Raw genomic sequence first — 50,191 nt, 5'->3', positions numbered from 1 at the left:
CTGTCCATCAGCCTCGACTTTTCTGTCCGCTGATCAGGAGTTTCTCGTGGCCGCTTACAGCGAACTTCGAGTGGCGCAGGGTGACTTGACGTCATGGCGGTCCATGAAGGCGTGAACAGCATGTCTTGGCGGGGAATCGCCGGCTGCCGACAGATGATCGAGACATGCACAGAATGAGATCCGTCGCCGCAGGTCTCGCGGTCATGGCTCTGCTCCTGTCTCTCCCGTGCGCGGCCGGTACCGCGTACGCGGGGCCGGCCCGGACCAGTACTGGTTTCGCGGAGGTCGGTAGGGGGCCTGCTCGGGTGGGAGCGGAGTGCGGTTCCGGGGTGAGGTGCGGTGTTCTGCACGTTCCTTTGGATCGCCGCCATACGTCCGTGGGGAGCACGACCGTGGCGTACCGGCTGGTCTACCGTCGTGATCGTTCGCGGCCTGCGGAGGGGACGGTCGTGCCGAATCCCGGGGGGCCGGGGATCGCGGTGATCGGGGGCAGGGACTACGCCAGGCAGTACCGGCATCTGATGGACACCTACGATCTGCTGCTGGTGGACCCGCGCGGGACGGGGGCGTCGAGTCCGTTGCGGTGTGATTCGGCGCGGTGGTCTGACATGTCGAGCCTTCGTGCGCTGGCGCTGGAGGCGGTGCGCGCCTGCGCGCGGGACCTCGGGGCCAAGCGGCGCTACTACACCACGGCGGCCGTCGCCGACGACCTGGACGCGGTGCGGGCGCACCTGGGTATCGGCAAGCTGGACCTTCTCGGCCAGTCGTACGGGACGTACCTGATGACCGTCTACGCCGAGCGGCATCCCGCGCACGTACGGTCGATCGTCATGTCCTCGGCGTATCCGCTGGACTTCGACACCCTCGGCAGGCCCGCCGCGCGCGCCATGCACCGGTCCGTCCACCTGCTGTGCCGGCGGTCGGGAGGTGAGTGCGACGGGGATGAGGTGCTGAGCGACCTGCGGATCATGGCCCGCAGGGTGCAGGACAAGCCGATCCGCTACCCGGGGGGCCTGCTCGATGACACGGCGCTGGCGAGCACGGTGTACAAACTGGCCTCCAGTCATGTGGAGTCGTTCGGCAGGTTGCCCGAGGCTCTGCACCTGGCGGTCAGGGGAGACGCCCGGCCACTGGCCGAACTGGCGGAACGGGTACGGCCGCTCAGCGGGTCGTCCGCGGGTGGCGGAACGTTCAACTTGCCCGTGTATGTGGCGGTCACGTGTAACGACTATCCGGTGGTGTGGGACCGGAGTGCCTCCGTTTCCGAGCGGTTCCGGCAGTACGCGTCTCGGGTGGCGCGGCTGGACCGGGACGAGTACCGGCCGTTCCGGCCGGAGGCGTGGATCGGTGGCATCGTCGATCTCGGGGACTTCTGCGTGCGCTGGCCCGACCGCGTGGCTCCGGAGAGGTATGGCCGGGGAAGGTTGCCGGACGTTCCGGTGCTGGTCCTGTCGGGTGAGCTGGACCTCAGCACGCCGACCGAGGAGGGCGTCCAGGCCGCCGAGCAGTACCGGGACGCCCAGGTGATCGAGATCCCGAGCACCGGTCACGTCCCCGAGAAGCACACCGGGGCCTCGGCGTGCGCCATCTCCCTGGAGACACAGTTCATCCGCCGGTGGCGGATCACCGACAGAAGTTGCCTGCGCCACATCCCCGCGATCCCCGTCCGGTCACCGGCCGACCGGAGATGACCATCCGCGCACCATGGGCCTCGGACAGGGCCACGTGGTCCCGCCCGTCGCCGGCGATCCGGGCCGGGAGCAAGGGGAGGTCGCGGGCGCGTTCGAGCCGAATATATTTTTTAGACTGTCCGCTTGAATCCTATGGAAAGAGTGAATGACCGAAAGCGTCAGTTGAGCTCGGCGCGACAAACGAGATGTCGCCCGCACGTTCGTTGTCCACGATCGGGTGGCATGGAAAGCTACGGACATCGCCGCGATGACTGGAGGACGCTATGGCCCGGCTATGGGAAGCGAACCCCTCGGCGGAGTTCAAACGCCGTCTCGGCAGGTCAGCGCTCGAACTGGGAAATACCAACAGCAGTCCATCCTGCCCGGACATATGGGAAATGGACAACGGCGACTTCGCCATCATCGGGCGTGATGTGACCGCCGCTTACACCGGCCGCCTGCCGCATGACGTATCCGTCGCCGCCGACGAGCGCATCGTCGTCATCCCGCGCAACATGCTCATCGCCGCCAAACCGGAGATTCCTCATGCTTGACCGGGTCCGTGGCATCCCAGGCCATCGCCTGGGGGCTGCCGCCTATCTCGATGAATTCTGGCCTTACTTCGACAGGCTCGGTGGGCGAACGTTGTGGAAGCTGGAACGCGCACAAAGCTTCCGGGAGCCGGATGTTCCCAGCTGGGTGGCCATGGCCCAGGGGGACTGGGAGCGAGCGCTCACACTCGTGGAGGAGATGCGCCCTGCTGTCACCTCGAACGAAGGCCCTGATCTGCGAAGGCTCCGTATCGTCGACAAGCCCATCACTCCGTACCTCCAATGGGAGATGCAGATCCTGAGAATTCGTGTGGAGGCCGGAGAGAAGATCCGGGTCCTTCCCGTCGATTCCATCGCCTACCTGGAGAGCACAGCTGAGCTGCCGGAAGTGGTCATCCTCGGGTCGCTGACCATGTACGAGGTCCTGTACGACGACACCGGAATCCTCATTGGCGCCCGGCGTGTCGACGACCAGGCGGTGCTCGACGCCTGCCGTGCGCAGCTTGCGGAGTTGTACGACAAGGGAGAGGCTTTGTTGAGTTATTTCGATCGGGAGATCGCGACTCTTCCTCCCCCGACGGTCACGACCTGATCCGGAGGGCATCCGCACGTGCCGCAAACCCGCCTGTCCGCTCGGTTACCGGCGCGTGGCCTCTCTCGGACCGCTCTCATCACCGTCCTGCTGTTGATCATGATCGTCTTGGTCTCCACTCTGGTCGCGCTGTCTCCGCTCGCGCTCAACTGGCTAGATGGGCGGGCCGGTGACTGGGAACGTCTCAGTTTCATTGGCCAGACGTACGGCGCGGCCTCCGCCCTGCTGTCCGTCCTGGCCCTCATCGGCGTCTCGGTTTCGCTGTTCCTGCAGGCACGTGAGGCCAAGGCCACTCGCGAGCAGGCCCTGAGGATGCTGCACGCCGATCTGATGAAGATGGCGATGGAAGACCCGCTCTACCGGCGCGCGTGGGGGCCCTTCTTCGAGTCGGACGACCACGACGGGCCTCGCGAACACATGTACGTCAACCTGATCATCTCGCAGTGGGCCATGGAGTACGAGCTGCGCACCATCACCGAGGAGCATCTGCGCTCCATCGCCCACGTGCTGCTCTCCGGACCGGCTGGTCGTCGGTACTGGGCCAACGTGCGTGATCTGCGGATCAACAGCACCTCCACCCGCCGCGAACGCCGGTTCCACGAGATCCTCGACGAGGAGTACCACCGCGCCGGTCCGTCCCCTCCGCTCCCCCCCAGGCCAAAGCCGGAGACGCGCACCGCGCATGAGACGCGATGGGGCCTCGTGGTCGTCGCGCTACTCGCCGGCGCCGCGTCGGCCGAGATTCTGCACCGTCGGCTGTCCTCTCGTCGCCACAAGAATCCAGCATGAGGCCGTCTGCCCGCCGGGTGAGGAGCGTGGCTTGGTCGTGCGCTCGTCAGGCGTCGGGATCGTCGGCGTCGTCCTCAGCTTCGGCCTCGGCGATGAGCCGGTCGAGGGTGATCGACATTGTCTGCAAGATTCATCTCGGTCTCGACCTGGTGTATGAGGGTGATCAGGCTCTCCGGGGTCGCCGCTTCGACGATCAGGCTGGCCGTCAAGGGCTCGCGGGAGAACGCGCAGAACTTCCGCCGCCAGGTGGCCCACATGATCACCCAGCCGGGGTTGTCTCGCTCAAGTGCGTCGGCGACGTGGAAGAGCTCGTCGTCGAAACCCAAGGTGCATCCTCCAAGACTGGTCGGTGACGCCGCGCTGGTCAGGGTCAACGCACCTGGATCTCGGCCCAGACGACCTTGCCGCCGGTCTCCGGCCGGCGGTACCCCCACCGGTTGGCGAAGGCCGCGACCAGCGCGAGGCCGCGTCCGCCCTCGTCGTCGGGGTCGGCGTCCTGGCGACGTGGAGGTTCGTCGCTGGAGTCCCACACCTCGATCACGGCATAGGGCTCGCTGACGTAGAGGCTGACGCAGATGGCGTTGAGGCCGTTGGACAGCTCGCCGTAGCTCGGGCTGTCGGTGGAGAGGCCGGTCGCCTTGACGGCGTTGGTGCTCAGCTCGGACACGACCAGCTCGGCGGCCTCGATGAGGTGGGGAAGCTCCCACATCCGCAGGAGGTCGTGGACGTGCCGGCGGGCCGCGCGTACCGAGCCGGGGAGGGCGGCCAGCGCGAGGCGGCTCATAGGGGGTGGCTCCATCGCCCGGACGCTCGCTGTGTTCACGGTGCTGCCCCAATCGGGAGAGATCTTGGACAGGACGGCGCGGCGCTGACGGATTGCCCCTGAGTACCTGACTTCGCCCACGCCGCATCGTAACGCCTAGTAATCTATTGACTACTCTTCGAGTGCGTCAAGGGAAAACGCAAGGTAGGCGTACGCGTTCAAGGCATAGAGAGAAGGCCCCTGCATGTCACCCCGAGTGAACACCCCGACCGTCCGGCTTCGACGCCTGGCTTCCGAGCTGCGCAAACTCCGTGCGGCAGTGGATATGACCAGAGACGAGGTGACTGAGCGCACAGGCATCAACGGAGCGACCCTCTACCGCCTTGAGACGGCCCGAGCCCGTCCTCAAGCGCGCACTCTCAGGACTCTTCTCGACCTGTACAACGTCGACGAGCAGCTACGCGCCGAACTCGTCGCCATCCTGAAGGAATCCAACGAGCGGGGCTGGTTGCATGCTTTCGAGCCGGAATTGCCTGATCAGTACGCGGCCTACATCAGCTTCGAGCAGGACGCTCGGCGGCTGCTCAACTTCGAGTCGTTGTTCGTCCCAGGGCTCCTCCAGACCGAGGACTACGCTCGTGCGGTCATCCGGGGAACGCTGCCAATGGCGAGTCGAGACGAGGTCGAGGGCCGTCTCGAAGCGCGAATCCAACGGCAGGCGCTGCTTGTCCAACAGGAGCCACCTCATCTGTGGGCCGTCATCGACGAGGCCGTCCTGCATCGCCATGTCGGTGGTACCAAGGTCATGCACGCCCAGCTTCAACGACTCCTTGACGCGGAGGAGGAGCCGAATATCACACTCCAGGTGGTGCCGTTCGGCGGAGGCGCGCACCCTGGTATGCACGGCGGTTTCATCATCATGCAATTCGATCGGGGAAACGCCGACGTCATCTACATCGAGAGTATGACCAACGACCTATTTCTAGATGGCGAAACGGACATAAAGCGGTATAATCTGGTGTTCGAACATCTTCGGGCTGTTTCCCTGAGTCCGGCGGCCACGCGTGCCCTGATGGCTGACGTACTCGCACAGGAGATGAAGTGAGAGGAAGTGGGATGTCAGTGACGCCCGACCTGTCCCGCGCCCTGTGGCGCAAAAGTAGTCGAAGTGGCGGCAATGGCGCATGCGTCGAGGTGGCCGCAATTGGCAGCGTCATCGCCGTTCGAGACAGCAAGAATCCCGGTGGTGCCGTGGTGGCTTCGGGCGTCGGCGGATGGCACGCGTTCGTTGGAAGCGTGAAATCCGGTACTCTTTCGTCAACGACCTGATCGACAGGGAAGAGCAGGAATCCTCAGACCCGCTTTATTGCTCTTCCCTCCCTCCGGCTTTTCGGTTGCGCCAGATGCGCCCACACTTGCACGGCCTGCACCACTTTTCTCTGTCCGGCCACGGATTGAGTGCGTGAGGGGCCTAAAGGTGGTCCAAGGCCTTCACGCACTCAATTCGGGCACCTGGAAAGGATCAGCCGGCGGCGCGGGTGAGGTGGAAGGTGAGTCCGAGGTCGGCGTCATGGTACGCGGGCCGCTCGCCCTCGGGGGCGCCCTCGGTCATGGTGACCGCCAGGACCTCGTCGGCGACCTTGCCCCCGTCGGCGCGCAGGGCGTCGGCGAGGTCGCCCGCGGCGGTCCACCACAGGTCGATGCGGTCGGTGATCTCCAGGCCGCTGGACTTGCGCGCGTCCTGGACCAGCCGGATGACGTCCCTGATCAGCCCCGCCCGCCAGAGCTCCGGCGTGACCGTCAGGTCGAGGGCGACGGTCTCGCCGGTGCCCGTGCCGACCGCGCCGGTCTCGACGGCCCAGCCTGCGCGCGGCTGCTCGGTGACGATCACGTCGTCGGGCCCGAGGGCGATCTCGGCGCCGTCGACCACCACCGTGGCGTTCTGGCCCGCGCGGACGCGGGCGGCCAGCGCCGCCGGGTCCTCGGCGGCGATGGCGGCGGCGACGTTCTTGGTGCCGCTGCCGAAGCGCTTGCCGAGGACGCGGAAGTTCGGCTTGACCGTGAAGGAGACCAGGTCGGCCGAGTACGCCGACAGGTCCTCCAGCGACTGCACGTTGAGCTCGTCGGCGATCAGCTCGCGCAGCGAGTCAGGCATGCTCGCCCAGCGGGAGCTTCCGACGAGCGCGCGCCCGAGGGGCTGGCGGGTCTTGACGCCGCTGGACGCGCGCGCCGACCTGCCGAGCTCCACCAGGCGCCGGACCAGGGCCATCTGCTCGGAGAGCCCCTGGTCGAGCAGCTCGTCGTTCACCTCGGGCCAGGTGGCCAGGTGCACCGAGGAGGGCGCCCCAGGCGAACGGAGCACCTCCCAGACGTAGTCGGTGAGGAACGGCACGATCGGCGCCATCAGCCGCGTCACGGTCTCCAGGCACTCGTACAGGGTGGCGAACGCCGAGGAGTCGCCGGCCCAGAACCGGCGGCGCGACCTGCGGACGTACCAGTTCGACAGGTCGTCGAGGAACTCGGTGAGCCGCCGCCCCGCCCGCGTGGTGTCGAACGTCTCCAGCGCCTCGGTGACGTCGCCGACGGTCCGGTTGAGCTCGGCCAGCGCCCACCTGTCGATCAGCGGGCGGTCGGCGTGAGCCGGAGCCTCCGGCAGCCGTGAGGGCGACCACGACTCGGCGTTGGCGTACAGGGTGAAGAAGGAGGTCGTGTTCCAGTAGGTCAGCAGGACTTTCCTGACGATCTCCTCCAGGGTGCCGTGGCCGACCCGCCGCGGCGCCCACGGGGAGCCGGAGGTCGCCATGAACCAGCGCAGCGCGTCGGCGCCGTGGTCGTTCATGAGCGGGATCGGCTGCAGCACGTTGCCGAGGTGCTTGCTCATCTTGCGGCCGTCCTCGGCGAGGATCAGGCCGAGGCACAGCACGTTCTCGTAGGAGGACCGGTCGAACACCAGCGTGCCGACGGTCATCATCGAGTAGAACCAGCCACGGGTCTGGTCGATGGCCTCGCAGATGAACTGGCCCGGGTAGGACTTCTCGAAGATGTCCTGGTTGACGTGCGGAGCGCCCCACTGGGCGAACGGCATGGCACCGGAGTCGTACCAGGCGTCGATGACGTCGGGGACGCGGCGTGCCTCGCCGCCGCACGTCGGGCACGCCAGGGTGACGTCGTCGACGAACGGCCGGTGCGGGTCGAGGGCCGACAGGTCGCGGCCGGCGAGCTCGCCGAGCTCCTTCAGCGAGCCGACGCAGGTGACGTGGGACTCGTCGTCGGAGCACACCCACAGCGGCAGCGGCGTGCCCCAGTAACGCGACCGGGAAAGGGCCCAGTCGACGTTGTTGCGCAGCCACTCGCCGTAGCGGCCCTCCTTGATCGTGGCCGGGAACCAGTTGGTCCGGTCGTTCTCGGCGAGCAGGCGGTCCTTGATGCGGGTGGTGCGGATGTACCAGGAGGGGAGCGCGTAGTAGAGCAGCGGCGTGTGGCAGCGCCAGCAGTGCGGGTAGCTGTGCTCGAAGTGGGATCCCCGGAACAGCAGGCCGCGAGCCTGCAGGTCCTCGGTCAGGGCCTCGTCGGCGTCCTTGAAGAACTTGCCGCCGACCTGCGGCACGGTGGACAGGAAGCGCCCGTCGGGGCCGATCGGGTTGACCACCGGCAGGCCGTACCGCTTGCAGGTCGTCATGTCGTCGGCGCCGAACGCGGGGGCCTGGTGCACCAGACCGGTGCCGTCCTCGACGGTGACGTAGTCGCCCAGCACGACGTAGTGGGCGCCGGGGATGTCGACGAGGTCGAACGGCCGGGAGTACGGGGTGCGCTCCAGCTCGGTGCCCTGGACGCGCTCCAGGACCGTCCAGCCCTCGCCGAGCGCGCCCGACACCAGCGGCTCGGCCACGATGACCGAGCGCTCGCCGTCCCTGGCCGCGACGACGTACGTCACGTCGGGGTGGACGGCCACGGCGGTGTTGGACACCAGGGTCCACGGTGTGGTGGTCCAGATGAGCAGGTCGGTGCCCTCGAAGCGGCCGGAGGTGATCGGCATCCGCACGTAGACCGACGGGCTGGACACGGTCTCGTAACCGCCGGGCTGGCCCAGCTCGTGGTCGGACAGGCCGGTGCCGCACCGGGGGCAGTACGGAGTGATCCGGAAGTCGCGGAACAGCAGGTCCTTGTCCCAGATGACCTTCAGCGACCACCAGACGGCCTCGACGTAGGAGGGGTCCATCGTGAGGTAGGCCTGGGACATGTCGACCCAGTAGCCCATCCGCTCGGTCATCTCCTCGAAGGCGTCCACGTGGCGCCGCACCGACTCGCGGCAGCGCTCGTTGAACTCGGCGATGCCGTACGCCTCGATCTCGGGCTTGCCGGACAGGCCGAGCTCCCGCTCGACGGCGACCTCCACGGGAAGGCCGTGGCAGTCCCACCCGGCCCTGCGCGGGACGTTGTATCCGCGCATGGACTTGTAGCGGGGGAAGACGTCCTTGAAGACGCGGGCCTCGACGTGGTGCACGCCGGGCATGCCGTTGGCGGTGGGCGGTCCTTCGTAGAAGACCCAGGAGGGGCCGTCGGCGTTCTGTTCCAGCGAGCGCTCGAAGACCTTGCGATCACGCCAGCGGTCGAGCACCTCCGCCTCGAAGGCGGGCAGGTCGACCTGCGCGGGGAGCGGGCGGAAGTAGGGTGCTGACATCGTAGGGGCAGACCTCCACGCGAGTGTTCCTCATTGGCGTGGAGGGACGAGGCCGGCGGCCCCGCGGTACCACCCTCCTTGACCTCGTGCGGAGAACTTTCCCGAAACGAGGCCCACTCTTGTCATCGCTGCCGGTTCTACCGGGCCGCGCGCAGCCGTCAAGCTGATCGCTGCCGTTCCTCCGGCGGCTCCGGGGTGATCTTCCCTCCGGCTCTCGCCCCGGGCTCGCACCGTCCCCGGGTCGCTCCTGCGAGTCGGGCACGGAGGTACTCGTCCCCATCAACGCCTTGCGAACTAAAACGATATCCCACGCCGGGGAGAGCAACGACACGATTTATGGCGGTGGCCATCAAGGCCGGCCTCGCGCGTGATTCGGCCAGGCCGTTACGGGCGGGTCCCGATCGTGGTGAGGACCCGCCGCCTCGCCGGCGGGGCGGAAGGGCCGCCGAGGTCGCGCATCGGGTGGTCACGGGCGTCGCAGGGCGGACATACTGGTGGTAAGCGGATCGACAAGCACGGACAAGGTCCTGAAGATCCTCGGTAATGCCCAGGAATTGACCCAAAGGGTTGCGGTGTTACGGATGACGTAAACGGTCGGCGCGTCGTTTGTTCTTCCGAAATGGCCGACCTATGCTTCCCGCACTGCTCATCTGGCGATCGGCGAGGAGGCCTTCATGGCCGGTATGACGCGTGCGGCGAAGACCGCCAGCGAAACCAACGGCGAGACCGACTGGACCGGAGGGGAACTGTCCGAGGTCCGCCGGCGCCTCCAAGGCGAGATCGAGGAGTTGAACGCCGAGGTCGCGCGCTCGGAGTCGCAGATCGCCTCGGGCGACATCAGCGACAGCGCCGGTGACGACCAGGCCGACGCGGGAGCCAAGACGTATGAGCGGGAACGCGAGATCGCCCTTACCCTGAATGCGCGAGACCTGGTCGCGCAGAACGAGCGGGCGGTCGCCCGCATCGACGCAGGAACATACGGAGTGTGCGAATCGTGCCACAAGCCGATCGGCAAGGAACGCCTTCAGGCGTTCCCGAGGGCGACGCTGTGCGTGTCGTGCAAGCAGCGGGAGGAGCGTCGCTGAACGCATCGCCGGACACCACCGACGGCCCCGCCGAACGACGGGGACCGCTCCGCGCAAAGCGGATCGGCGCCCTCGCGGTGGTGGCGGTGGCCATCTACGTGCTCGACCTCGTCAGCAAGATCCTCGTGGTGAGGTTCCTGGAGGGCGGGGAGCCGGTCCGCGTGATCGGCGACCTGCTCCGGCTCCGGGTGATCCGCAACTCCGGAGCCGCGTTCAGCATCGGGACCGGCATGACGATCATCTTCACGGTGATCGCGGCCGGCGTGGTGATCGCGATCCTGCGCACGGCGCGCCAGCTCCGCAGCGTGCCGTGGGCGATCACCCTCGGCCTGCTGCTGGGCGGCGCGCTCGGCAACCTGACCGACCGCGTCTTCCGCTCTCCGGCGCCGTTCCAGGGGCACGTGGTCGACTGGGTCGAGGTCTTCCCGGTCACCCGTTTCCCGGTCTTCAACGTCGCCGATTCGGCGATCGTCTGCGGCGGGATCCTCGCGGTCTTCCTCGCCTGGCGGGGTTACCAGATCGACGGGTCGCGCGCCGGCGACGAGCACACCGGGCCGCAAGGCGAGCAGGGCGAGCAGGGAGATGAACGGAATGGCTGACCTGCGTAGTCTGCCGGTGCCCGACGGCCTGGAGGGCGAACGGCTGGACGCGGCGCTGGCCCGGCTGTTCGGATTCTCACGTACGCGCGCCGCCGAGCTGATCTCCGCGGGCGACGTCCAGGTCGACGGGGCGCCCGGCGTCAAGTCCGACCGCGTGCACGCCGGCGCGTGGCTGGAGGTCGTGATCCCCCCGCCGCCCACCATGCCCACGGCGGTGGCCGAGCCCGTCCCGGGCATGCGCATCCTGTACGAGGACGACGACATCATCGTGGTCAACAAGCCGATCGGAGTCGCGGCGCATCCGACCGTCGGGTGGACAGGACCGACCGTCCTCGGCGGCCTGCTCGGCGCCGGGCACCGGGTGGCCACCAGCGGCGCGGCCGAGCGCCAGGGCATCGTCCACCGGCTCGACGCCAACACCACCGGGGCGATGGTGGTCGCCAAGAGCGAGGTGGCCTACTCCCGGCTCAAGCGCGCCTTCAAGGAGCGCACGGTCGAGAAGCACTACCACGCGCTGGTCCAGGGCCATCCCGACCCGTCGCGCGGCACCATCGACGCCCCCATCGACCGCCATCCGTCAGGTGACGGCAGGTGGGCGGTGGTCGCGGGCGGCAAGGCTTCGATCACTCATTACGACACGATCGAGGCGTTCCGCGCGGCGTCCCTGCTCGACATCAAGCTGGAGACGGGCCGCACCCACCAGATCCGGGTGCACATGGCGGCGACCCGGCACCCCTGCGTGGGAGACCTCACCTACGGTGCCGATCCCACGCTGGCGGCCCGGCTGGGCGTGACCCGCCAGTGGCTGCACGCGGTCTCGCTGGGGTTCGATCATCCGGTGAGCGGCGAGTGGGTGACGTTCACGAGCGACTACCCCGAGGAGCTCGCCCGGGCCCTGGACGCCGTACGCGCCGAGTCCTGACCGCCGGGTTCGCGGCACCGTACGCGCCGGGTCCTGGCCGCCGGTTTTGGCCGCCGTACGCGCCGAGTCCTGACCGCCAGGTTCGCGGCACCGTACGCGCCGGGTCCTGGCCCCGGTTCGCGGGTGCGCTAGCGCTTCGGGCCCGCGACCGGCATGCCGCCGTCGATGATCGCCCGTCCGTCGTTCACCCCGATGTTACTGAAGTCGCTCTGGTCCTCGCCCTCGTCGCCCTGCCCGCCTGAACCGCCGTCGGGCTTGTCGCCGCCCTCACCGGGTGGCACGACGTTGTCGTCCCCGGTGTCGTTCCGCGTCTTCGTGGGCTTCGGGGTGGGCTTGGAGCTCGGCTTGGAGCTGGGCTTGTCGTTCTTGTCGTCCGCGTCCTGCCGGGGCCCGCTCTCGTCCTTGGTCGGAGTGGGCACCGGCGCCGACGAGGAGGGCGCCCGGGAGGCGGGGTCCTGGTTCCGCCCGTCCTGGGGGCTCCGCCGCGTGACCGGCTCGGCTGAGGGGGTGACCGAGACGGTCACGCGGACGGTCGGGGAGGTCGCCGGAGTCTGCCCGACGCCCGCCGACCGCGCCGTCATCCACGCCAGGCCTCCGGCCACCAACCCCACGGCGACGACCAGGGCGGTCAGGCCCGCAAGGGCGATGCCGCGCCCCGCGGCGCCGGGCCGCGCCTGCGGGGGCATGGCGTCGGGAGGCGTGAGGGCGGGAACCGGCGTGGGCTCGTGGGCGGGCGCGGGGATCTGGGTCGGCGAGGTGACGGGCATCACCGGCGCCGTCGGCTCGGGCTGGATGCCCGCCGCCACCATGCGCAGGTAGTGCTCCGCCTCCGTGGCGGTCAGCCTCTCGGCCGGGTCCTTGCGGAGCAGGCCCATGAGGATGGGACCCAGTGGTCCCGCGAGGCGCAGGGGCGCCGGCGGATCGTGCATCACCGCGCCGAGCGTCGCGAGCGGGTTGCCGCGCTGGAACGGCGAGCGTCCCTCCACGGCGACGTACAGCGTGACCCCGAGCGACCACAGGTCGGAGGCGCGCGTCGCCTGCCCGCCCGCCGCCCGTTCGGGCGCGATGAACGCGGGGGTGCCGATGAGCGTGCCCGTGCGGGTGACGGGGGAGTCGTCGTCGAGCGTCGCGATGCCGAAGTCGGTGAGCACGGCGCGGCCGCTCTCATGGGCGAGCAGGACGTTGTCGGGCTTGACGTCCCGGTGCAGGACGCCGGCCTGGTGGGCCGCGCAGAGCGCGGACAGCACCTGCAGGCCGATCTCGGCGGCACGGGCGGGCGGAAGCGGTCCATGGTCACGGACGACGGCGCCGAGCGTGTCGGAAGGCACGAGCTGTAGCACGATCCACGGGTGCCCGTTCTCCTCGAACACGTCGTAGACGGTGGCCACGCCGGGGTGGCTCACCCGCCCCGCCGCGCGGGCCTCCCTGAAAGTACGTAACGAGAAGATCTCGCGCTCTGGTCCGGTGAGCTCCGGAGGCGCGATGAGTTCCTTGACGGCGATCTCGCGACCGAGGATCTCGTCATAGGCGCGCCAGACGGTGCCCATTCCACCACGGCCGATTGGTTCTAGCAGACGGTAGCGGTCTGCCACGACTCGGTCTGTGACCTGGGAGGAATCCGGCATGTGTGGCGAGCTACCCCAGATTTGTGGTCACATGCCTCGATATTCAGGACAGACGGAAACTGCGGGCAAACCTATCGAAATAGGTACTATTCTCGTCCCACTCGGCTTCCGTCGTGTGCAGGTACATCGCGAACTGCCGTCCGTCCGCGGTGGTGAAGGCACGATCGAGGACGTGCGCCCGGCCGGACCGCATCTCCCAGGTGAACTCCCAATCGGCCGCGCGCCGTCCCGCGAAGGTCAGGGACCTCAGCGCCAGCAGCCGGTAGCCGGGGAGCTTCTCGGTGTCCAGGGACTGCCTCTCGACCATGCGCAGGGCGGCCAGCGGATCGCCGTCGCCCCAGGGAGTCGTGTCGATCAACAGGTAGCTCGGCGAGCCGGGAAGCCGGAACCTCACGCGGGTCTTCTCGCGGCCGAACTCCTTCCACCCGGCCGGCAGGGACAGGCTGAAGCCCAGGCGATCGACGTGAGTGCGCCAGCCGTTCGGGAGGGCCGGACGGCGGGGCCCGGGTGTGCGGATCGGCGTGGCCGGCGGCGAAGAGACGGGCACGGCCGCCGACGGGGTCGCCGTGGGGGCGGAGGTGACCGAAATCGAGGGCATGGCCACCGCGGCGCCCGCGTACTGGCGGTAGCCGTACCACGCGGCCACGCCGGCCGCGACGAGCAGCACGGGCAGGACGGCGAGCAGCACGAGGCGGGCGGGCGAGCGGCGCCGCCCGGGCGCCTGCCCCCCGGAGGACGCCACCCGGCGCAGCGCCTCGGCCGCCGCGGCGGCGGGCATCCGCCGGCCGGGCTCCTTGCGCAGCAGCCCTTCGAGCACGGGGCCAAGCGGCCCGGCCAGCCGGGTGGGCTCAGGCTGCTCGTTGAGCACGGCCGCCATCGTGGGCACGGGAGCACCCCGGTCGAAGGGCGCCCTGCCCTCCACGGCGGCGTACAGGGTCGCCCCGAGGGACCACAGATCCGACTCCGGCACGGCGGGGCGGCCCTGCAGCCGCTCGGGCGGGATGAACGCCGGGGTGCCCGACAGGTTGCCGGTCGTGGTGAGAGCCGTCTCCTCAGGCATCGTGGCGATGCCGAAGTCGGTCAGCACGACCCGGCCCGCGTCGGTGAGCAGGACGTTCTCGGGTTTCACGTCACGGTGGAGCACCCCGGCGGCGTGCGCGGCGCGCAGCGCGTCGAGGACCTGCGCGCCGATCTCGGCCACCGTGGGGGGATCCAGGGGACCGTCGGCGCGGAGCACCTGGCCCAGCGACCGGGACCGCACGAGCTGCATGACGATCCAGGGCCGGCCGTCCTCCTCGATGACGTCGTGGACTACCACCACCGAGGGATGGTCGAGACGCCCGGCGGCCCGTGCCTCACGGATGGTGCGGCGGTTGAAGGAGACGCGGTCCTCCTCGCTCATCGCGCGGTGGAGGACCTCTTTGACGGCGACGGGACGGTCGAGGAGCTCGTCGTGGGCCAGCCAGACCACGCCCATGCCGCCGCGGCCGATCGTCTCCACCAGACGGTATCTGCCGGCGACCCGGCGCTGTGGCTCGGCGACCTTCAAGCCAGCCCCTCCTTTCCGTTCCCGCATCGTCCCATAGCGGGGCTCGGGCCGGAGCGTGACCGCTACTTGGCGGGCTTGAAGGTCTCGGCGAAGGTCTCGAAGAGCTTCTTCTTGTTCTTCCAGTCCTTGTCCTGGGTCTTGAAGAGCAGCGCGTAGCCGTGGTTCTTGCCGGTGACGAAGCCGCGGTCGATCACCCGCGACCGGAAGCCGCTGTCGCCGAAGGTGAACTCCCAGTCGGCCGCGGTCTTCCAGTACCCCTTGACCTTCCTGATGGCGATCAGCTTGTAGCCGGGGAAGTTCCCGCTCATGCCAGGCACGTCGCGCCGCCAGACCTTCAACGCGTCCGACTCTGGTCTGGAGGTGTGGTGGACCTCCAGGTAGGAATGCGCGTCCCCGCGGAAGCGCACCTCGCCGTTGCCTCTGCCGTCCACGCGCCAGCCCTTGGGGAGCGCGATGGAGAACCCGCTCGGGTGCTTGTACCTGTGCCACCCGTCGGGGACGCCCGCCGGGCTGGATTTGGTCGGCTTGGGAGTGGACGACGGCTTCGGCGTCTCGCTCGGCGAGGCGGAAGGCGAGGGGGGAGCGGAGGACGGCGCGGAGGACGACGGGGCCGTGGCCGGCTCGGAGGCCTGCCGCGAGGACTTCGCGGCGCCGTCCGTTGGAGTGCCGGTGGCGTCGCGCAAGCCGAGCCACAGGGCGACACCGGCCACCACCAGGACCACGGGAACGGCGAACAGCAGAATGCGCCTCAGCGGCAGCGGCCGCTCCGGGGGCGTGCCGTCCCCGTACCCGTCCGGCGACATCGGGACAGAGTGCTCGACCGAGGTCGGGGCGTGGCCGTCCGAGGTCATCTCGGGGCCCGCCGCCATGGCCGAGGCGGTCGAGACGAGGGCGGGGTCCGCGGACGAGAGCTGATCGGAGGTCTGGGGAGCGTCCGGCCCCGCGTAGGGCCGCCTCCGGGTGTCCGGCCGCGTCTCCACCTTGGCGACCCTGGCCGGCCGCGGAACCTGCGTCGGCCGCTGGGCCACCGCCTCTCCGTCTGGCATGTCAGGCGCGGCGGAGCCGTCCGGTGGCACCGGACGGACCGGGGTAATGGGCTGGACGGGGGCTCCCGCCCGCGTCACCGGCTGAACAGGGGCCCCGGGCGCCGCGGCCTTGCCGTTCCCCTGATCCTCCGGCGGGGCACCGTCCTGCGGCTCGCCCTCCTGCTTGGACGCCCCCGCACGCTCGCCGTCGACGGAACCGGCCGCGTCGCCGGCCCGGTCCTGCCCGACGGGCTCGGGCCCGGCCTGTTCCCGCTCGGCGGGCTCGACGGGCTCGGCGGGCGCGCGTCCGGCCGGCCCGCCGGGCCGAGGTGACGGCCCGGCCGCCGCGGGCTCTTCTGCGGCCTCGGGCCTCTTGGCCTGCTTGGACGCCGGAGCCTGCTTCAGCGACTGGACCTGCTCCAGCGCCTCGGCCCGGTTGGGCGCGTCCGCGGGGGCAGGCGGTACGGCGGCGGCCGCGGGGGTTCCGGCCGCCGCGGCCTGCCGACGCTCCTCTGCACCCTGTTCGGGCGGCGCGCTCTGCCGGGACGGTTTGGGATTCTTGGCCGGCTTGCGCGGCGGGCTCGTGGCGGGCGCCGGAAGCGGGGTCGCCGGCATGGTGCGCTGGCTGGTGGCGGGAGCGGAGGAACGGTCCTCCGCGATGCTCCGCAGCATCCGCTCGGCCTGGTCGACGCTGAGGCGCTCCGCCGGGTTCTTCTCCAGCAGGCCCGACAGGACGGCGCCGAGTCGCCCGGCTCGGACGGCGGGCTCCGGCTGGTCGTTCAGCACGGCGTGCATGGTCGCCATGGCCATGCCCTTGTCGTGCGGCGGCCTGCCCTCGACGGCGGCGTACAACGTGGCGCCGAGCGACCACAGGTCCGACTCGCGCTGGGCGGACAGTCCCTTGAGCCTCTCGGGGGCGATGAACGCGGGGGTACCGACGAGCCCGGTGCGGGTCATCGTCGTGTCGGTCTCCATGCGGGCGATGCCGAAGTCGGTCAGCACGACCCGGCCGTCATCGGTGAGCAGCACGTTCTCCGGCTTGACGTCCCGGTGCAGCACCCCGGCCGCGTGGGCGGTGCGCAGCGCCTCCAGGATCTGGAGCCCGATCTCGGCCACCATGCGGACCGGCAGCGGCCCGTCGTCGCGCAGCACCTGGCCGAGCGACCGGGCGTCCACGAGCTGCATGACGATCCACGGCCGGCCGTTCTCCTCGATGACGTCGTGGACCACGACGACATTCGGATGGGTCAGCCTGCCGGCCGCCCGCGCCTCGCGCAGAGTGCGGCGGTTGAGCTCGGCGACCTCGTCGTCCTGAGGGTCGCCGGGATAGCGGACCTCCTTGACGGCCACCGCGCGATCGAGCAGCTCATCGTGGGCGCGCCAGACGATGCCCATGCCACCACGGCCGATCGGCTCCAGTAGCTGGTAGCGGTCGGCTACGCGGCGTCCCTTTTGCCGTCCACTTGGCCGTGCTTCCGACATCACCCGCCGCTACCCCCTTTCAGGCGAATGAATCGTCCCATAGCGGTGCGCGGGTGCAAACGCGGGTTTCGGTGAACCGTCCGGAATGTGAGATGCGGTGTCCACCAAATGGCGGCCACCTGCTAATCTCAGAGCTATGACTTGCTATTTCGTGTTTATTCGGCCGGTTCCGGAAGGACCGGTCGCCGTCACATGATCTAGCGACCATCCGGAGCCGGCAGAGGGCGGAGACGAAGGTGTCTCTGCCTTTTCGTCATTCCAGACCCCCGCCGGCTCGCGGGCGACGCGGCCGGCGCCCACAGAGGGAGCCGACATGTCATCGACCGGGAAGCCGGGAACGCGCACCGTACGGATCGGGAGCCTCACCGTGGGAGACGGCCCCGCGGTCGTCGTCGGAGGTGCCGGGATCGCCGGACCGGACGCGGACGCGTGGTGGATCAGCCTACGCGAGCCCGAGGCGGCCGGCGCGATCGCCGGGGCGAGGTCCGCGTGGGACGGGCCGTTGCTCGTGGAGCCGTCCTCGGCCGGCGACCTGCCCGCGATCGTCGCGCACGCCGACGGGTTGGTGGTGGGGACGGGGGACCTGCCGCTCGTACGGGCGGCGGCGCGCTCCAACCTCCCGATCGTCGTGCGGCGCGGCCCGCGGGCCTCCCTGGAGGAGTGGCTGGACGCCGCCGGCCACTGCGCGGCCGAGGGCAACGACGGCGTGGTGCTGTGCGAGGGCGGCGATACGGACGCGGCCGGCACGGCCGTGGATCTGGCCCTGCTCCGGGCCGCCCGGGTGCGGGCGGGGCGTCCGGTCCTCGCGGCCCTCGGCGCGGACGCGGGCCTCGCCGGAGCGGCGGTGGCCGCCGGCGCGGACGGCCTGTGGCTCGCCCCCGAGGCCGGCGCGGACGCCGTCGAGGCGGCGCGAGAGGCCGTCATCCTGGTGGGCGCCCTCGTCCGCGAGGAGCGTCCGGGGACGGTGGCCGCGGCGCGGGGGGCCATCGACCGGGTGGACGCGGCGCTCGCCGTCCTGCTGGAGCGCAGGGCCGCTCTGGCGGGCACCGTGCAGAGGCTCAAGCCCGTCGGCGGCTTCGCCGGAAGGGACATGGACCGCGAGCGCCGGCTGGTCGCCGCGATGGCCCGCCGCGCGCCGTGCCTCGGCGAGGTACGGCTGGCGCCGATCATGAACGCCGTCATCGAAAGCGGCCTCCACCTCGCCGAAGAACGCAGGGGCGATTCGCGGGAGAATGGCCGGGAGCCCTCGCCGGAGGGCGACCGGCGCGGCCGGATGGGAGTGCAGGCGCTCGCCGGGAGTGGCCAGGATCACGATTGAGACTGAGGGGCCCTGTGTGCCCCGAGAGGTCGCCGGCACGGCGTAGGCTCTCATCCGCCGCACCGGATCGAGGGGAGAGGGACGGCCCGCATGGCTGATTCGTTTGTGCATCTGCACGTCCACACCGAGTACTCCATGCTTGACGGTGCGGCGCGACTGAAGCAGATGTTCAAACAGGTCGGCGAGCTCGGCATGCCGGCCATCGCGATCACCGACCACGGCAACCTGCACGGCGCCTACGACTTCTACAAGCAGGCCAGGGGCGCCGGGGTCAAGCCGATCCTCGGCATCGAGGCCTACGTCGCCCCCGACTCCCGCCTGCACAAGAAGCCGGTCCTGTGGGGGGAGCCCCACCAGAAGAGCGACGACGTGTCGGCGGGTGGTTACTACACCCACATGACGATCTGGGCCAAGAACGCCACCGGCGTCTCGAACCTGATGCGGCTGAGCTCCCGGGCCTACACCGAGGGCTTCGTGCGCAAGTGGGCGCGCATGGACGCCGAGCTGCTCGCCGAGCACTCCGAGGGCCTGATGGCGACCACGGGGTGCCCCTCCGGCGAGGTGCAGACCCGGCTGCGGCTCGGGCAGTACGACCAGGCGGTCGCGGCCGCGGCGAAGTACCAGGAGATCTTCGGGAAGGACAACTACTTCCTGGAGGTCATGGACCACGGCCTGTCCATCGAGCGCCGGGTCCGCGACGGGCTCACCCGCATCAGCAAACAGCTCGCCATCCCCCCGGTGGTCACCAACGACTCCCACTACACCTACGAGTCCGACTCCGCGAGCCACGACGCCCTGCTGTGCATCCAGACCGGCAAGCAGCTGGCCGACCCCGACCGGTTCCGCTTCGACGGCAGCGGCTACTACATCAAGAACGCCGACGAGATGCGGGCGGTCGACACCTCCGAGCTGTGGGCCGAAGGCTGCCGCAACACCCTGCTGGTGGCCGAGAAGGTCGAGGCCGAGGACCTCTTCGGCTACAAGAACCTCATGCCGAGCTTCCCGGTGCCCGAGGGCGAGACCGAGGAGAGCTGGTTCCGCAAGGAGGTCTGGAGCGGCATGGATCGCCGCTTCCCCGACGGCTTCGACGACGAGCACCGGCGCCAGGTCGAGTTCGAGATCGACGTCATCCTGCAGATGGGCTTCCCGTCCTACTTCCTCGTGGTCGCCGACTTCATCATGTGGGCGAAGAACAACGGCATCCGGGTGGGACCCGGCCGTGGTTCGGCGGCCGGGTCGCTGGCCGCGTACGCGCTGGGCATCACCGACCTCGACCCGCTTCCGCACGGGCTCATCTTCGAGCGGTTCCTCAACCCCGAACGCGTCTCCATGCCCGACGTCGACATCGACTTCGACGAACGCCGGCGGTCCGACGTCATCCGGTATGTCACCGAAAAGTGGGGCGCCGACAAGGTCGCCATGATCGCCACCTTCGGCACGATCAAGGCGAAGGCCGCCATCAAGGACGCCGCACGCGTCCTCGGTTACCCCTACGCCCTCGGCGACAAGGTGTCCAAGGCCTTCCCGCCCGCCGTGATGGGCAAGGACATCCCGCTGTCGGGCATCTTCGACGACGAGCACCCCCGCTACAACGAGGCCGGGGAGCTGCGCAGGCTGTACGAAGAGGACGTCGACGTCAAGGCCACGATGGACCTCGCCAAGGGTCTGGAGGGCCTGATCCGGCAGACCGGCGTGCACGCCGCCGGCGTCATCATGTCCGCCGAGCCGCTGATCGACAACGTCCCGATCATGCGCCGCGACTCCGACGGCGCGATCATCACGCAGTTCGACTACCCGACCTGCGAGACGCTCGGCCTGCTCAAGATGGACTTCCTGGGCCTGCGCAACCTCACGATCATCGACGACTGCCTGAAGATGATCAAGCTCAACACCGGCGACGAGATCGACCTGCTGGCACTGCCGCTGGACGACCGCACGACGTACGAGCTGCTGAGCCGGGGCGACACGCTCGGCATCTTCCAGCTCGACGGTGGCGGCATGCGCACCCTGCTGCGGCTGATGAAGCCCGACAACTTCGAGGACATCTCGGCGGCGCTCGCGCTCTACCGCCCGGGCCCGATGGGCGCCAACTCCCACACCAACTACGCGCTGCGCAAGAACCGCATGCAGGAGATCACCCCGATCCACGAGGCTCTGGAGGAGCCGCTCAGGGAGATCCTCGACACGACCCATGGCCTGATCGTGTATCAGGAGCAGGTCATGGCCATCGCGCAGAAGGTCGCGAACTACTCCCTCGGCGCCGCCGACCTGCTGCGCCGGGCGATGGGCAAGAAGAAGAAGTCCGAGCTGGACAAGCAGTACGCCACCTTCGAGCAGGGCATGAAGGACAACGGCTATCCCGCCGCCGCCATCAAGGCGCTGTGGGACATCCTGCTGCCGTTCTCCGACTACGCCTTCAACAAGGCCCACACCGCCGGGTACGGCCTGGTCTCCTACTGGACCGCCTACCTCAAGGCGAACTTCCCCGCCGAGTACATGGCCGCCCTGCTGACCAGCGTCAAGGACGACAAGGACAAGAGCGCCCTCTACCTCAACGAGTGCCGCCGCATGGGCATCAAGGTGCTCCCGCCGGACGTCAACGACTCCGACGCCGACTTCACCCCGCGCGGCACCGACATCCGCTTCGGGCTGTCGGCGATCCGCAACGTCGGCGCCAACGTCGTCGAGGCGATCACCACCACCCGCAGGACCAAGTCCCGCTACACCGACTTCAAGGACTTCCTGCGCAAGGTTCCCGCGATCGCCTGCAACAAGCGGGTCATCGAGTCGCTGATCAAGGCCGGCGCGTTCGACTCCCTCGGCCACGTGCGCAAGGGCCTGGTCATGGTGCACGAGCAGGCCGTCGACGCGATCATCGACATCAAGAAGAACGAGGCCATCGGGCAGGACTCGCTGTTCGGCGCGATCGACGGCGCCGAGGACCAGACCTTCGACGTGCAGATCCCGCCGGGGGAGTGGGACAAGTCCACCCTGCTGGTCTTCGAGCGCGAGATGCTGGGCCTGTACGTCTCCGACCACCCGCTGTTCGGCGTCGAGCACATCCTGTCCGGGGGCGCCGACTGCTCGATCGCCGCGCTCCAGTCGGACGAGCGTCCCGACGGTCAGGTCATCACGGTGGGCGGCATCCTCACCGGGCTGCAGCGCAAGGTCACCAAGAAGGGCGACACCTGGGTGCTGACCACCCTGGAGGACCTCGAAGGCGCCATCGAGGTCATGATCTTCCCCTCCGCCTACCAGCTCTGCGCCACGGTGCTCGCCGAGGACGCGATCGTCTTCGTGAAGGGCCGGCTCGACAAGCGGGAGGACGTCGCCAAGATCGTGGCGATGGAGGTCACCGCGCCCGACCTCTCGATGGAGTCGGGCGGCCCGCTGGTGGTCAGCCTCGCGCTGACCCGCTGCACGCCCCCGGTGATCGGCCGCCTGAAAGAGGTGCTGAGCACCCACCGCGGCACCACCGAGGTGCACCTCCAGCTGCACAACGGCTCCAAGACCACCGTCATGCGCCTGGACGACCGGCTCAGGGTGACCCCCTCCCCGGCGTTGATGGGCGACCTCAAACAGCTCCTCGGCCCCGCCTGCGTCGGCGCCTGACCCCCCACCGCGCGCGACCTCCCGGCCGCGGTGTTCCACCAGGGTCATCGAGGTCCTTGGTGTGGGGGGTGGGGGACTCAGGCGGCGGGCGGCCGGTTGACGGCCAATGGCGGTGCCGTTCGACGCAGGTCTGTGGTGGGTCACCAGCCGTCCCTGTGCCGTACGGGCCGGTGGGGTGGCCAGGGGTCCTCGACCCAGCGTTCCATGCGGGGGCCGGGTTCCCAGCCCTCCCCGGTGCGGTGCCGGCGAGGCGGCGCCCATCGGTCTTCCCCCTCGGGCCAGAAGGGGTCCCAGCCGAAGTCGTCCACCGGCCGGTTCCAGTGGTGGCGCAGGCGGCGCTCCCGCCGGCCCTCCCTCGGCTCCCGGCCTTCCTCGCCCACCTCCAGCCGGGGGTCGACCATCTGGTCCTCGATCTTCAGCCCTGGCGTGGTACCACCCCCGAACCGCTGCATGTCGGGCGGCGTGAAGGAGGTCGCCGGAAGGTATCGCAAAGCCTCCTCCATGGACCGGACCCAGATCGGGCCGGGCAGCGAGGCCCCCTGGACGCTGCCGTAGTACCGCCCGCCGATCTCCACGTTCGTCAGCGGGTACTTGTAGGCGCCCCTGATGTCACCGAGGCTGACGGCCGCCGCCAGGTCGGGGGTGTACCCGGCGAACCAGGCAGAGGTGTACCCGTTGTTGGTGCCGGTCTTGCCCGCCGCCGCCCGGCCGATGCCCTGTCCCTTCATCGTCCCCCTGGTGAACACCCCCGACAGGATGTGGTTGACGGCGTCGGCGACCTCGGGCTCGATGGCGTCGGTGCAGCTCGGCGCGATCGCCGTACGCTGGCCGCGCCGCTCGGAGATCTCCAGGATGGCCAGCGGGCGGCAGTAGCGGCCGCGCGCCCCGAACGCCGCGAAGGCGCTCGCCACCGTGACCGGGTCCATCTCGTTGACCCCGAGGGTGAAGGTGGGCACCTCCTTGAGCGGCAGGCCGTCCGCCCGGGTGATGCCGAGCGATCGGGCCGTGCGCACCACGTCACACAGCCCGACATCTCGCTCCAGCATCATGTAGAAGATGTTGACCGACTGCCAGGTACCGGTGGACAGGCTGTGCGGGCCGCCCTTGCCCTCGCCGCTCGCGTTGTGGATGACGGTGCCGGGGGCGTTGACCTTCTTGCCCGAGCAGTCCCGGTACCCCGAGGAGGGGACGAAGCTGCCGGGCGTGTCGAAGCCCTGGTCGAACCGCCAGCCCTTCGTCAGCGCCGTGGCCAGCGTGAACGCCTTGAACGTCGACCCGGCCTGGAATCCCAGCCCGCCTCCATGGGCGGTGTCGGCGGCCAGGTTGTACGTGGTCCTCGGACCGTCGTTACGGTCGCCGGGGTTGACCCCGTACAGCTTGCTCGCGGCCAGGGCGCGGATGCGTCCGGTGCCCGGCTCGACCATGGCCTCGGCGGCCACCTCCTCGTCCTTGGGGTGGACGTGCGCGGCGATGGCGCGTTCGGCGGCGCGCTGGGCCGTGGGGTCGAGGGTGGTCCTGATCACCAGGCCGTCACGGTAGAGACGGCGTTCGCGCCCGGCGCGGGTCTGGCCGAAGACGCGGTTCGAGGTGATCTCCTTCTGCACGTAGAGGCAGAAGTACGGGTAGTCGCTCTCGGAGCAACCGCCCGGCTCGGGCCGCAGGTTCAGGGCCAGCGGTGCCGCCTTGGCGGCGTCGGCTCGCACCTGCGGCAGCATGCCGAGCTGGGCCATGCGATCGAGCACCAGGTCACGGCGTTCCCGCAGTCGCTTCTGGTGCTCGGGGCCGAGGGTCGGGTCGGTGTAGTAGGGCGTGCGCACCGCCCCCGCCAGGGCGGCGGCCTGGGCGGTGGTCAGCGCGGCGGCGGAGGTCCCGAAGAAGCGCTGCGCCGCGGCCTGGACCCCGAAGGCGCCGCCGCCGAAGTAGGCGATGTTCAGGTAGCGCACCAGGATCTGGTCCTTGGTGTACTTCTTCTCCAGGCCCATGGCGTACCGCAGCTCCTGCAGCTTCCTGCGGATGCTCGGCGCGCGGGCCAGGTCGCGCTCGCCCTCCGACCGGGCGTTCTGCAGCAGGATGTTCTTGACGAGTTGCTGCGTCAGCGACGACCCGCCCTGCCGGATGGTCCCGGCCTTGGTGTTGGTGATGATCGCGCGCAGGGTGCCCTTGAGGTCCAGCCCGGCGTGCTCGTAGAACCGGGCGTCCTCGATGGCGACCATCGCCTTCAGCATGATGGGCGCGATCTTGCTGATGTCCACGGACTGCCGGTTCTGCACGTAGAACTGGGCGAACTGCTTGCCGTCCTTGTCGAGCAGCCTGCTGCGCTCGGGCAGCGGGGCCTCCCGCAGCATGGTCGGCACCTCGAAGAAGTCGTGCGCTGCCGTGCGGGTGAGGATGCCCGCCCCGCCGACGGCCGGGAGCGCGACGGCCGCGACCAGGAGGCCGCCGACCACGCCGGCCCCGCCCAGCGCCGCGACGCTCACCAGCATCGGGCGCTCCCGGGGACGGCGCTGCGTGGACTGGCCGCCGGGTGTTCGGCGGCCGTCGGATCCCGAGGTCACGGGATAAAAGTGCGACCGCGAGAACGTCGGCAAACGCTCTTCGCGGAAATCTTTACGCTTCCCGGTTGATCTTCAACCCAAGTGAGGTGAACTGGTCGAAAACGCGGTGGTATCCGCGCTCGATGTGGTGGACGCCGCGCAGCGTCGAGGTGCCCTCGGCGACGGCCGCGGCGAGCACGCCCGAGAACCCGGCGCGGATGTCGGGCAGGGTGACGTCGGCGCCCCGGAGCTTGGACACACCCCTGACCACCGCGGAGTGCCGGGCGTTGGTGTCGTGGTAGCGGCACGCGGGCCCGCCCAGGCACACGTCGAAGATCTCGATCTCGCAGCCCATCTTCTGCAGGGCGGGCACGTAGACCAGACGGTTCTCGAAGACGGTCTCGTGCAGGACCGACATGCCCTCGGCCTGCGTGAACAGGACCATCAGCGGCGTCTGCCAGTCGGTCATGAAACCGGGGTGGGTGTCGGTCTGCACGGCGGCGGCGCGCAGGCCGTCGGGCGCGGAGGCCGTCAGCCAGTCGTCGGTGATGTCGAACTGGGCGCCCATGCGGGCGAGGGTGGTGATGGCGGTGACGAGCCGGTCCTGCGGGCAGCCGTGCACCCGGACCTCGCCTCCGGTGATGAGCCCGGCCACCAGGTAGGAGAACGCCTCGATGCGGTCGCCCGCGAGCCAGGTGGAGGCGCCGCGCAGCCGCTCGACGCCTTCGATGACGATGCGGCGGTCGGGGCTGAGCTCGATGCGCGCGCCCATGCGCTGCAGGAACAGCGCCAGCTCCACCACCTCGGGCTCGGTGGCCGCGCCCTTGATGACGGTCTTGCCCTCGGCGAGCACGGCCGACAGCAGGATCGTCTCGGTCGCGCCGACGCTGGGATAGGGCAGCTCGATGCGGGTGCCGCGCAGCCGGGTCGCCTTGGCGACGATGCCCGTGTCGCCCACCTCGATCTCGGCGCCCATCGCCCGCAGCGCCTCGACGTGGAAGTTCACGGGCCGCCTGCCGATGGGGTCGCCGCCGACGAGCGGGACGAACGCCTCACCGGCGAGGTGCAGCAGCGGGCCGAGCATCAGGATCGGAATGCGGTTGAGCCCGGTGAAGGCGTCCGGCACCCGCGGGCGGATCTCCGGCCCGCGCTCCAGGGTGATCTCGCCCTGGTTGATGTCGACCTCGATGCCGAGGGCTTCGAGCATCGCGGCGGTGATGCCGACCTCGCCCACCTCTGGGGCGTTGTGCAGCGTGCTCGGGCCGCTGCCCAGCATCGCGGCGACCATGTGCTTGGACACCGCGTTCTTGGAGCCGCGTACTTCGACGTCCCCCCGCAGAGGTCCGGACGACTCGATCAGCCATACCTCTTCACTCACGGGGGACAGCCTAACCGTGCGGCGGGCGTGGCCGAAGGCGCGGTGGGAGGGCTCGCTCGGTAACATATGCGGATCCGCACGCTGGTGCTGGGACGCGCGACAGGTGAGGTGATCGGGTGCGGCATCTGCGGGACATGGGGCTGACCATCGTCGTGCTGGCCCTCATGGGGGTCCTCGCGGGGTTCCTGTGGTCGGCGATCGCCCCCCGGACGCCGTACGTCATCACCAGGTCGGGCCCGGCGCTGACCGATCCGACCACCCAGTCGCTGATCGCGGCGGACGGCTGGTTCGCCGTCATCACCGGGGTGGCCGGGCTGGCGTGCGGCATCGGCGCCTACCTGATCTCCCGCAAGGGGCGGCCGATCGCCCTGCTCGCCGGGCTGGCGGGCGGCGGCCTGCTCGCCGGGTACCTCACGCTCCTGGTCGGCACCTCGTTCAACGGCTCGTCCGTCCAGGCGGCGGCCCCGGGCTCGGGCGGCATCGGCTCCACGGTCAACGTGCTCGGGCTCACGGCGTACGGAGTGCTGCTGAGCTGGGCCGTGGTGGCGGTCGCGGTCTTCGGGATCCTCGAATCGGTCGACGGCTACCGCGAGTCGCCGCTGCGCAAGCCCTACGCAGGCGAGTCCCGCGACGCCGGCTTCTAGCCGCCGAGCGCGGGGCGCCTGGCCCCGTGGCCGGTCGCCCGTTCGAAGGCGTGGGCGACCTTGAGCACCGTGAGGTCGGCCCACGGCCGTCCCACGATCTGCACGCCGACGGGCAGGCCGCCCGGGGTGAACCCGCATGGGACCGACGCCGCGGGGGCGTGCAGCATGGTGATCCAGTACGCCGAGCGCATCCACGCCAGGTAGTCGGGCATCGGCGTGCCGGCGACCTCGGTGACGTAGGGCCGGCCGATGGGGAAGGGCGGCACCTGGCTGACCGGGGCGATCAGGATGTCGAAGGTGTCGAAGAAGGCGTTCATGCGCTGGAACAGCCCGCTGCGCAGGCGCTCGGCCCGGGCGAGGTCCGCTCCGGTCACCGCGCGCCCCTGCTCGACGTTCCAGGCGACGTTCGGGCCGAGCCGGTCGGCCGGCAGGTCGCCGAAGGCGTTCGCGTAGTGCCAGGCCCGGTAGGTGCGGAAGGCGTCCTCGGCATCGGAGAGGTCGAGCCGGACCTGCTCCACCTTGGCGCCGAGGCCGGACAGCACCTCCGGCGCCCGCGCCGTCACGGCGGCCGTCTCCGGGTCCACGGGCAGCCCGCCGAGGTTGGGGCTCCAGGCCACTCGCAGAGCCGCGACGTCGCATTCGAGCGACCCGGCGAAGCCGGAGCCGTCCTCGCGGATCGCGAACGGGGAGGTGGGGGCGAACCCGGATATGACGCTCATCATCAGGGCGGCGTCGCCCACGGTCCTCGCCATCGGGCCGGAGACGCTGAGGCTGAACCAGGCCGCGATCTCGGAGGCGTCCGGCACCCGGCCCGGGGTCGGCCGCAGCCCCACCACGTTGCAGAAGGAGGCGGGGTTGCGCAGTGATCCGCCCATGTCCGAGCCGTCGGCCAGCGGCACCATGCCCGAGGCCAGCGCGGCGGCGGCCCCGCCGCTGCTGCCCCCCGCGCTCCGGGTGAGGTCGTAGGGATTGCGGGTCGGGCCGAACACCTCGTTGACGGTGTGCGAGCCGGTGCCGAACTCCGGCGTGTTGGTCTTGCCCACCGTGATCGCCCCGGCCGCGCGGGCGCGCCGGACCACCAGGGCGTCGGTGTCGGGCACGTGGCCGGCGTAGATCGGCGAGCCGTACGTCGTGCGGATGCCGGCGGTGTCCGTCAGGTCCTTGTAGGCGATGGGCAGGCCGTGCAGCGGGCCCCGCCAGTGGCCGCGGGCGAGGTCGTCGTCCAGCACGCGCGCCTCCGCGAGCGCCTGGTCGGCGACCAGCGTGACCACCGCGTTGACCTGGCCGTTGACCTCGTCGATCCGCCGCAGATGCGCCTCGGTCAGCTCCACCGCGCTGATCTGCCGGGCGCGCAGGAGGCCGAGCATCTCGGTGGCGGACAGATAGAACAACTCGGTCACTCTTGCTCCTTCGGGCACGCGGGCCGGTCCCCGGCCGGTTCCTCCGGGCCGGGTCTTCTGGCAGGTGGTGCCAGTCTGGCGACCCGATTCGCCGGAAGGCGACGGCAAGGGTTGCCAAGCGCGGTCAGGCGGGCCTGCCGATGGGCGCGGTGACCGCGCGGGTGAGCCGGGCCAGTTCGGCGGGGTCGGTCTCGATCTGCAGCCCGCGCCGGCCGGCCGAGAAGAAGATCGTCTCGAACTCCAGTGCCGAGGCGTCGATCACGGTGGGCAGTGCCTTGCGCTGGCCCAGCGGGCTGATGCCGCCGACGACGTAGCCGGTGACCCGTTCGACCTTGGCCGCGTCGGCCATCGCGGCGCGCTTGCCGCCCAGGGCGGCGGCGAGGGCCTTCAGGTCGAGCTTGCCCGAGACGGGCACGACCGCGACCGCGAGCCCGGTCTCCACCTCGGCGACCAGGGTCTTGAAGATCCGCTCATACGGCAGGCCGAGCGCGTCGGCGGCCTCCTCGCCGTACGCCTGGGCGTCGGGATCGTGATCGTAGGGATGAAGGACGAAGCCGACCCCGGCCTTGACCAGCGCCACGGTGGCGGGAGTGCCCTGGCCTCCCCTGCTTTTCGTCTTGCTCACGGCCCCCAGCTTAACGGCAGGTTAAAATCTACAACGTAAAGCGGCCGTCCGAATGGCGGACTGGAGCCGGATCGGGGTGCCACCCTCCGTAGACTGGTCCGGTGATATCCCGTATCGACCTGCGCGGGTCCCTTCCGGAGAACCTGCGCGACGTGCTGCCCCGTGCCGAGCTCGACGTCGAGGCCGCCCTCTCCAAGGTGCGGCTCATTTGCGACGACGTGCGCCATAGGGGAGTGGCGGCGCTGCGGGAGCTGACCGCCCGGTTCGACGGTGTCGAGCTCGCCTCCACCCGCGTGCCCGCGCCGGCCATCGCCGCCGCGCTTGAGGAGCTGGCCCCGGCCGTGCGCGCCGCCCTTGAGGAGTCGATCCGCCGCGCCCGCCTGGTCCACCGCGACCAGCGCAGGACCGACACGACCACGCAGGTCGTTCCCGGCGGCACGGTCACCGAGCGATGGGTCCCGGTCGACCGGGTCGGGCTGTACGTCCCGGGTGGCCGCGCGGTCTACCCGTCGAGTGTCGTGATGAACGTCGTGCCCGCGCAGGAGGCCGGGGTGCCCTCCCTGGCGGTCTCCTCCCCGCCGCAGGCCGAGTTCGGCGGGCTGCCCCATCCGACGATCCTGGCCGCGTGCGCGCTGCTCGGCGTCGAGGAGGTGTACGCCGTCGGCGGCGCGCAGGCCGTGGCGATGTTCGCCTACGGCACCGAGGAGTGCCCTCCGGTCCGCATGGTCACCGGCCCGGGCAACATCTGGGTCGCCGCGGCCAAGCGCCTGCTCAAGGGGCGCATCGGCATCGACTCCGAGGCAGGCCCGACCGAGATCGCCGTCCTCGCCGACGACACCGCCGACCCGGTCCACGTCGCCGCGGACCTGATCAGCCAGGCCGAGCACGATGTGATCGCCGCCGCGGTGCTCGTGACCACCAGCGAGAAGCTCGCCGAGGCGGTCGAGAAGGAGCTGCCCGGGCAGGTCGCCGCCACGCGCCACTCCGAGCGCATCGCCGAGGCGCTCGCCGGCCGGCAGTCGGGCATCGTGCTCGTGTCCAGCCTCGACGACGGCATCCGGGTCGTCGAGGCCTACGCCGCCGAGCACCTGGAGATCCAGACGGCCGACGCCCGCGAGGTCGCCGCCAGGGTCCGCAACGCCGGCGCCGTCTTCATCGGCCCCTACGCCCCGGTGTCCCTGGGCGACTACCTCGCCGGCTCCAACCACGTGCTGCCCACCGGTGGCTGCGCCTGCCACTCCTCGGGGCTGTCGGTGCAGACCTTCCTGCGCGGCGTCCACGTGGTCGACTACACCCGAGAAGCCCTGGAGGAGGCGGCGGCGCACGTCTACGCCCTTTCCGAGGCGGAGGATCTGCCCGCCCACGGCGCGGCCATCCGGGCCAGGTTCGGCGGGGGATCACGATGACGCCCGTGGAGCGTTCGGGCGTGACGCGGCTCGACGATCTGCCGATCCGCGACGACCTGCGCGGGCGCTCGCCGTACGGCGCGCCCCAGATCGACGTGCCGGTCCTGCTGAACACCAACGAGAACCCCTACCCGCCCTCGCCAGGCCTGGTCGCCGACCTGGCGGAGGCCGTGCGCCGTGACGCCTCCGAGCTGAACCGCTACCCCGACAGGGAAGTCCTGGCGCTGCGCGCGGACCTCGCGGCCTACCTCGGCCACGGCCTCGCGGCCGACCGGGTCTGGGCCGCCAACGGCTCCAACGAGGTGCTCCAGCAGATCCTTCAGGCGTTCGGCGGCCCTGGGAGGTCGGCGCTCGGCTTCGAGCCGTCGTACTCCATGCATCCGATCATCACCACGGGCACCGCCACCAGGTGGATCTCCGGCGCCCGCGAGGACGATTTCGGTATCGACCCGGGCAAGGCCATCGCCGCGATCGAGGAGCACCGCCCCGACATCGTCTTCCTGACCAGTCCCAACAACCCGACGGGCACGGCCCTGCCGCTGGGGGTCATCGAGCGGGTGGCCGAGGCGGCGCCCGGCATGGTCGTGGTCGACGAGGCGTACTTCGAATTCGCCCGCACCGGCACGCCGAGCGCGCTGACCCTGCTGGCGGGCAATCCCCGTCTGATCGTCACCCGCACCATGTCCAAGGCGTTCGCCATGGCCGGCACCCGGCTCGGCTACCTCGCGGCCGACCCGGCGGTGATCGAGGCTCTGCTGCTCGTGCGCCTGCCCTACCACCTGTCGACGCTGACCCAGGCGGCGGCGCGGGTCGCGGTCGCGCACCGCGGCGAGCTGCTCGGCACCGTCGACCGGCTGCGTGCCGAGCGCGACGCCTGCGTGGGCTGGCTCAGGGAGCGAGGCCTGTCCGTCGCCGACTCCGACGCCAACTTCGTGCTGTTCGGCCGGTTCCCCGACCGCCACGCGGTCTGGGAGGCGCTGGTCGAGCGCGGAGTGCTGATCCGCGAGGTCGGGCCGCCCGAGTGGCTGCGCGTCTCCATCGGGACGGCGGAGGAGATGGCGGCGTTCCGCGGGGCCATGTCCGAAGCGCTGGCCGTCTGCGAGGTAATCACCGCGCCGGGAGGATCCGGACGCGACGATCTGGAGGGAATCCTGTGACCAGTCCTGCCGTAGGCGAGCCGCGGCCGCGGGTCGGCCGCGCCGAGCGTACGACCAAGGAGACCTCGGTGCTGGTGGAGGTCGACCTGGACGGCACCGGCCAGGTCGAGGTGTCCACCGGCGTCGGCTTCTTCGACCACATGCTCGCCCAGCTCGGCAAGCACGGCCTGTTCGACCTGACCGTGAAGACCGACGGCGACCTGCACATCGACTCCCACCACACCATCGAGGACACCGCGCTCGCGCTGGGGGCCGCCTTCCGCGAGGCCCTGGGCGACAAGTCCGGCCTGCGGCGGTTCGGCAGCGCCTCGTGCCCGCTCGACGAGTCCCTGGCCGAGGTCACGGTCGACCTGTCCGGCCGGCCCTATCTGGTGCACGCCGAGCCCGAGGGCATGGCGCCGATGATCGGCCCCGAATACGACACGACCCTCACCCGGCACATCCTCGAGTCGTTCGTCGCGCAGGCCGCGATCTGCCTGCACGTCCGCGTGCCGTACGGGCGCAACGCCCATCACATCGTCGAGGCGCAGTTCAAGGCCCTGGCCCGCGCGCTGCGCGAGGCGACGGAGCGTGACCCGCGCGCGGTCGGCGTGCCCAGCACCAAGGGCGTCCTATGAGCTCCAACTGGACCGCGGTCGCGATGATCTTCATTGGGCTCTTCATGGTCGGTGGGGTCTTCTCCTTCCTGAAGCAGGGCATGAGGGCCGGCGCCGTCGTGCTCGGCGTCGGCGCCGCGCTCGCGATCACCGCGGGGGTGATGTGGTGGTGAACGTCGTCGTCCTCGACTACGGCTCGGGCAACCTGCGCTCCGCCGAGCGGGCGCTCGCCCGTGCCGGTGCCGACGTGACCGTGACCGCCGACTTCGACGTGGCGATGGAGGCCGGCGGCCTCGTGGTCCCCGGCGTCGGGGCCTTCTCCGCCTGCATGGCCGGGCTGAAGGCCGTGCGCGGCGACCAGATCATCGGCCGCCGCCTGGCCGGCGGCCGTCCCGTCCTCGGCATCTGCGTCGGCATGCAGATCCTCTTCGCGGAGGGCGCCGAGCACCGCGAGGACGGCCTCGGGCGCGACGAGGGCTGCGGTGAGTGGCCGGGCGTCGTCGAGCGGCTCGACGCGCCCGTCCTGCCGCACATGGGGTGGAACACCGTCCAGGCGCCCGAGGGGTCGGTGCTGTTCGCCGGGCTCGACCCCGCCACGCGGTTCTACTTCGTCCACTCGTACGGCGTGCGCAAGTTCGATCTGGAGGCCGGTCCGGGTTTCGCCCAGCCGCTGGTCACCTGGGCCGAGCACGGCGTGCCGTTCGTCGCGGCGGTGGAGAACGGGCCGCTGATGGCCACCCAGTTCCACCCGGAGAAGTCCGGCGACGCGGGCGCCGCCCTGCTGAAGAACTGGCTCGGCACGCTGTGAGCTCGGCGGGTGCTCGGTGAGCAAGGAACGCGCCCGCCGCCGTGCCGAGCGGGAAGCCGAGCAGGCGCGGCAGGCCGCCGTGCGCGCCGAGCGCGAGGCGCGGATGGCCAGGAGGCGCGAGCTGCGCAACCGGCTGGTCGCGGTGCTGCCGCGGCCGGTGCGGGTGGCGCGGCAGGGCGGCCTGATCGCCCGGCGCCAGCGGGCGCAGAACGCCGTCGTCGCGGTGCTCTTCGTGCTCGTCCAGGTCGTCGCCTGGCTCCTGCTCAGCGGGTGGGCCGCCAGGCTCGGGGTCCTGGTGCTGTCCCTTTTGCTCGTCCCGATGCTCATCACCGTCGTATTCGACCGGAGGTCCTAACAATGTCGCTGGTGCTGTTGCCCGCAGTGGACGTCGCGGATGGCCAGGCCGTGCGCCTCGTTCAGGGCGAGGCGGGTACGGAGACCTCCTACGGCGACCCGCTCGCCGCCGCCCTGGCGTGGCAGCAGGCGGGTGCCGAGTGGGTCCATCTGGTCGACCTCGACGCCGCATTCGGCCGCGGATCCAACCGCGAGCTGCTGGCCTCGGTCGTGGGTGCGCTGGACGTCGACGTGGAGCTGTCCGGCGGCATCCGCGACGACGCGTCGCTCGCCGCCGCGCTCGCCACGGGCTGCAGGCGCGTGAACATCGGCACCGCCGCCCTGGAGGACCCCGCCTGGTGCTCCAAGATCATCGCTGAGCATGGCGACCGCATCGCGGTCGGCCTCGACGTGCGGGGCACCACGCTGGCCGCCCGGGGCTGGACCAAGGAGGGCGGCGACCTGTGGGAGGTGCTCGACCGGCTGGAGTCGGACGGCTGCCCGCGCTACGTGCTCACCGACGTCACCAAGGACGGCACCCTGCGCGGTCCCAACCTCGACCTGCTCCGCCAGGTGTGCGCCCGCACCGACAGGCCGGTGATCGCCAGCGGCGGGGTCTCCTCGCTCGACGACCTGCGCGCGCTGTCGACGCTGGTCCCGTACGGGGTGGAGGGCGCCATCGTGGGCAAGGCGCTGTACGCCCAGGCGTTCACGCTGCAGGAGGCTCTCGCGGCGGTGGGCACATGAGCGTCGCCGTGCGCGTGATCCCCTGCCTCGACGTCGACGCCGGGCGCGTCGTCAAGGGGGTCAACTTCGAGAACCTCAGGGACGCCGGTGACCCCGTCGAGCTGGCCCGGCGTTATGACGCCGAGGGCGCCGACGAGCTGACGTTCCTCGACATCACCGCCTCCTCCGGCGACCGGGAGACCATGTTCGACGTGGTCCGCCGCACGGCCGAGCAGGTGTTCATCCCGCTGACCGTGGGCGGGGGAGTGCGATCGGCCGACGACGTCGACCGTCTGCTGCGCGCCGGCGCGGACAAGGTCTCCTTGAACACCGCCGCCATCACCCGCCCCGAGCTGCTGACCGAGGCGTCCCGCCGGTTCGGCGCGCAGTGTGTCGTGCTGTCGGTAGACGCCCGGCGGGTGGTGGACGGCCCGCCCACCCCGTCCGGTTTCGAGGTCACCACCCACGGCGGTCGCCGGGGCACGGGCATCGACGCCGTCGAGTGGGCGCGCCGCGGCCAGGAACTCGGGGTCGGCGAGATCCTGCTGAACTCCATGGACGGCGACGGCACCAAGGACGGGTACGACCTGGAGATGATCCGCGCCGTGCGCAAGGCCGTGACCGTGCCGGTCATCGCGAGCGGCGGCGCGGGAGCGCTGGAGGACTTCCCTCCGGCCGTCGAGGCGGGCGCCGACGCCGTCCTGGCCGCCAGCGTCTTCCACTTCGGGGAGTTGAGGATCTCCGACGTCAAGGACGCCCTGCGCGCCGCCGGCCATCCTGTGCGATAGCGGCCTCACCGGCGCGAAGAAGGGGGACACACCTTTCCCAAAGTGGGATCGGTCCAAACCAGCTTGGATGGTGGAATGTAACACAAAAGTGGCTGATGATCCGCTACGGTCGTGCGGGTTTCCCTCGACGTCGTCGCAGACCACAAGGATCATCCGTGACTACTCCATCCACCCCCCAGCAGGGGGGTTCTCCGTATCAACCCTCGCAGGGCCATCCGCCGAACCATGGCTACCCGCAGGGTGCGGACCAGTACAACCAGGGTCCGTCCTACCAGCAGGAGGCTCAGCAGCAGGGGGCCTACCCCGACCAGGGCGCCTACGGGCAGCAGGCCGGCTCGCCGTACGGCGGCGACCGATCGCGGGAGGGTTACCAGCAGGCTCCCTACACCGGCCAAGGCCAGGGAACCGGCGCCCACGCCTACCAGGGTCAGGGGACGGGCGGCCAGGGCTACGGCGGCCAGGCATACCCAGGGCAGCAGACCTATCCCGGCCAGACCTACCCCGGTCAGACCGGCACGGGCCAGACCTACCCGGGGCAGACCGGCTCGGGTCAGACCTACCCGGGTCAGACCTACCCGGGGCAGGCGGGCGGCGGTCAGGGATACCCCGGCCAGGCCCAGAGCCCCTACCAGGAGCAGTCCCCGTACGCCGGCCAGACCCAGGCTCCCTACGACAGGCAGGGCGCCTATGCCGGGCAGCAGGGCGCCGACGCCGCACAGGGCGCCTATGCCGGGCAGACCCAGGACGCCTACCGGCAGCAGGCGCCGCAGCAGGGCCAGGACCCCTATCAGCAGCAGTACGGTGCCCACTCCGGTCAGGCGCAGGACCCCTACGCGCAGCAGGCGGCCTCTGGCGGACAGTGGCAGGGCGCCGAGGCCCCGGCCAAGAAGAAGTCCAGCGGCAAGATCATCGGCGTGCTCGGCACGATCGGCGTCTTCATGATCATCGCCATCGTCAAGATCGGTGGTGTGTTCGCGGTCCGCGAGGGCGTCGGCGCCGTGGGCGACCAGGTCAGCGGAGCTCCCCGCATCGCCCACGTGGGCGACTGCATGGCCGGGCAGGACAAGAACAGCCTGAAGGTGGTCGACTGCAAGGAGGCCACGGTGGAGTGGAAGGTGTCCCAGAAGGTCAACGGCAAGACCGAGGCGCAGTTCGACGCCGACAAGTCCCTCAAGATGTGCCGGGACGAGAAGGTCACCTCGGCGTACTGGGAGGGTCCCAAGACGGGTGGCGTCGGCTGGGTCCTGTGCCTGGTCCCCGCGAAGAAGTGATCCCGCCGTGCTCGGGGGCATGGTGAAGCGCGGTCGACCCTCGGGTCACCGCTTACGGGGATGACGGGCGAGCCCGGTCACCGATGATCGACGAGGGTGTGGCCCGGCGGCCACCCCGCCGACGCGGAGTCACCGGCTCGCCTCACCGGCTTCTTGGGGCGAGCGGCGGTCAGGCGAACAATTTCGAGAAGAACAGGGCCAGCTGTCCGGCGCCGGAACTGATGCCGTCGAACATGCCCTTCACCGCCGTGGCCGCCTCGGCGGGCCGGGAGTACAGGTAGAAGACCGCGAAGGCGATGACAAGGTAGAGAAGCACCTTCTTGGACTTCATGGATTGCCTTCCCGTGGTTCCAGTGACGTGGTCCTACCCGAAGCGCGGAGTGCCCGATCTCCGGAATCGGTCACATGGTGACCCTGGAATGATCATAGCCAGGGCATGACCGCCCCATACCGCTATCGCCTAGATCCCTGTAGTCCCGACGGATCTGTAGGCGGATGTCCGCAGTGTGGTATCTCCAGGAACGAACGCGCACCCTCGGCGAGTTCCGCATCCGGTGGCCCGGCTGCGGGCGCGGAGACCGTGCCGTCGCGGTGCCGCTCGTACACACGACCGCCAGGCGCCGCCGTAGGACCAGCACCGTCACCCCACCCTGGCCCAACCGGCCCGCGTCGCCGGTGATGGTGCAGGTCCTAATCGGTGAACGGCGGGACGCGCGGTCACATGCCGAGCTTGGCCGTACGCACCTGGTCTATCGCGGTCTGGTCACCCTCGTAGGTCACCCGGGCGTGGTCCTGCCTGCCGAACGCGAACAGCAGCAGCTCGGCGGGCTCGCCGGTCACGACGACGTGCGGCTCGGCCTTCTTGCCTCCCACGCGCCGCCCATCGGGATGCCGTAGCACCACGCCGACCGGGGACCTGCGCAGCATCAGCCGCGCGCCGCTGGAGACCCGCTTCCAGATGGTCTCCTCCAGGTCGGCGGGCAGCTCGCGCGGATCCCAGCCGGGCTGTGCCCTCCGGATGTCCTCGTGGTGGATGAAGAGCTCCAGCGTGTTGACGAGCGCGTCGAGGCCCGGGACCAGGCCGTACGGCGAGAACCTGGGCGGGCCCTGGCGCACGTCGTCGACGAGCTCCCGGTAGCTCTTCCCGTTCTTGAGTGCGTCCTGCACGGACTTGGTGTAGCCCGCGAAGGGCTTCAGCGCGACGCCGATGGCGGCGTCCGGCCGGCGCTCGCGCACCACGATGTGGGCGGCGAGGTCGGCGGTGGTCCACCCCTCGCACAAGGTCGGCGCGTCCGGTCCCAGACGGTCGAGAAGGTCGGAAAACTCTGCGCGCTCAGCGCGTGCGTGCGTCACCCTGCCGACCTTACAAGGGAGGTCCCGTGCTGCCTCGATCCCGGTACGTGTGGGAATAAATGGCTTGCTGGGTTTGATAGGCATTGAGGCAGAGAAGTCCCCGTTCTGCCGTAAGACAGGTCAGACCTGTCCCCCCGTTGAGAGGATCCCCCGCGTGCCGAGCGAGCGCGATCACAGCCCCACCGTCATGCGCCAGGGACTCCGTGTCGTCGGGCACGCCATCAGGACCGAGCCCGGCATCTTCACCGGTGCGGTGGTGTCGAGCGCCGTCTACGGCATCATGACCGTCGGTTCCTCGTGGGCGCTCGGCTGGGCGACCGAGCACGCCGTGCTGCCCGCCTTCCGTGAGGGGCACGCGACCACCGGCACCCTGCTGACCGCCGCTCTGCTGATCATGGGCGTCGCGGTGCTGAAGGCCGCGGGGGTGATCGGTCGCCGGGTGCTCGCGGGCGTGATGCAGTACCGCATGCAGGCGAGGTCGCGGCGTGAGGTCACCCGCCAGTACCTGCGCCTGCCGCTCGCCTGGCACCACCGCCATCCCACGGGCCAGCTGCTGTCCAACGCGAGCTCCGACACCGAGGCCGCCTGGGCTCCGCTGGCCCCGCTGCCCATGGCCGTCGGCGTGGTGGTGATGCTGGTGACCGCGGCCGCCGCGATCCTGCTCATCGACCCGGTGCTCGCCCTCATCGGTTTCCTGATATTTCCGGCTATCGCGGTGCTGAACCTGGTCTACCAGCGCAGGATCTCGCCCCTGGTGATGCGAGCGCAGCAACTGCGCGCCGAGGTCAGCGAGATCGCGCACGAGAGCTTCGACGGGGCGCTGGTCGTCAAGACCCTCGGCAGAGAGGACGCCGAGGCCGCCCGCTTCCAGGCCAAGGCCGACGAGCTTCGCGACGCCAACATCGCCGTGGGCCGCATCCGCGGCCTGTTCGACCCGTTGCTGGAGGCGCTCCCGACCCTGGGCGTGCTGGCGGTGCTGCTGTTCGGCTCGATCCGGCTGGCCGCGGGCGACGTGTCGTCCGGCGAGCTGATCCAGGTGTCCTACCTGTTCACGCTGCTCGCGTTCCCCATTCGCGCGCTGGGCTGGGTGCTCGCCGAACTGCCGCGCAGCGTCGTCGGCTGGACGCGCGTGCAGGACGTGCTCAACGCCTCCGGCTCGATGGAGTTCGGCGCCGCCCGCCTGGAATCGAGCGGCCCCGCACGGCTGGAGGTGCGCGGTCTGCGCTACGGCTACTCCCCGGACGCGCCGGTGCTGTCGGGGATCGACTTCGAGGCCGAGCCCGGCCGCATCGTCGCGATCGTCGGCCCCACCGGCTCGGGGAAGTCCACGCTGACCCAGCTTCTGGTCCGGCTCATCGACCCCGACGCGGGCCAGGTGCTCCTCGACGGCACCGACCTCCGCGACGTCGCGCAGGGCGAGCTCAGCGGGGTCGTCTCCCTCGTCCCGCAGCAGACCTTCCTGTTCGACGACACCGTGCGCGGCAACCTGGCCCTCGGGACGGACGGCGACCGGCACGTACCCGACGAGAAGGTCTGGGCGGCCCTGCGCCTGGCACAGGCGGAAGGGTTCGTGAGCGCGCTGCCCAAGGGCCTGGACACGCGGGTGGGCGAGCGCGGCGCGACGCTGTCGGGAGGCCAGCGGCAGCGGCTGGCGCTGGCGCGGGCCCTGGTCAGGAGCCCACGCCTGCTCATACTCGACGACTCGACCTCCAGCGTGGACGCGCAGGTGGAGGGCAGGATCCTGCACGGACTGCGGGAGGGGTCACCCGACTCCACGGTGATCGTGGTCGCCTACCGGATGGCGACGATCGCCCTGGCCGACGAGGTGGTCTTCCTGGACCACGGCAGGGTCACCGACCGCGGCACCCATGACCGGTTGCTCGCCCGGTGCGAGGGATACCGCAACCTCGTCACCGCCTACGAACGTGAAGAGGCCGAGCGTGCGGCGCTCGGCGCCGACGAGGAGATCGTGGCATGACGTCGCAGGTGGAAGAGCGAAGCACGACCTTGCGGGTGGAGGATCGCTCGGCCCTCGGGACCTTCCGGCGGGGCCTCGAGCTGTCGCCGGAGTTCCGGGTCGGCCTGGCCGGGACGCTGGTCCTGGCGGTGTTCGCCACGCTCGGCAAGGTGATCGTCCCCATCGCGGTCCAGCAGGTCATCGACCGCGGGCTGAGGGACGGCACGCCGGACATGCCGTTCATCACCCAAGCCGTCGTCCTCTGCGCCGTCGCGGTGCTGCTGACGGCGCTGTGCGGCTACCTCATGAACGTCCGCCTGTACCGCTCGACCGAGTCGGGACTCGCCTCGCTGCGGGGCAAGGGTTTCCGGCACGTCCACGACCTGTCGGTGCTCACCCAGAACACCGAGCGGCGCGGCGCGCTGGTCTCCAGGGTCACCAGCGACGTGGACCAGATCAGCACGTTCATGCAGTGGGGGGGCCTCATGGTCCTCATCTCGATCGGTCAGCTCCTGGTCGCCAGCGTGCTGATGGCCATCTACTCCTGGCAGCTCGCGCTGGTGGTCTGGGGCTGCTTCCTGCCGCTGGTCATCGCGCTCCCGAGGTTCCAGCGCTGGGTCGCGCGCGCCTACACCCAGGTCCGCGAGCGCACCGGCGACATGCTGGCGGCCGTCAGCGAGTCCGTGGTCGGCAGCGCGGTGATCCGCGCGTACGGCTCGGAGGCGCGCACCGCCCGCCGCATCGACGCCGCCGTCGACGCCCACCAGAAGGCGCAGACCCGGGCACAGAAGATCATCGCGTTCACCTTCCCGATCACCGAGCTGGTGGGCGCGCTGGCGATCGCCGGGGTGGTGCTGCTGGGCGTCGAGCTCGGCATCGGCGGCACGATCTCCGCCGGGCGGCTGGTCGCGTTCCTGTTCCTGATCACGCTGTTCATCAGCCCGCTGCAGACCGCGACCGAGGTGCTCAACGACGCGCAGAACGCCGTCGCCGGATGGCGGCGGGTCCTCGGCGTGCTGGACACCCCGGCGGACGTCGCCGACCCCGGCGAGGCCGGCGTGACGCTGCCGCGCGGCTCGATCACGGTGGCCTTCCAGAACGTCGGCTTCCACTATCCGGACGGCCCTCCCGTCCTGCACGGGGTCTCGGTGGAGATCGCGCCCCGCACCCGGATCGCGGTCGTGGGCGAGACCGGATCGGGCAAGACCACCTTCGCCAAGCTGCTGACCCGGCTGATGGACCCGACTTCCGGGCGGGTCCTGGTCGACGGGGCCGACCTGCGCGCGGTGCGGTTCTCCTCGCTGCGGGAGCGGATCGTCATGGTCCCGCAGGACGGTTTCCTGTTCGACGGTTCGCTGGCCGACAACATCCGCTACGGGCGGCCCTCGGCGACCGACGACGACATCGGCCTGGCCATGACCGAGCTCGGCCTGACCGACTGGCTCGAAGGACTTCCCTCGGGCCTGTCCACCCCCGTGGGCCAGCGCGGTGAGTCGCTGTCGGCGGGGGAGCGCCAGCTTGTCGCCCTCGCCAGGGCCTACCTCGCCGACCCCGACCTGCTCCTGCTGGACGAGGCGACCTCCGCGGTCGACCCCGCCACCGAAGTACGGCTGGCGCGGGCGCTCGACGGGGTCACCCGGGGCCGTACGGCCGTCTCGATCGCCCATCGCCTGTCCACCGCCGAGGCCGCGGACGAGGTGCTGGTGTTCGAGCACGGCCGTATCGTCCAGCGCGGGCCGCACGCCGAGCTGGTGCGGCAGGACGGCGTCTACGCCGACCTCTACGCCTCGTGGTCCTCGGCGGCCAGGACCTCGTGACCGGGGGGCCGCGGAGCGGGGTGCACCGCACTGCGGCCGGCCGCCGCGCGGTCACTCGTGGCGGCGGACGGGGGTCAGCGCCTGGCAGACGCGGGTCACGGTCGTGGGCAGCTCGTCGACCGAGGCGATGCGCTCGGCCCACGACCACCAGTACCACCAGCTTCCCTGGCGGGGCGCGGCGAAGATCACTTCGGACAGTGTGGGCACCGTCGTGCTGACCACGATGAGCTGGGGGATCCCGTTGGAGGTCGTTCCGACGCGCACGTGCAGGCCTCGCGCCTGGAGGTGGTCTCCCAGTTCCTGCAGGTGGGTGATCGCCGTCGTCGTGAGCTCGTCGGCGGCCGTCGTGCTTGTGAACCTGTCGGTGCTCGTCATGGGCGGCTCCGGTCTGCTGGGGACTGCCGTGCGCGCAGGGTCGCGTAGTGCTCGGCCAGGCGGGCGGCGGCGGTGGCGGGAGCGAAGGCGAACGTCCGCAGGGTGCCGCCCCGGCGGCTGGGGTGCGGGCTGGTCCACCAGATGATGCGGCCGTCGACGCGGGCCAGCAGGCCCTGCCGCAGGGAGACGGCGGCCTGGCCGTCCTCCAGGAAGTAGACGTACGCCGGGATGTCCCTGCGGGCGAGGGAGGCCCTCAGGTCCTCGGCGACCTGCCGGACCGCCGCCGTGGGCCGGCGGCCCACGAGGGACGCGGCCTCGATGTGGAAGACGAGCACGGGTCGCTCCTCACCGGCGCGCCGACTGGTCCCGCCTGACTGGTGGTGGCCGTGCGAGACGGGCCACGGCCCGTGTCGCCACGGAGTGCGTTGCCCGTGAGGCTAGGTGCCCGCTTGTCGCTGGATCAACGAAGTTGCTTCAGGTTCCTCGCAATCCGGCCGACGTCGCGCTGATCAGGTCGCGTACCGCCTGACCATAGACGGCCGCCTCGGCGAGTTTGGTGAACGCCCTCTCGTACAGCGCCACGTCGGTGGGGGCCTTGATGCGGAACTGGCCGGGGACCGTGTCGACCCTGACCTGATTATCGTCATATATCCAGAAATTTTCTGGCGGCATGATGGACGGTCGCGCCGTCGCCGGGATCACGCCGAAGCTGAGTTGCGGCATGTTGGTCGTGATCCGGGCCAGCCGGTCGAGCTGGGCGACCATCCCCTCCGGCTCGCACATCGGGGTGCGCAGCGCCTGCTCGCCGATGATGAACATGAACCGCTTGCCCCCGGCCGTGAGCACCTCCTGCTGCGCGAGGCGGGCGGCGACCGCGGCGTCCAGGTCGTCGGGGATGCCGCGGAACTCGATGATCGCCCGCAGATGCGCGCGGGCGTAGCCGGGGGTCTGGAGCAGCCCGGGGACCGCCGAGTGCTGGAAGACCCTGAACTGCTGGGTGTCGCGGTAGAGCGGCTGGAAGGACTCCTGCACGTGGCGCAGGCCCGTGGTCTCCAGCCGCCGCCACTCGGTGTACATCGAGTCGATGTTGCGCACGGCCGCTATCAGGTCGACGACGTACTCCTCGGCGTCGCAGACCCGGCACCACACCCTGATGTCGGACTCGTTGGGCATCTGCGCGGCATGCTCGATCTTGGATACCTTGGAGTAGTGCCAGCCGGCCGCGGAGGCCAGGGTGCGGCCGGTCAGGCTGGCCTCGCTGCGGATCTCACGGAGCCGCGCGGCGAGGATTCCCTTCGCTTCGGTGATGCGCGACGAGGGCATGGGGGCCGCCTTTTCGGTCGCTACGTCGCTGACATCGCCAAGGTAACCCGAAGGTTTCTCGCCATCCCCCTATGTTGCGCGATGTTGCTCGAACTCCTCAGTGGGTGCTCGTCGAGCCGGAGAGGCGCTGGGCGAGGTAGATCGGGACCACCGAGAAGACGATGAGCGCCGCGGCGACCACGTTGACCACCGGCGCCTGGTTCGGGCGGAACAGGTTCTCGAAGATCCAGATCGGCAGCGTCTTGACCCCCGCTCCGGCCGTGAACGTCGTCACGATGATCTCGTCGAACGACAGGGCGAACGCCAGCAGACCGCCCGCGAGCAGCGCGGACCGCATCATCGGGAACGTCACGAGGCGGAAGGTCGTGAAGGTGTCCGCGCCCAGGTCGGCCGAGGCCTCCTCGAGGTTCAGGCCCATGCGGCGCAGCCGGGCCAGCACGTTGTTGTGCACGGTCACCACGCAGAACGTCGCGTGGCCCACGATCACGGTGAACAGCCCGAGGCCGACGCCGAACGGTTCGAGGGCCGTGCGGAAGGCGTTGTTGAGCGCGATGCCGGTGACGATGCCGGGCAGCGCGATGGGCAGCACGATGAGCAGCGAGACGCCGTCCCGGCCGAAGAACCGGTAGCGCTGGACGGCGAAGGCCGCCATCGTGCCGAGGACCAGCGCGATCGCGGTGGCCCCCGCTGCGGCCTGGATCGAGGTCCACAGCGCGTCGCGCACGCCCGAGGAGTTCCAGGCGGTGCTCCACCACCGGGTGGTGAACCCGGTCGGCGGCCAGGCGAAGGTCCGGTCGGCGTTGAAGGAGTTCAGCAGCACGATGGCCAGCGGCACGTAGATCACACCCAGGCCGAGGGCCAGTGCCAGGCGGAGCGCCAGCCGTGCCGTACGGGACAGGTTCACCAGGGCCTCCGGTCCACCGGGTCGGGGGAAGTGCGCGCGAAGGGAAGGGGTGCGCGGGTCACAGGCTCTCCAGCGCTCCGGTACGGCGTACGGCGGCCAGGTACACCAGCATGATCACGACCGGGATCGTCGCCACGGCCGCGGCGAACGGCAGGTTGTTGGCGGCGCCGATGTTGTCGTACACCACGTTCCCGATGAGCTGGCTCCTCCCTCCGACGATCTTCACGGCGATGTAGTCGCCCAGTGACAGCGAGAACGTGAAAACCGAGCCCGCCATGATCGCCGGGAACGTCAGCGGCCACACGACCGTGCGGAAGGTCCGCCAGCCCCGCGCGCCGAGGTCGCCGGCCGCGTCCAGCAGGGAGTTCGGCAGGCGCTCCAGCCCCGCGTAGATCGGCAGGATCATGTACGGCAGCCACAGGTACGACAGGGTCACGATGGTCGCCGTCAGCCCGTATCCCCAGCCGAGCAGGCCGTCCGACGACAGCATCACCCGCCAGGCGTACGCCTTGACCAGGTAGGAGGCCCACAGCGGGGTCAGGACCGCGATGACCAGCCACCGCTGGGTGCGCGGCGAGGCCAGCTTCGCCATCGCGAAGGCCATCGGGAAGGCGATCACCATGTCGATCAGCGTCACCGCGACCGCGACGCCCAGCGAGCGCAGCGCGACCGTCCGGTAGACCTCGATGGTGACCAGGTCCTGGAAGTTGACCCAGGTGAACGTCCTTACCAGGTCGCCGGTGAAGGTGTCGGTGGTCCAGAACGCGGTGACGAACAGGGCGGCCAGCGCGCCCAGGTAAGCGATGCCGAGCCAGGCCAGCGGCGCCGACAGCAGCAGCGACAGCCGTACCCCGGCGTGCCGGTGCAGCGCGGCGGCGAGCCGGCGGCGCGGGCCGGGGCGCGCGGCCCCCCTGCCCTGCTCTCCGGGCGGGGACGCGGCCCTCTGGCCCTGCCTCCCGGGAGGGGACGCCGGACCCGCCGGCGTCCCCTGAGTGGGTTCGCTCACCCCTTGATCTCCGTCCACGCCCGGGTCCACTCCGAGTAGTCCTTGCACTTGACGTCCGTACGGCCGTCGAGGCACTGGGCGATCGGGGTGGTCCAGAAGTGCACCTTGGAGAAGTACTCCTCGTCGGTGGCGTGGTAGGTGTCGCAGAAGCCCTTGTCGGCGGTCAGCGCGCAGGACTCGGAGTTGGAGGGCGCCTCACCGAACCACTCGGCCACCTGGGCGTTGGCCTTCGGCGAGATGATCCAGTCGAGCCACTTGTAGGCGCAGTTGGGGTGGGCGGCCTTGGCCGCGACCATCCAGGTGTCCGACCAGCCGGTGGAGCCTTCCTTGGGCAGCGTCGCCTTCACCGGCGCCTTGTCCGCCGTGACCAGGTTGGCGATGACCTGCCACGTGGTGCCGGCCACCGTGTCGCCGCTCTTGAAGGCCTGCACCGCCTTGGTGTAGTCCGACCAGTACTCGCCGATGTTCTGCTTCTGCGCCTTCAGCAGGTCGACCGCCGCCTGGAACTGCTTGTCGTCCAGCGCGTAGGGGTCCTTGATGCCCAGTTCGGGCTTGGTGGCCATCAGGTAGAGCGCGGCGTCGGCGATGTAGATGGGGGAGTCGTAGGCCGTCAGCCTGCCCTTGTAGGGCGAGGCCGGGTCGAACACCACGCTCCAGGAGTCCGGAGCCGGGGTGACCTTGTCGGTACGCCACATGAGCAGGTTGGCGCCCCGGCCGTGCGGCACGCCGTAGGCGACGCCGCCGACCGAGTTCCACGGCTTGAGCTTGAGGCCCTCGAACACGTTCTTGTAGTTGGGGACCAGATCGGTGTTGACCGGGGCCACCGTCCCGGAGGCGATCAGGCGCAGCGACGCGTCGCCGGACGCGGACACGGCGTCGTACTCGCCGGTCTTCATCAGGTTCACCATCTCGTCGGAGGTCCCGGCGGTCTTGGTGTTGACCTTGCACCCGCTGGCCTGCTCGAAGGGATGCACCCAGTCGACCTTGGGGTCGTTGGAGCCGTCCTCGGCGTAACCGGCCCAGGCGACGAGGTTGACCTGTCCCTCGCTCGCGCCGAGGCTCTTCTGCGCCTCCATCTTGGGCGGGGTGAACCCGCTCTGGCCGGGGGCGGCCGTACCGCCGCCTCCGGATGAGGCGCCGGTGGAGCCGCCACCGCAGGCGGTGGCGGCCAGCGCCAGCGCGGCGGTGGCGATCACGAGTCGGGTGGAGCGCATGGTGTCTCTCCTTGAGGGGTCGAGCGAAGCGCCGGACGGGGGGTGAGGCGCGGGTGGAGCCGTGAGGATGAGGGGACGATCGTCAGGACGCGACGGCGAACTCGTGGCGGCGGTTCCAGACGAGCCGGACGCGCCCGCCGCGCAGGCCCGTCACTTCCATGGAGGAGACTTCGAGGTTCTGCTGGAGGACCATCAGCCGGCCGCCCGCGTCGAGGTCGACGACGAACCGGGTCGCCGCCCCGGCGTACACCACCTCGGCGACCGTGCCGGTCGCGCTGTGCTCCTCGCCGCCGACGGGGGCGTCCAGGTCCAGTACGAGGTGGAGCTTCTCCGGGCGGACGCTGAAGGTGCCCTCCTTGCCGAGGACGGCCTTCGCCGCCTCGCCCGAGATCAGGTTGGAGGTGCCGACGAACCCGGCCACGAACGGCGTGGAGGGCCGCTCGTAGACCTCCGCCGGCGAGCCGACCTGCTCGATCCTGCCCTCGTCGAACACGGCGATCCGGTCGCTCATGGTGAGGGCCTCCTCCTGGTCGTGCGTGACGAACAGGAAGGTGATCCCGGCCTTGCGCTGGATCGCCTTCAGCTCGACCTGCATCTCCTCGCGCAACTTCAGGTCGAGGGCGCCGAGCGGTTCGTCGAGCAGCAGCACGCGGGGCCGGTTGACCAGGGCCCTCGCCAGCGCGACGCGCTGGCGCTGGCCGCCGGAGAGCTGGCCGGGCCGCCGCTTCTCGAACCCTCGCAGGCGGACCGACTCCAGGGCCTCGATCGCCCGCTCCCGCCGCTCGGCCCTGCCGACCTTCTTGACCCGGAGGCCGTACTCCACGTTGTCGAGCACGTTCATGTGCGGGAACAGCGCGTAGTCCTGGAAGACGGTGTTGACGTCCCGTTCGAAGGGCGCGAGCCGGGTGACGTCGCGACCGCCGAGTTCGACCGTGCCGGCGGTGGGCGACTCGAAGCCCGCGATCATCCGGAGGACGGTCGTCTTGCCCGACCCGGACGGGCCGAGCATCGCGAAGAACTCGCCGTCGGCGATCTCGAGGTCGACGCCGGCGACGGCTTCTACGGGACCGAAGCTTTTGCGCAGGCCACGCAGCCGTACCGCCACATTATGATCTGGCATGAAGGAAAACATATGGGGTTAAATGTTTCGTGACAATGCACGATCCGGTATCAAGGTGGTAAACCGCCACGGTAGAGGGAGAGAGCACGGCATGAACACCGCTCACCTCGCCGTCTTCTCCCCGGTCGACAGCACCGCCCGGGTCGACGCCGTCGTGCGCCGTCTCGCCGACGCGATCGCCCTCGGGCTGCTGGCCGACGGAGAGCAGCTCCCCAGCGAGGCCCAGCTGGCCGGCCGGCTCGGCGTCTCCACGGTGACCCTTCGCGAGGCCCTCATGGCGCTCCGGCAGCGCGATCTCGTCGAGACCCGGCGTGGCCGGGGCGGCGGCAGCTTCGTCCGGGTACCCGCTGACCCGTCCGTCGCCGAGTTCGAGGGACGGCTGCGCGCGTACTCCGTCGGAGACCTGCGTGACCTCGGGGACCACTACACCGCCATCGCCGGTGCCGCGGCCCGCCTGGCGGCGCAGCGGTCGCTGGAGCAGGACGTCGCACCCCTGTGGAGATCCATCGACGAGATGGCCACGACGTCGGACGCCCGCCGCGCACGCGTCGAGGGCCGCTTCCACATCGAGCTGGCGGCGGCGTCCCAGTCGGCGCGGCTCACCCAGGAGGAGATCCGGTTACAGGCTGACATCGGACCATTGCTCTGGCTTTCCCGTTCGGGCACGACCAGGCACGATGAGATGATGGCGGAGCACCGGGCCATCGCCGAGGCCGTCCAGCGCGGCGACGCCGGCGAGGCGCGCGATGTGGCCGAGCGGCACGTGCTCGACGCCGTCGAGCATCTCATCGAGCTCCGGCTCCTCGAAACGTAAACAGGATCATGGTCACGAAGGTTGAGGACGAGGCTGGGGCGGGCGTCACCCGTGCCTGCCTCACCGTGAGCGACACCACCGGCACGGTCTTCCACGCCCTGCGTGAGGTGAGCACCGCCACCGCACAGATACTCACGGCACGGCGCGGCGGGCGCGGGCCGGTGAGCGGCGACCTGGCGGCGCTGCGGCCGCTGCTGTCCCGGCATCTCGGCGCGCTCATCGCGGGCATCGGATTCATCGCCGCCCCCGGCCTGCTGGCCGACGCGCACTGGTATCTCGAATGGTGGCAGGACAACCCCGGTGGCGCCCCGGTGCAACTGCTCCGCGACCTGAACCCCGCGAGCAGCGCCTTCTACGACTACACCCACTGGGACTGGTTCGCCGGGCCGCGCTCGGGGGCCGAGCGCACCGTCTGCGGCCCCTACGTCGACTACCTGTGCACCGACGAGTACAGCCTGACGCTGTCGGTGCCGGTGGTGGTGGAGGGCGTCTTCATCGGGGTGGCGGCGGCGGACGTGCTCGTGCGGGCGTTCGAGCGCGCCGTGACCCCCGCCCTGCGGCGCATCCCGGCACCGGCCTTCCTGGTCAACGCCTCGGGGCGCGTGGTGGCCTCCACGACGGCCAGGTGGCTCGCGGGATCGGTCTACCGGGGCGCGACCGGTTTCAGGGCATACCCCTGCGGTGACCTGCCCCTGCGCCTCGTTGCGGCAGAATTGCCCCATGCCTCTTGATCAGAAGATCGCCGGCCGCCTCAAGCGCACCGCTGAGGGGCTGGTGCCGGCGGTCGTACAGCAGCACGACACCGGTGAGGTGCTGATGCTCGCGTGGATGGACGACGAGGCGCTCCACCGCACCCTGACCACCGGCCGCGCCACCTACTGGTCGCGCAGCCGCCGGTCCTACTGGGTGAAGGGCGAGACCTCCGGCCACGTCCAGTGGGTCAAGCACGTCGCGCTCGACTGCGACGGCGACACGGTCCTGCTCAAGGTCGACCAGGTGGGGGCCGCCTGCCACACCGGCGACCGCACCTGCTTCGACGCCGACGTGCTGGAGATCTCCGGATGACCACGGCCCCGAACGCGCCGGCCGTGCCGCCGAAGGGCGGGACGCGGCGAACCCTCCTCTGGCCGGCCGCCGCGGCGTTGGGAGCGGTGCTCGCCCTGTTCGCCTCCGGCCGCACCTGGGCCACCGTGAGCTTCGGCGGCGAGACCCCCGGTGCCCGCCCGGCGCCCGTGGCGCTGGCGGGAGGCGACATCGCGCCCTTCCTGAGCCCGCTGGCGCTGGCCGCGCTGGCCGCAGTGGTCGCCGTGCTCGCCACCCAGGGAGTGTGGCGCAAGCTGATCGGCGTCGTCATCGCGCTCTTCGGAGGCGGGATCATCGTGGGTGCGGCGCAGGCGCTGGTCTCCGGGCGCACCGTTTCCGCCGCGACCGAGCGCACGACCGTGACCGGCGGGGACCTGGCGACCACGTCCCTGACCTGGGCGTGGCCCGGGGCCGCCGCGGCGGGAGGCCTGGTCCTCGCGGTGGCGGGGCTCGTCGCGGTGGCGCGGGGGAACCGCTGGCCAGGCATGTCCGACCGGTACGAGCGCACCGGCTCGCCGGGCGGCGAGGCCGGCGTGCCGCCCAAGGCCCGCGCCGAACGCCCCGGCCAGGCCGAGCGGGCGCTGTGGGACGCGCTCGACCGAGGCGTCGATCCCACCGAGGGCCGCGCCGGCGACGCCGGGCGGCGCGCTCCTCACGGTGCGGACGACCACGGCGGCAGGGACGGCTGAACGGCCGGGCGGGGGAGGACTCCGCCGTGCCCGCTCTCCGGCGCGGGGGATGACCTCGCCACGCTCGCTATCGCGGGTGTCGCCGCTCCCCGGCTTCGTGGAATGGTTTCCAAATCTTTCCTCGCCGATTGACGAAGTGGCGAATAAAGTGCTTCCGGGGACCGGGGAAAGCGTTTCGCTGAACGTTCTTTGTGACAAGTTAGCCCACAAAGTCGGACATCTGCCCTTCACGTCTCTCGTCATCGCTATGCTGCCGCAGCGCAACACGCACATTGACCTCACGGGAGTATTTCAATGAGCTACGGGAATCAGCCGGGCAATCCTGGGGACTACGACCCTCAGCAGCCTGGCGAGGGGTACGGCCAGCAGGGTGGCGGCCAGCCCTCCGGGGGATACGGCCAGCAGGCCGGCGGGTACGGGCAGCAGGGCGGAGGGTACGGCCAGCAGGGCGGTTACCCGCCCCCCGGCGGCGGGGGCTACGGATACGGGCAGCAGCCGTACGGCGGTGGCGGGCCGGCCGCGCCGGACAACCACCTGGTGCCCGCGATCCTCACGACGATCTTCTGCTGCCTTCCTTTCGGAATCGTGTCGATCGTCAAGTCATCAC

Annotated in this window: 47 protein-coding genes (1 of these 47 running past the window's edge); 28 read left to right on the top strand and 19 right to left on the bottom strand. The window is 70.4% G+C overall.

Going from position 1 to position 50,191, the window contains the following annotated elements:
- Positions 1-449: 449 nt before the first annotated feature.
- The 4 genes from ABD810_RS14490 to ABD810_RS14475 all read left to right on the top strand — a co-directional run bounded on the left by ABD810_RS14490 (position 450) and on the right by ABD810_RS14475 (position 3,602).
- Positions 450-1,691, top strand: coding sequence for an alpha/beta fold hydrolase (locus ABD810_RS14490; protein WP_344939004.1), 1,242 nt, complete (start codon positions 450-452; stop codon positions 1,689-1,691).
- Between the two features lie 263 nt (positions 1,692-1,954).
- Positions 1,955-2,224: a hypothetical protein gene (locus ABD810_RS14485; protein WP_344939002.1), complete on the top strand. Its 270-nt coding sequence runs from the start codon at positions 1,955-1,957 to the stop codon at positions 2,222-2,224.
- The gene (locus ABD810_RS14480; protein WP_344938999.1) at positions 2,217-2,813 is read left to right on the top strand and encodes a DUF6879 family protein; all 597 of its coding nucleotides are present in this window, start codon (positions 2,217-2,219) and stop codon (positions 2,811-2,813) included. Before ABD810_RS14485 ends, ABD810_RS14480 begins: the two co-directional genes overlap by 8 nt.
- A 99-nt stretch (positions 2,814-2,912) precedes the next feature.
- Positions 2,913-3,602, top strand: a complete 690-nt coding sequence (locus tag ABD810_RS14475) for a DUF6082 family protein (protein ID WP_344938996.1) — start codon at positions 2,913-2,915, stop codon at positions 3,600-3,602.
- Positions 3,603-3,676: 74 nt separating this feature from the next.
- On the opposite strand, the gene ABD810_RS14470 is transcribed toward ABD810_RS14475, so the two are convergent.
- Positions 3,677-3,928: a hypothetical protein gene (locus ABD810_RS14470; protein WP_344938993.1), complete on the bottom strand. Its 252-nt coding sequence runs from the start codon at positions 3,926-3,928 to the stop codon at positions 3,677-3,679.
- A 44-nt stretch (positions 3,929-3,972) separates the two neighbouring features.
- Positions 3,973-4,386 (bottom strand): ATP-binding protein, encoded by a 414-nt coding sequence (locus ABD810_RS14465; RefSeq protein ID WP_344938990.1) that lies wholly within the window; start codon positions 4,384-4,386, stop codon positions 3,973-3,975.
- 235 nt (positions 4,387-4,621) lie between these two features.
- On the opposite strand from ABD810_RS14465, the gene ABD810_RS14460 reads away from it, so the two are divergent.
- Positions 4,622-5,470, top strand: coding sequence for a helix-turn-helix domain-containing protein (locus ABD810_RS14460; protein WP_344938987.1), 849 nt, complete (start codon positions 4,622-4,624; stop codon positions 5,468-5,470).
- A gap of 11 nt (positions 5,471-5,481) precedes the next feature.
- Positions 5,482-5,694 (top strand): DUF397 domain-containing protein, encoded by a 213-nt coding sequence (locus tag ABD810_RS14455; RefSeq protein ID WP_344938983.1) that lies wholly within the window; start codon positions 5,482-5,484, stop codon positions 5,692-5,694.
- Between the two features lie 193 nt (positions 5,695-5,887).
- Here ABD810_RS14455 and ileS read toward each other — a convergent pair whose 3' ends face one another.
- Entirely contained in the window at positions 5,888-9,046 is a 3,159-nt protein-coding gene (gene ileS, locus ABD810_RS14450; protein WP_344938979.1) for an isoleucine--tRNA ligase, read from the bottom strand.
- Positions 9,047-9,729: 683 nt separating this feature from the next.
- Between ileS and ABD810_RS14445 the strand changes: the two genes are divergently transcribed.
- Genes ABD810_RS14445 through ABD810_RS14435 form a run of 3 tightly spaced genes read left to right on the top strand, consistent with a single transcriptional unit; the run spans position 9,730 to position 11,652 of the window.
- Positions 9,730-10,131: a TraR/DksA family transcriptional regulator gene (locus ABD810_RS14445; protein WP_425566899.1), complete on the top strand. Its 402-nt coding sequence runs from the start codon at positions 9,730-9,732 to the stop codon at positions 10,129-10,131.
- Positions 10,095-10,730, top strand: a complete 636-nt coding sequence (gene lspA, locus ABD810_RS14440; RefSeq protein WP_344938974.1) for a signal peptidase II — start codon at positions 10,095-10,097, stop codon at positions 10,728-10,730. Before ABD810_RS14445 ends, lspA begins: the two co-directional genes overlap by 37 nt.
- Entirely contained in the window at positions 10,723-11,652 is a 930-nt protein-coding gene (locus tag ABD810_RS14435; protein WP_344938972.1) for an RluA family pseudouridine synthase, read from the top strand. Before lspA ends, ABD810_RS14435 begins: the two co-directional genes overlap by 8 nt.
- A 128-nt stretch (positions 11,653-11,780) precedes the next feature.
- Here the strand turns inward: ABD810_RS14435 and ABD810_RS14430 are convergent, their stop codons facing one another.
- The 3 genes from ABD810_RS14430 to ABD810_RS14420 all read right to left on the bottom strand — a co-directional run bounded on the left by ABD810_RS14430 (position 11,781) and on the right by ABD810_RS14420 (position 17,333).
- The gene (locus ABD810_RS14430) at positions 11,781-13,277 is read right to left on the bottom strand and encodes a protein kinase domain-containing protein (protein ID WP_344938970.1); all 1,497 of its coding nucleotides are present in this window, start codon (positions 13,275-13,277) and stop codon (positions 11,781-11,783) included.
- 43 nt (positions 13,278-13,320) lie between these two features.
- Positions 13,321-14,826, bottom strand: coding sequence for a protein kinase domain-containing protein (locus ABD810_RS14425; protein ID WP_344938967.1), 1,506 nt, complete (start codon positions 14,824-14,826; stop codon positions 13,321-13,323).
- Positions 14,827-14,888: 62 nt separating this feature from the next.
- On the bottom strand, positions 14,889-17,333 hold the full coding sequence (locus ABD810_RS14420) for a serine/threonine-protein kinase (RefSeq protein WP_344938964.1): 2,445 nt from the start codon (positions 17,331-17,333) through the stop codon (positions 14,889-14,891).
- 925 nt (positions 17,334-18,258) lie between these two features.
- On the opposite strand from ABD810_RS14420, the gene ABD810_RS14415 reads away from it, so the two are divergent.
- Positions 18,259-18,651, top strand: a complete 393-nt coding sequence (locus ABD810_RS14415) for a chorismate mutase (RefSeq protein WP_344939072.1) — start codon at positions 18,259-18,261, stop codon at positions 18,649-18,651.
- Positions 18,652-18,741: 90 nt separating this feature from the next.
- On the top strand, positions 18,742-22,263 hold the full coding sequence (gene dnaE / locus ABD810_RS14410) for a DNA polymerase III subunit alpha (RefSeq protein WP_344938962.1): 3,522 nt from the start codon (positions 18,742-18,744) through the stop codon (positions 22,261-22,263).
- Positions 22,264-22,403: 140 nt separating this feature from the next.
- Here dnaE and ABD810_RS14405 read toward each other — a convergent pair whose 3' ends face one another.
- Positions 22,404-24,746 carry a transglycosylase domain-containing protein gene (locus tag ABD810_RS14405; protein WP_344938959.1) on the bottom strand — a complete coding sequence of 781 codons (2,343 nt, stop codon included), beginning with the start codon at positions 24,744-24,746 and terminating at the stop codon, positions 22,404-22,406.
- 124 nt (positions 24,747-24,870) lie between these two features.
- A complete protein-coding gene (gene murA / locus ABD810_RS14400; protein ID WP_344938956.1) occupies positions 24,871-26,175 on the bottom strand; it encodes a UDP-N-acetylglucosamine 1-carboxyvinyltransferase in 1,305 nt (434 codons plus the stop codon).
- Between the two features lie 116 nt (positions 26,176-26,291).
- Between murA and ABD810_RS14395 the strand changes: the two genes are divergently transcribed.
- Positions 26,292-26,819 carry a hypothetical protein gene (locus ABD810_RS14395; protein WP_344938953.1) on the top strand — a complete coding sequence of 176 codons (528 nt, stop codon included), beginning with the start codon at positions 26,292-26,294 and terminating at the stop codon, positions 26,817-26,819.
- On the opposite strand, the gene ABD810_RS14390 is transcribed toward ABD810_RS14395, so the two are convergent.
- Positions 26,816-28,219 (bottom strand): amidase, encoded by a 1,404-nt coding sequence (locus ABD810_RS14390; protein WP_344938950.1) that lies wholly within the window; start codon positions 28,217-28,219, stop codon positions 26,816-26,818. The genes ABD810_RS14395 and ABD810_RS14390 overlap by 4 nt on opposite strands.
- A gap of 124 nt (positions 28,220-28,343) precedes the next feature.
- The gene (ybaK, locus tag ABD810_RS14385; protein WP_344938946.1) at positions 28,344-28,844 is read right to left on the bottom strand and encodes a Cys-tRNA(Pro) deacylase; all 501 of its coding nucleotides are present in this window, start codon (positions 28,842-28,844) and stop codon (positions 28,344-28,346) included.
- A 101-nt stretch (positions 28,845-28,945) separates the two neighbouring features.
- Here ybaK and hisD point away from each other — a divergent pair, with 101 nt between their 5' ends.
- From hisD to ABD810_RS14340, 9 genes are all read left to right on the top strand, one after another.
- The gene (gene hisD / locus ABD810_RS14380; RefSeq protein WP_344938943.1) at positions 28,946-30,250 is read left to right on the top strand and encodes a histidinol dehydrogenase; all 1,305 of its coding nucleotides are present in this window, start codon (positions 28,946-28,948) and stop codon (positions 30,248-30,250) included.
- Positions 30,247-31,407 (top strand): histidinol-phosphate transaminase, encoded by a 1,161-nt coding sequence (locus ABD810_RS14375; protein ID WP_344938940.1) that lies wholly within the window; start codon positions 30,247-30,249, stop codon positions 31,405-31,407. Before hisD ends, ABD810_RS14375 begins: the two co-directional genes overlap by 4 nt.
- On the top strand, positions 31,404-32,024 hold the full coding sequence (hisB, locus tag ABD810_RS14370) for an imidazoleglycerol-phosphate dehydratase HisB (RefSeq protein ID WP_344938937.1): 621 nt from the start codon (positions 31,404-31,406) through the stop codon (positions 32,022-32,024). The genes ABD810_RS14375 and hisB overlap by 4 nt, the downstream gene beginning before the upstream one ends.
- On the top strand, positions 32,021-32,176 hold the full coding sequence (locus tag ABD810_RS14365) for a hypothetical protein (protein ID WP_344938934.1): 156 nt from the start codon (positions 32,021-32,023) through the stop codon (positions 32,174-32,176). The genes hisB and ABD810_RS14365 overlap by 4 nt, the downstream gene beginning before the upstream one ends.
- Complete coding sequence (gene hisH / locus ABD810_RS14360; protein ID WP_344938931.1) at positions 32,167-32,811, top strand: imidazole glycerol phosphate synthase subunit HisH; 645 nt, start codon at positions 32,167-32,169, stop codon at positions 32,809-32,811. Before ABD810_RS14365 ends, hisH begins: the two co-directional genes overlap by 10 nt.
- A gap of 16 nt (positions 32,812-32,827) precedes the next feature.
- Positions 32,828-33,166 (top strand): hypothetical protein, encoded by a 339-nt coding sequence (locus tag ABD810_RS14355; RefSeq protein WP_344938929.1) that lies wholly within the window; start codon positions 32,828-32,830, stop codon positions 33,164-33,166.
- 2 nt (positions 33,167-33,168) lie between these two features.
- The gene (priA, locus tag ABD810_RS14350; protein WP_344938926.1) at positions 33,169-33,891 is read left to right on the top strand and encodes a bifunctional 1-(5-phosphoribosyl)-5-((5-phosphoribosylamino)methylideneamino)imidazole-4-carboxamide isomerase/phosphoribosylanthranilate isomerase PriA; all 723 of its coding nucleotides are present in this window, start codon (positions 33,169-33,171) and stop codon (positions 33,889-33,891) included.
- Positions 33,888-34,658, top strand: coding sequence for an imidazole glycerol phosphate synthase subunit HisF (hisF, locus tag ABD810_RS14345; protein ID WP_344938923.1), 771 nt, complete (start codon positions 33,888-33,890; stop codon positions 34,656-34,658). Before priA ends, hisF begins: the two co-directional genes overlap by 4 nt.
- A 155-nt stretch (positions 34,659-34,813) precedes the next feature.
- Positions 34,814-35,929 carry an LppU/SCO3897 family protein gene (locus ABD810_RS14340; RefSeq protein WP_344938920.1) on the top strand — a complete coding sequence of 372 codons (1,116 nt, stop codon included), beginning with the start codon at positions 34,814-34,816 and terminating at the stop codon, positions 35,927-35,929.
- A 169-nt stretch (positions 35,930-36,098) separates the two neighbouring features.
- Here the strand turns inward: ABD810_RS14340 and ABD810_RS14335 are convergent, their stop codons facing one another.
- A complete protein-coding gene (locus ABD810_RS14335) occupies positions 36,099-36,260 on the bottom strand; it encodes a hypothetical protein (RefSeq protein ID WP_344938918.1) in 162 nt (53 codons plus the stop codon).
- A 386-nt stretch (positions 36,261-36,646) separates the two neighbouring features.
- The gene (locus ABD810_RS14330; RefSeq protein ID WP_344938915.1) at positions 36,647-37,282 is read right to left on the bottom strand and encodes a TIGR03085 family metal-binding protein; all 636 of its coding nucleotides are present in this window, start codon (positions 37,280-37,282) and stop codon (positions 36,647-36,649) included.
- A gap of 187 nt (positions 37,283-37,469) precedes the next feature.
- On the opposite strand from ABD810_RS14330, the gene ABD810_RS14325 reads away from it, so the two are divergent.
- Both ABD810_RS14325 and ABD810_RS14320 read left to right on the top strand, forming a co-directional pair.
- Complete coding sequence (locus ABD810_RS14325; protein WP_344939069.1) at positions 37,470-39,260, top strand: ABC transporter ATP-binding protein; 1,791 nt, start codon at positions 37,470-37,472, stop codon at positions 39,258-39,260.
- Positions 39,257-41,056, top strand: a complete 1,800-nt coding sequence (locus ABD810_RS14320; protein WP_344938912.1) for an ABC transporter ATP-binding protein — start codon at positions 39,257-39,259, stop codon at positions 41,054-41,056. Before ABD810_RS14325 ends, ABD810_RS14320 begins: the two co-directional genes overlap by 4 nt.
- 51 nt (positions 41,057-41,107) lie before the next feature.
- Here ABD810_RS14320 and ABD810_RS14315 read toward each other — a convergent pair whose 3' ends face one another.
- From ABD810_RS14315 to ABD810_RS14285, 7 genes are all read right to left on the bottom strand, one after another.
- Positions 41,108-41,431 (bottom strand): hypothetical protein, encoded by a 324-nt coding sequence (locus ABD810_RS14315; RefSeq protein WP_344938908.1) that lies wholly within the window; start codon positions 41,429-41,431, stop codon positions 41,108-41,110.
- Complete coding sequence (locus ABD810_RS14310) at positions 41,428-41,766, bottom strand: hypothetical protein (RefSeq protein WP_344938905.1); 339 nt, start codon at positions 41,764-41,766, stop codon at positions 41,428-41,430. Before ABD810_RS14310 ends, ABD810_RS14315 begins: the two co-directional genes overlap by 4 nt.
- 139 nt (positions 41,767-41,905) lie before the next feature.
- The gene (locus tag ABD810_RS14305) at positions 41,906-42,754 is read right to left on the bottom strand and encodes a helix-turn-helix domain-containing protein (protein WP_344938902.1); all 849 of its coding nucleotides are present in this window, start codon (positions 42,752-42,754) and stop codon (positions 41,906-41,908) included.
- Positions 42,755-42,851: 97 nt separating this feature from the next.
- Positions 42,852-43,658, bottom strand: a complete 807-nt coding sequence (locus tag ABD810_RS14300; protein ID WP_344938900.1) for an ABC transporter permease — start codon at positions 43,656-43,658, stop codon at positions 42,852-42,854.
- Between the two features lie 58 nt (positions 43,659-43,716).
- Positions 43,717-44,664 (bottom strand): ABC transporter permease, encoded by a 948-nt coding sequence (locus tag ABD810_RS14295; protein ID WP_344938896.1) that lies wholly within the window; start codon positions 44,662-44,664, stop codon positions 43,717-43,719.
- Positions 44,661-45,878, bottom strand: coding sequence for an ABC transporter substrate-binding protein (locus tag ABD810_RS14290; RefSeq protein ID WP_344938893.1), 1,218 nt, complete (start codon positions 45,876-45,878; stop codon positions 44,661-44,663). The genes ABD810_RS14295 and ABD810_RS14290 overlap by 4 nt, the downstream gene beginning before the upstream one ends.
- Before the next feature lie 82 nt (positions 45,879-45,960).
- On the bottom strand, positions 45,961-46,998 hold the full coding sequence (locus ABD810_RS14285; RefSeq protein ID WP_344938891.1) for an ABC transporter ATP-binding protein: 1,038 nt from the start codon (positions 46,996-46,998) through the stop codon (positions 45,961-45,963).
- Between the two features lie 91 nt (positions 46,999-47,089).
- Here ABD810_RS14285 and ABD810_RS14280 point away from each other — a divergent pair, with 91 nt between their 5' ends.
- From ABD810_RS14280 to ABD810_RS14260, 5 genes are all read left to right on the top strand, one after another.
- On the top strand, positions 47,090-47,812 hold the full coding sequence (locus tag ABD810_RS14280; RefSeq protein WP_344938889.1) for a FadR/GntR family transcriptional regulator: 723 nt from the start codon (positions 47,090-47,092) through the stop codon (positions 47,810-47,812).
- A gap of 8 nt (positions 47,813-47,820) precedes the next feature.
- Positions 47,821-48,543: a cache domain-containing protein gene (locus tag ABD810_RS14275; protein WP_344938887.1), complete on the top strand. Its 723-nt coding sequence runs from the start codon at positions 47,821-47,823 to the stop codon at positions 48,541-48,543.
- The gene (gene hisI / locus ABD810_RS14270; RefSeq protein WP_344938885.1) at positions 48,533-48,877 is read left to right on the top strand and encodes a phosphoribosyl-AMP cyclohydrolase; all 345 of its coding nucleotides are present in this window, start codon (positions 48,533-48,535) and stop codon (positions 48,875-48,877) included. The genes ABD810_RS14275 and hisI overlap by 11 nt, the downstream gene beginning before the upstream one ends.
- On the top strand, positions 48,874-49,584 hold the full coding sequence (locus tag ABD810_RS14265; RefSeq protein WP_344938883.1) for a TIGR02234 family membrane protein: 711 nt from the start codon (positions 48,874-48,876) through the stop codon (positions 49,582-49,584). Before hisI ends, ABD810_RS14265 begins: the two co-directional genes overlap by 4 nt.
- A 294-nt stretch (positions 49,585-49,878) precedes the next feature.
- Positions 49,879-50,191 carry the 5' portion of a CD225/dispanin family protein gene (locus ABD810_RS14260; protein WP_344938881.1) on the top strand. 185 nt of this gene lie beyond the right edge of the window, so 313 of the gene's 498 nt are visible here — the first part of the coding sequence; it begins with the start codon at positions 49,879-49,881; its stop codon lies off the right edge, out of view.

Origin of the sequence: Sphaerisporangium flaviroseum (genome assembly GCF_039537005.1) — a bacterium.
GTDB classification, from domain to species: domain Bacteria; phylum Actinomycetota; class Actinomycetes; order Streptosporangiales; family Streptosporangiaceae; genus Sphaerisporangium; species Sphaerisporangium flaviroseum.
Note: the sequence above shows the minus strand (reverse complement) of the source record. Positions and strands in the feature narration are given on the sequence as shown.

Bases quoted from the DNA above. Each gene is read 5' to 3' on its own strand.
- ABD810_RS14335 (WP_344938918.1), bottom strand. From the start codon at position 36,260: ATGAAGTCCAAGAAGGTGCTTCTCTACCTTGTCATCGCCTTCGCGGTC.
- ABD810_RS14375 (WP_344938940.1), top strand. From the start codon at position 30,247: ATGACGCCCGTGGAGCGTTCGGGCGTGACGCGGCTCGACGATCTGCCG.
- ABD810_RS14445 (WP_425566899.1), top strand. From the start codon at position 9,730: ATGACGCGTGCGGCGAAGACCGCCAGCGAAACCAACGGCGAGACCGAC.
- ABD810_RS14435 (WP_344938972.1), top strand. From the start codon at position 10,723: ATGGCTGACCTGCGTAGTCTGCCGGTGCCCGACGGCCTGGAGGGCGAA.
- ABD810_RS14280 (WP_344938889.1), top strand. From the start codon at position 47,090: ATGAACACCGCTCACCTCGCCGTCTTCTCCCCGGTCGACAGCACCGCC.
- ABD810_RS14465 (WP_344938990.1), bottom strand. From the start codon at position 4,386: ATGAGCCGCCTCGCGCTGGCCGCCCTCCCCGGCTCGGTACGCGCGGCC.
- hisI (WP_344938885.1), top strand. From the start codon at position 48,533: ATGCCTCTTGATCAGAAGATCGCCGGCCGCCTCAAGCGCACCGCTGAG.
- ABD810_RS14480 (WP_344938999.1), top strand. From the start codon at position 2,217: ATGCTTGACCGGGTCCGTGGCATCCCAGGCCATCGCCTGGGGGCTGCC.
- dnaE (WP_344938962.1), top strand. From the start codon at position 18,742: ATGGCTGATTCGTTTGTGCATCTGCACGTCCACACCGAGTACTCCATG.
- ABD810_RS14290 (WP_344938893.1), bottom strand. From the start codon at position 45,878: ATGCGCTCCACCCGACTCGTGATCGCCACCGCCGCGCTGGCGCTGGCC.
- ileS (WP_344938979.1), bottom strand. From the start codon at position 9,046: ATGTCAGCACCCTACTTCCGCCCGCTCCCCGCGCAGGTCGACCTGCCC.
- ABD810_RS14430 (WP_344938970.1), bottom strand. From the start codon at position 13,277: ATGCCGGATTCCTCCCAGGTCACAGACCGAGTCGTGGCAGACCGCTAC.
- ABD810_RS14285 (WP_344938891.1), bottom strand. From the start codon at position 46,998: ATGCCAGATCATAATGTGGCGGTACGGCTGCGTGGCCTGCGCAAAAGC.
- ABD810_RS14365 (WP_344938934.1), top strand. From the start codon at position 32,021: ATGAGCTCCAACTGGACCGCGGTCGCGATGATCTTCATTGGGCTCTTC.
- ABD810_RS14325 (WP_344939069.1), top strand. From the start codon at position 37,470: ATGCGCCAGGGACTCCGTGTCGTCGGGCACGCCATCAGGACCGAGCCC.
- ABD810_RS14275 (WP_344938887.1), top strand. From the start codon at position 47,821: ATGGTCACGAAGGTTGAGGACGAGGCTGGGGCGGGCGTCACCCGTGCC.
- ABD810_RS14305 (WP_344938902.1), bottom strand. From the start codon at position 42,754: ATGCCCTCGTCGCGCATCACCGAAGCGAAGGGAATCCTCGCCGCGCGG.
- ABD810_RS14420 (WP_344938964.1), bottom strand. From the start codon at position 17,333: ATGTCGGAAGCACGGCCAAGTGGACGGCAAAAGGGACGCCGCGTAGCC.
- ABD810_RS14485 (WP_344939002.1), top strand. From the start codon at position 1,955: ATGGCCCGGCTATGGGAAGCGAACCCCTCGGCGGAGTTCAAACGCCGT.
- priA (WP_344938926.1), top strand. From the start codon at position 33,169: ATGTCGCTGGTGCTGTTGCCCGCAGTGGACGTCGCGGATGGCCAGGCC.
- ABD810_RS14315 (WP_344938908.1), bottom strand. From the start codon at position 41,431: ATGACGAGCACCGACAGGTTCACAAGCACGACGGCCGCCGACGAGCTC.
- ABD810_RS14265 (WP_344938883.1), top strand. From the start codon at position 48,874: ATGACCACGGCCCCGAACGCGCCGGCCGTGCCGCCGAAGGGCGGGACG.
- ABD810_RS14455 (WP_344938983.1), top strand. From the start codon at position 5,482: ATGTCAGTGACGCCCGACCTGTCCCGCGCCCTGTGGCGCAAAAGTAGT.
- ABD810_RS14475 (WP_344938996.1), top strand. From the start codon at position 2,913: ATGATCGTCTTGGTCTCCACTCTGGTCGCGCTGTCTCCGCTCGCGCTC.
- ABD810_RS14320 (WP_344938912.1), top strand. From the start codon at position 39,257: ATGACGTCGCAGGTGGAAGAGCGAAGCACGACCTTGCGGGTGGAGGAT.
- ABD810_RS14405 (WP_344938959.1), bottom strand. From the start codon at position 24,746: ATGCTGGTGAGCGTCGCGGCGCTGGGCGGGGCCGGCGTGGTCGGCGGC.
- hisF (WP_344938923.1), top strand. From the start codon at position 33,888: ATGAGCGTCGCCGTGCGCGTGATCCCCTGCCTCGACGTCGACGCCGGG.